This is a genomic window from Cellulomonas avistercoris, from assembly GCF_014836445.1.
Classification (GTDB): Bacteria; Actinomycetota; Actinomycetes; order Actinomycetales; family Cellulomonadaceae; genus Cellulomonas; species Cellulomonas avistercoris.
In genome coordinates, this window is the sequence record NZ_JACSQV010000001.1 from 1 (window position 1) to 56,447 (window position 56,447).

At 75.0% G+C, this 56,447-nt stretch carries 57 protein-coding genes; 36 read left to right on the plus strand and 21 right to left on the minus strand.

All coding sequences use genetic code 11. The annotated features are described in order from the left end of the window. Positions 1-2,023: 2,023 nt before the first annotated feature. The 12 genes from H9657_RS00005 (at position 2,024) to H9657_RS00060 (ending at position 14,813) form a co-directional block, all read left to right on the plus strand. A complete protein-coding gene (locus tag H9657_RS00005) occupies positions 2,024-2,860 on the plus strand; it encodes a hypothetical protein (RefSeq protein ID WP_318241189.1) in 837 nt (278 codons plus the stop codon). Beyond that, the gene (locus tag H9657_RS00010) at positions 2,857-3,870 is read left to right on the plus strand and encodes an HAD-IIA family hydrolase (RefSeq protein WP_191779101.1); all 1,014 of its coding nucleotides are present in this window, start codon (positions 2,857-2,859) and stop codon (positions 3,868-3,870) included. Before H9657_RS00005 ends, H9657_RS00010 begins: the two co-directional genes overlap by 4 nt. A gap of 112 nt (positions 3,871-3,982) precedes the next feature. Next, positions 3,983-4,168 (plus strand): hypothetical protein, encoded by a 186-nt coding sequence (locus H9657_RS00015; RefSeq protein WP_191779103.1) that lies wholly within the window; start codon positions 3,983-3,985, stop codon positions 4,166-4,168. Positions 4,169-4,179: 11 nt separating this feature from the next. Beyond that, a complete protein-coding gene (locus H9657_RS00020) occupies positions 4,180-5,013 on the plus strand; it encodes a TlyA family RNA methyltransferase (RefSeq protein ID WP_191779897.1) in 834 nt (277 codons plus the stop codon). Then, complete coding sequence (locus H9657_RS00025) at positions 5,010-5,882, plus strand: NAD kinase (RefSeq protein WP_191779105.1); 873 nt, start codon at positions 5,010-5,012, stop codon at positions 5,880-5,882. Before H9657_RS00020 ends, H9657_RS00025 begins: the two co-directional genes overlap by 4 nt. Continuing rightward, on the plus strand, positions 5,879-7,615 hold the full coding sequence (gene recN / locus H9657_RS00030) for a DNA repair protein RecN (RefSeq protein ID WP_191779107.1): 1,737 nt from the start codon (positions 5,879-5,881) through the stop codon (positions 7,613-7,615). The genes H9657_RS00025 and recN overlap by 4 nt, the downstream gene beginning before the upstream one ends. A 6-nt stretch (positions 7,616-7,621) precedes the next feature. Next, the gene (steA, locus tag H9657_RS00035) at positions 7,622-8,809 is read left to right on the plus strand and encodes a putative cytokinetic ring protein SteA (RefSeq protein ID WP_191779109.1); all 1,188 of its coding nucleotides are present in this window, start codon (positions 7,622-7,624) and stop codon (positions 8,807-8,809) included. A gap of 70 nt (positions 8,810-8,879) precedes the next feature. Then, positions 8,880-9,944, plus strand: coding sequence for a copper transporter (locus H9657_RS00040; RefSeq protein WP_191779111.1), 1,065 nt, complete (start codon positions 8,880-8,882; stop codon positions 9,942-9,944). Continuing rightward, positions 9,941-10,828, plus strand: coding sequence for a hypothetical protein (locus H9657_RS00045; protein WP_191779113.1), 888 nt, complete (start codon positions 9,941-9,943; stop codon positions 10,826-10,828). The genes H9657_RS00040 and H9657_RS00045 overlap by 4 nt, the downstream gene beginning before the upstream one ends. Then, positions 10,825-12,471: a murein biosynthesis integral membrane protein MurJ gene (murJ, locus tag H9657_RS00050; RefSeq protein ID WP_191779115.1), complete on the plus strand. Its 1,647-nt coding sequence runs from the start codon at positions 10,825-10,827 to the stop codon at positions 12,469-12,471. Before H9657_RS00045 ends, murJ begins: the two co-directional genes overlap by 4 nt. Before the next feature lie 72 nt (positions 12,472-12,543). Next, on the plus strand, positions 12,544-14,208 hold the full coding sequence (locus H9657_RS00055; RefSeq protein ID WP_318241190.1) for a CTP synthase: 1,665 nt from the start codon (positions 12,544-12,546) through the stop codon (positions 14,206-14,208). Further along, positions 14,205-14,813, plus strand: coding sequence for an NUDIX domain-containing protein (locus H9657_RS00060; protein ID WP_191779117.1), 609 nt, complete (start codon positions 14,205-14,207; stop codon positions 14,811-14,813). The genes H9657_RS00055 and H9657_RS00060 overlap by 4 nt, the downstream gene beginning before the upstream one ends. 54 nt (positions 14,814-14,867) lie before the next feature. Here the strand turns inward: H9657_RS00060 and H9657_RS00065 are convergent, their stop codons facing one another. From H9657_RS00065 to H9657_RS00075, 3 genes are all read right to left on the minus strand, one after another. Beyond that, the gene (locus H9657_RS00065; RefSeq protein WP_191779901.1) at positions 14,868-15,857 is read right to left on the minus strand and encodes a COX15/CtaA family protein; all 990 of its coding nucleotides are present in this window, start codon (positions 15,855-15,857) and stop codon (positions 14,868-14,870) included. Between the two features lie 196 nt (positions 15,858-16,053). Then, complete coding sequence (locus H9657_RS00070) at positions 16,054-16,842, minus strand: ABC transporter permease (RefSeq protein ID WP_191779119.1); 789 nt, start codon at positions 16,840-16,842, stop codon at positions 16,054-16,056. Beyond that, the gene (locus tag H9657_RS00075; protein ID WP_318241192.1) at positions 16,839-17,774 is read right to left on the minus strand and encodes an ABC transporter ATP-binding protein; all 936 of its coding nucleotides are present in this window, start codon (positions 17,772-17,774) and stop codon (positions 16,839-16,841) included. The genes H9657_RS00070 and H9657_RS00075 overlap by 4 nt, the downstream gene beginning before the upstream one ends. Positions 17,775-17,932: 158 nt before the next feature. Here H9657_RS00075 and H9657_RS00080 point away from each other — a divergent pair, with 158 nt between their 5' ends. The 9 genes from H9657_RS00080 (at position 17,933) to H9657_RS00120 (ending at position 25,759) form a co-directional block, all read left to right on the plus strand. Beyond that, positions 17,933-18,571, plus strand: a complete 639-nt coding sequence (locus H9657_RS00080; RefSeq protein ID WP_191779123.1) for a hypothetical protein — start codon at positions 17,933-17,935, stop codon at positions 18,569-18,571. A gap of 160 nt (positions 18,572-18,731) precedes the next feature. After that, positions 18,732-19,553 carry a helix-turn-helix transcriptional regulator gene (locus H9657_RS00085; RefSeq protein WP_191779125.1) on the plus strand — a complete coding sequence of 274 codons (822 nt, stop codon included), beginning with the start codon at positions 18,732-18,734 and terminating at the stop codon, positions 19,551-19,553. Next, positions 19,550-21,007: a Fe-S cluster assembly protein SufB gene (gene sufB / locus H9657_RS00090; RefSeq protein WP_191779126.1), complete on the plus strand. Its 1,458-nt coding sequence runs from the start codon at positions 19,550-19,552 to the stop codon at positions 21,005-21,007. The genes H9657_RS00085 and sufB overlap by 4 nt, the downstream gene beginning before the upstream one ends. Beyond that, positions 21,007-22,317: a Fe-S cluster assembly protein SufD gene (gene sufD, locus H9657_RS00095; protein WP_191779128.1), complete on the plus strand. Its 1,311-nt coding sequence runs from the start codon at positions 21,007-21,009 to the stop codon at positions 22,315-22,317. The genes sufB and sufD overlap by 1 nt, the downstream gene beginning before the upstream one ends. Then, the gene (locus tag H9657_RS00100) at positions 22,314-22,646 is read left to right on the plus strand and encodes a non-heme iron oxygenase ferredoxin subunit (protein ID WP_191779130.1); all 333 of its coding nucleotides are present in this window, start codon (positions 22,314-22,316) and stop codon (positions 22,644-22,646) included. The genes sufD and H9657_RS00100 overlap by 4 nt, the downstream gene beginning before the upstream one ends. Positions 22,647-22,662: 16 nt before the next feature. After that, a complete protein-coding gene (gene sufC / locus H9657_RS00105) occupies positions 22,663-23,427 on the plus strand; it encodes a Fe-S cluster assembly ATPase SufC (RefSeq protein WP_191779132.1) in 765 nt (254 codons plus the stop codon). A gap of 132 nt (positions 23,428-23,559) precedes the next feature. Beyond that, positions 23,560-24,909 (plus strand): SufS family cysteine desulfurase, encoded by a 1,350-nt coding sequence (locus tag H9657_RS00110; RefSeq protein ID WP_191779134.1) that lies wholly within the window; start codon positions 23,560-23,562, stop codon positions 24,907-24,909. Further along, positions 24,906-25,421 carry a Fe-S cluster assembly sulfur transfer protein SufU gene (sufU, locus tag H9657_RS00115; RefSeq protein WP_191779136.1) on the plus strand — a complete coding sequence of 172 codons (516 nt, stop codon included), beginning with the start codon at positions 24,906-24,908 and terminating at the stop codon, positions 25,419-25,421. The genes H9657_RS00110 and sufU overlap by 4 nt, the downstream gene beginning before the upstream one ends. After that, positions 25,418-25,759 (plus strand): metal-sulfur cluster assembly factor, encoded by a 342-nt coding sequence (locus H9657_RS00120; protein WP_191779138.1) that lies wholly within the window; start codon positions 25,418-25,420, stop codon positions 25,757-25,759. The genes sufU and H9657_RS00120 overlap by 4 nt, the downstream gene beginning before the upstream one ends. Before the next feature lie 80 nt (positions 25,760-25,839). Here H9657_RS00120 and H9657_RS00125 read toward each other — a convergent pair whose 3' ends face one another. The 7 genes from H9657_RS00125 to H9657_RS00155 form a co-directional block, all read right to left on the minus strand. After that, positions 25,840-26,940 carry a sugar kinase gene (locus tag H9657_RS00125; protein ID WP_191779139.1) on the minus strand — a complete coding sequence of 367 codons (1,101 nt, stop codon included), beginning with the start codon at positions 26,938-26,940 and terminating at the stop codon, positions 25,840-25,842. Between the two features lie 23 nt (positions 26,941-26,963). Then, positions 26,964-27,599 carry a bifunctional 4-hydroxy-2-oxoglutarate aldolase/2-dehydro-3-deoxy-phosphogluconate aldolase gene (locus H9657_RS00130; RefSeq protein WP_191779142.1) on the minus strand — a complete coding sequence of 212 codons (636 nt, stop codon included), beginning with the start codon at positions 27,597-27,599 and terminating at the stop codon, positions 26,964-26,966. 91 nt (positions 27,600-27,690) lie between these two features. Further along, a complete protein-coding gene (locus tag H9657_RS19465) occupies positions 27,691-28,473 on the minus strand; it encodes an IclR family transcriptional regulator (protein ID WP_191779144.1) in 783 nt (260 codons plus the stop codon). A 50-nt stretch (positions 28,474-28,523) separates the two neighbouring features. Next, positions 28,524-29,399 carry a KPN_02809 family neutral zinc metallopeptidase gene (gene ypfJ, locus H9657_RS00140; protein ID WP_191779146.1) on the minus strand — a complete coding sequence of 292 codons (876 nt, stop codon included), beginning with the start codon at positions 29,397-29,399 and terminating at the stop codon, positions 28,524-28,526. Between the two features lie 67 nt (positions 29,400-29,466). Then, positions 29,467-30,102 carry an energy-coupling factor transporter transmembrane component T gene (locus H9657_RS00145; protein WP_191779147.1) on the minus strand — a complete coding sequence of 212 codons (636 nt, stop codon included), beginning with the start codon at positions 30,100-30,102 and terminating at the stop codon, positions 29,467-29,469. After that, positions 30,099-30,860, minus strand: a complete 762-nt coding sequence (locus H9657_RS00150) for an energy-coupling factor ABC transporter ATP-binding protein (RefSeq protein WP_191779149.1) — start codon at positions 30,858-30,860, stop codon at positions 30,099-30,101. The genes H9657_RS00145 and H9657_RS00150 overlap by 4 nt, the downstream gene beginning before the upstream one ends. Positions 30,861-30,865: 5 nt before the next feature. Beyond that, a complete protein-coding gene (locus H9657_RS00155; protein WP_191779151.1) occupies positions 30,866-31,525 on the minus strand; it encodes a biotin transporter BioY in 660 nt (219 codons plus the stop codon). A 140-nt stretch (positions 31,526-31,665) separates the two neighbouring features. Between H9657_RS00155 and abc-f the strand changes: the two genes are divergently transcribed. Beyond that, positions 31,666-33,264, plus strand: coding sequence for a ribosomal protection-like ABC-F family protein (gene abc-f / locus H9657_RS00160; RefSeq protein WP_191779153.1), 1,599 nt, complete (start codon positions 31,666-31,668; stop codon positions 33,262-33,264). Here the strand turns inward: abc-f and H9657_RS00165 are convergent. The 3 genes from H9657_RS00165 to H9657_RS19340 are packed head-to-tail and all read right to left on the minus strand — an operon-like array spanning position 33,237 to position 34,761. Continuing rightward, positions 33,237-34,172 (minus strand): SURF1 family cytochrome oxidase biogenesis protein, encoded by a 936-nt coding sequence (locus H9657_RS00165; protein ID WP_191779155.1) that lies wholly within the window; start codon positions 34,170-34,172, stop codon positions 33,237-33,239. The genes abc-f and H9657_RS00165 overlap by 28 nt on opposite strands. Further along, positions 34,169-34,429, minus strand: coding sequence for a hypothetical protein (locus H9657_RS00170; protein WP_191779157.1), 261 nt, complete (start codon positions 34,427-34,429; stop codon positions 34,169-34,171). Before H9657_RS00170 ends, H9657_RS00165 begins: the two co-directional genes overlap by 4 nt. Next, positions 34,426-34,761: a DUF3099 domain-containing protein gene (locus H9657_RS19340; RefSeq protein WP_318241193.1), complete on the minus strand. Its 336-nt coding sequence runs from the start codon at positions 34,759-34,761 to the stop codon at positions 34,426-34,428. The genes H9657_RS00170 and H9657_RS19340 overlap by 4 nt, the downstream gene beginning before the upstream one ends. A 145-nt stretch (positions 34,762-34,906) precedes the next feature. Here H9657_RS19340 and fabG point away from each other — a divergent pair, with 145 nt between their 5' ends. The 3 genes from fabG (at position 34,907) to H9657_RS00190 (ending at position 37,123) form a co-directional block, all read left to right on the plus strand. After that, positions 34,907-35,659 carry a 3-oxoacyl-ACP reductase FabG gene (fabG, locus tag H9657_RS00180; protein ID WP_191779158.1) on the plus strand — a complete coding sequence of 251 codons (753 nt, stop codon included), beginning with the start codon at positions 34,907-34,909 and terminating at the stop codon, positions 35,657-35,659. A gap of 62 nt (positions 35,660-35,721) precedes the next feature. Beyond that, positions 35,722-36,489, plus strand: a complete 768-nt coding sequence (gene fabI, locus H9657_RS00185) for an enoyl-ACP reductase FabI (protein WP_191779161.1) — start codon at positions 35,722-35,724, stop codon at positions 36,487-36,489. 112 nt (positions 36,490-36,601) lie between these two features. Further along, positions 36,602-37,123, plus strand: coding sequence for a SixA phosphatase family protein (locus tag H9657_RS00190; protein WP_191779163.1), 522 nt, complete (start codon positions 36,602-36,604; stop codon positions 37,121-37,123). Between the two features lie 70 nt (positions 37,124-37,193). Here the strand turns inward: H9657_RS00190 and serB are convergent, their stop codons facing one another. Next, the gene (serB, locus tag H9657_RS00195) at positions 37,194-37,844 is read right to left on the minus strand and encodes a phosphoserine phosphatase SerB (protein WP_191779165.1); all 651 of its coding nucleotides are present in this window, start codon (positions 37,842-37,844) and stop codon (positions 37,194-37,196) included. A gap of 113 nt (positions 37,845-37,957) precedes the next feature. Beyond that, entirely contained in the window at positions 37,958-39,199 is a 1,242-nt protein-coding gene (locus H9657_RS00200; protein ID WP_191779166.1) for a glucose-1-phosphate adenylyltransferase, read from the minus strand. A 107-nt stretch (positions 39,200-39,306) separates the two neighbouring features. On the opposite strand from H9657_RS00200, the gene glgA reads away from it, so the two are divergent. Further along, the gene (glgA, locus tag H9657_RS00205; RefSeq protein ID WP_191779168.1) at positions 39,307-40,533 is read left to right on the plus strand and encodes a glycogen synthase; all 1,227 of its coding nucleotides are present in this window, start codon (positions 39,307-39,309) and stop codon (positions 40,531-40,533) included. 53 nt (positions 40,534-40,586) lie between these two features. Here glgA and H9657_RS00210 read toward each other — a convergent pair whose 3' ends face one another. Further along, the gene (locus H9657_RS00210; protein WP_191779170.1) at positions 40,587-41,345 is read right to left on the minus strand and encodes a hypothetical protein; all 759 of its coding nucleotides are present in this window, start codon (positions 41,343-41,345) and stop codon (positions 40,587-40,589) included. Positions 41,346-41,391: 46 nt separating this feature from the next. After that, the gene (locus H9657_RS00215) at positions 41,392-43,869 is read right to left on the minus strand and encodes a DNA gyrase/topoisomerase IV subunit A (protein WP_191779172.1); all 2,478 of its coding nucleotides are present in this window, start codon (positions 43,867-43,869) and stop codon (positions 41,392-41,394) included. Positions 43,870-43,993: 124 nt separating this feature from the next. On the opposite strand from H9657_RS00215, the gene H9657_RS00220 reads away from it, so the two are divergent. The 4 genes from H9657_RS00220 (at position 43,994) to H9657_RS00235 (ending at position 49,321) form a co-directional block, all read left to right on the plus strand. Further along, the gene (locus H9657_RS00220; protein ID WP_191779174.1) at positions 43,994-46,780 is read left to right on the plus strand and encodes a bifunctional acetate--CoA ligase family protein/GNAT family N-acetyltransferase; all 2,787 of its coding nucleotides are present in this window, start codon (positions 43,994-43,996) and stop codon (positions 46,778-46,780) included. A 77-nt stretch (positions 46,781-46,857) separates the two neighbouring features. Continuing rightward, positions 46,858-47,430, plus strand: coding sequence for a DUF5998 family protein (locus H9657_RS00225; protein ID WP_191779176.1), 573 nt, complete (start codon positions 46,858-46,860; stop codon positions 47,428-47,430). Next, on the plus strand, positions 47,427-48,608 hold the full coding sequence (locus tag H9657_RS00230) for an alkaline phosphatase family protein (RefSeq protein ID WP_191779178.1): 1,182 nt from the start codon (positions 47,427-47,429) through the stop codon (positions 48,606-48,608). The genes H9657_RS00225 and H9657_RS00230 overlap by 4 nt, the downstream gene beginning before the upstream one ends. A gap of 32 nt (positions 48,609-48,640) precedes the next feature. Beyond that, complete coding sequence (locus H9657_RS00235; RefSeq protein ID WP_191779180.1) at positions 48,641-49,321, plus strand: thymidine kinase; 681 nt, start codon at positions 48,641-48,643, stop codon at positions 49,319-49,321. A gap of 7 nt (positions 49,322-49,328) precedes the next feature. Here H9657_RS00235 and sepH read toward each other — a convergent pair whose 3' ends face one another. Next, a complete protein-coding gene (gene sepH / locus H9657_RS00240) occupies positions 49,329-50,465 on the minus strand; it encodes a septation protein SepH (protein WP_191779182.1) in 1,137 nt (378 codons plus the stop codon). Between the two features lie 146 nt (positions 50,466-50,611). Between sepH and H9657_RS00245 the strand changes: the two genes are divergently transcribed. Next, complete coding sequence (locus H9657_RS00245; RefSeq protein ID WP_191779184.1) at positions 50,612-51,481, plus strand: inositol monophosphatase family protein; 870 nt, start codon at positions 50,612-50,614, stop codon at positions 51,479-51,481. A 220-nt stretch (positions 51,482-51,701) separates the two neighbouring features. Continuing rightward, positions 51,702-52,001, plus strand: coding sequence for a DUF4193 domain-containing protein (locus H9657_RS00250; protein ID WP_013116932.1), 300 nt, complete (start codon positions 51,702-51,704; stop codon positions 51,999-52,001). Positions 52,002-52,026: 25 nt separating this feature from the next. Here the strand turns inward: H9657_RS00250 and H9657_RS00255 are convergent, their stop codons facing one another. Next, complete coding sequence (locus H9657_RS00255; protein WP_191779186.1) at positions 52,027-52,572, minus strand: DUF3093 domain-containing protein; 546 nt, start codon at positions 52,570-52,572, stop codon at positions 52,027-52,029. Between the two features lie 71 nt (positions 52,573-52,643). On the opposite strand from H9657_RS00255, the gene dut reads away from it, so the two are divergent. From dut to H9657_RS00275, 4 genes are all read left to right on the plus strand, one after another. Continuing rightward, positions 52,644-53,162, plus strand: coding sequence for a dUTP diphosphatase (gene dut / locus H9657_RS00260; RefSeq protein ID WP_318241194.1), 519 nt, complete (start codon positions 52,644-52,646; stop codon positions 53,160-53,162). A gap of 115 nt (positions 53,163-53,277) precedes the next feature. Next, positions 53,278-54,009: a DUF3710 domain-containing protein gene (locus H9657_RS00265; protein ID WP_191779189.1), complete on the plus strand. Its 732-nt coding sequence runs from the start codon at positions 53,278-53,280 to the stop codon at positions 54,007-54,009. Beyond that, a complete protein-coding gene (locus H9657_RS00270) occupies positions 54,006-54,374 on the plus strand; it encodes an OB-fold nucleic acid binding domain-containing protein (protein WP_191779192.1) in 369 nt (122 codons plus the stop codon). The genes H9657_RS00265 and H9657_RS00270 overlap by 4 nt, the downstream gene beginning before the upstream one ends. A gap of 5 nt (positions 54,375-54,379) precedes the next feature. Further along, positions 54,380-55,156 carry a DUF3159 domain-containing protein gene (locus tag H9657_RS00275; RefSeq protein ID WP_225214338.1) on the plus strand — a complete coding sequence of 259 codons (777 nt, stop codon included), beginning with the start codon at positions 54,380-54,382 and terminating at the stop codon, positions 55,154-55,156. Here the strand turns inward: H9657_RS00275 and H9657_RS00280 are convergent. Together H9657_RS00280 and H9657_RS00285 are read right to left on the minus strand one after the other, a co-directional pair. Then, positions 55,089-55,763: a potassium channel family protein gene (locus H9657_RS00280; RefSeq protein ID WP_191779194.1), complete on the minus strand. Its 675-nt coding sequence runs from the start codon at positions 55,761-55,763 to the stop codon at positions 55,089-55,091. The two genes, H9657_RS00275 and H9657_RS00280, sit on opposite strands and share 68 nt — an antisense overlap. Further along, on the minus strand, positions 55,760-56,410 hold the full coding sequence (locus H9657_RS00285; protein ID WP_225214384.1) for a potassium channel family protein: 651 nt from the start codon (positions 56,408-56,410) through the stop codon (positions 55,760-55,762). The genes H9657_RS00280 and H9657_RS00285 overlap by 4 nt, the downstream gene beginning before the upstream one ends. Positions 56,411-56,447 lie beyond the last annotated feature (37 nt).

Genomic DNA, 56,447 nt, shown 5'->3' on the forward strand with positions numbered 1-56,447 from the left:
CGATGGTACTGCACCCGCCAGGGTGTGGGAGAGTAGGACGCCGCCGGACAATCATTCAACGAAAGGCCCACCCCTCAGGGGGTGGGCCTTTCGTCGTTCCCCGACGAAGTCCGCGCTTCGTCGTTCCCCGACGAAGTGCGCGCTCCACAGCCGCGTGCTTATCGATCCCGCCCGGAGCTCGTGGTCGAAACGCGCCCTGTGGCGAGACGAACGCGCTCGTTCGGCCGCAGTGGTGCGTCGGGTGCTCGCGGTGGTGGGACGATGGTGGTAGGCGATCGATCGAGGAGTACAGATGAACAGCGACGTGCCCAGCAGCTCGGGCGACCAGGACCGGCCCCGCAGGAGCGGCCCGCCCCGTGCGGGGGCGACCGGTGGTGGCTCCCGCGGGCGCGACGCCGGCGCGCGGGCCCCGTACTCGAGCGGCGGCGGTGCCCGTGGTGCCGCCCGCGACGGCGGTGGGCGCTCGGGCGGCTCCTCGGCGGGTCGCGGAGCCTTCGGCGCTGGACGGGCCGGCGGTCCGTCCCGTGACGACCGTGGGGCACGTCCCTACGGCGCGCAGGGCCGCGACGAAGGGGCGTCGCGCGGCGGCTGGTCCGAGCGCCCGCGTACCGGAGGTGTGCGTCCCACGGCCGCGGGCGGTGCGGGGGTCCGCGGGCCGCGGCAGGATCGCGCCACGGGTGCCTGGTCCGGTGAGCGGCGGTCCGCAGGCGCCCCGGACGCGCGTCGTGGCGACGACCGGCAGCGTGGAGCAGGGCAGTTCGGTTCCGACCGGGGCGCGGCGCGCGGGGCGAGCTCGTACGAGCGGTCGTCGGGCGGTGCCGGTCGCACAGGTGCCGGTGACCGTCGCGACGGCGGCGCACGGCCTCCCCGTGACGGTGGTCGGCCCGCCGGCGGGTCGTCGTACCGTGACGGTGGTCGGCCCACCGGTGCTTCGTCGTACCGTGACGGTGGTCGTCCCCCCGGCGGCGCTGGTCGTCCTGCGGGTGGCGCTGGTCGTTCCTTCGGTGACGGCGGGCGTCCGTCTGGTGACGGCCGTCCGTCCTACGGCGACCGCGGTCGGCCGACCGGTGGTGGGTCGTCCTACCGTGACGGTGGCCGTCCGGCCGGCGGCGCAGGCCGTCCGCCGAGCGGCGGTCGTACGTTCGGTGACGGCGGTCGTCCTGCGGGCGGGTCCTCCTACCGCGACGGCGGTCGTCCGGCCGGCGGCGGCGGTCGTCCCGCAGGTGCCGGTCGTTCCTTCGGTGACGGCGGGCGTCCGTCCGGTGAGGGCCGTCCGTCCTACGGCGACCGCGGTCGGCCGACCGGTGGTGGGTCGTCCTACCGTGACGGCGGTCGTCCGGCCGGTGGCGCAGGCCGTCCGCCGAGCGGCGGTCGTACGTTCGGTGACGGCGGTCGTCCTGCGGGCGGCTCGTCCTACCGCGACGCTGGTCGTCCCGCTGGTGGTGGCGGTCGTTCGTACGATGACGGCGGTCGTCCGACCGGTGGTGGGTCTTCGTACCGTGACGGCGGTCGTCCGGCCGGCGGCGCAGGCCGTCCGCCGAGCGGCGGTCGTTCGTTCGGTGACGGCGGGCGTCCGTCCGGTGAGGCACGTCCGTCGTACGGCGACCGTGGTCGTCCGGCGGGCGGCGCACCCTCCTACCGCGACGGTGGTCGTCCCAGCGGCGGCGCTGGTCGTCCCGCAGGTGGGGCCGGTCGTTCGTTCGGTGACGGCGGGCGTCCGTCCGGTGAGGGGCGTCCGTCCTACGGCGACCGTGGTCGTCCGACCGGTGGCGGGTCCTCCTACCGCGACGGTGGTCGTCCGGCCGGCGGTGGCGGATCGTCGGCCCGGGAGGGTGGGCGTCCTGAGCGGGGCGCCTCGGAGCGGCCGGGTCGATCCGCCGACGCCGGGTCGCGGTCCTCGTGGAGCAGCGGTGACCGGTCGTCCGGGCCGGGTGCCCGACCCGAGCGGGGCGCGGACCGTCCGGCGCGCGAGGGCGCGTCGACGTTCGGCGACGAGCGCGAGGCCCGTGTGCCGGATCCTGCGGTGCCCGAGGACGTGACGTTCTCGCTGCTGGACCGCGACGTCCGCGGGCGCCTGCGCACTCTCAGCAAGGAGAACGCCGAGCGCGTCGGTCGTCACCTCGTGATGGTCGGCCGCCTGCTCGACGACGACGCCGAGGCTGCGTACGAGCACGCCCAGGCTGCGGTGCGTCGGGCGGGACGCGTCGACGTCGTGCGTGAGGCCGCCGGTCTCGCTGCGTACCGCACGGGTCGCTACGCGGAGGCGCTGCGTGAGCTGCGGACCGTGCGGCGGCTCAACGGCTCCTCCGAGCACCTGGCGATCATGGCCGACGCCGAGCGGGGCCTCGGGAGGCCCGAGCGCGCGATCACGCTGTCGCAGGAGCCGGAGGCCGAGACCCTCGACACCGAGACGCAGATCGAGCTCGCGATCGTCGTGAGCGGCGCCCGGCTCGACCTCGGTCAGCCCGAGGCGGCGGTCGCCGTGCTCTCGAGCCCCACCGTGCGTGCGGCGCGGGGACTCGTGGCGGCGCGTGTCGCGCAGGCCCGTGCGGCGGCACTCGAGGCCGCCGGACGCGCGGACGAGGCAGCAGCCGAGCTCGCGGACTTCCCGCAGGACGTGCTCGACGAGGCTGCCGGCAACACGACCGAGCACGACGAGGTCGTGGTGTACGACCTCACGGAGGACGAGGAGGGCGAGGAGGCGGCCGAGATCACGTCCGACGAGAACCCGGCGGCTGACGAGCCGGAGGTGCCTGAGGCTGTCGAGGCCGAGGCTGTCGAGACCGTCGACGCGAGCGCCGAGCCCGTGGGCGACGTCGTGGCGTCCGACGAGTCCGTCACGCAGGAGGACGCACGGTGACCGAACGCGGACTGCTGGGCTGCGACGAGCCGCTCGCGGAGCGCTACGACCTGGCGCTCGTGGACCTGGACGGTGTGGCCTACCGCGGTCACGAGCCGATCGACGGTGCCGCCGAGGGTCTGGCCGGTGCGCGAGCCGCCGGCATGCGGCTGGTGTTCGTCACCAACAACGCGTCGCGGGAGCCGGAGGCGGTCGCCGAGCAGCTGAGCGGCCTCGACATCCCGACGCGCGCCGACGAGGTGATGACGGCGGCGCAGGCCGCGGCCGAGCTGCTCGCGACGCGCGTGCCCACCGGCGAGCCCGTGCTCGTCGTGGGCGGCGCGGGCCTGCACACCGCGGTCGCTGCCAAGGGCTACCGGATCGTGGCCTCGGCCGACGACGGCCCGGTCGCGGTCGTGCAGGGGTTCGCCCCCGAGGTGGGGTGGGCCCAGCTGGCCGAGGCCGCCTATGCGGTGCGGTCGGGTGCGTGGCACGTCGCCTCGAACCTCGACCTGAGCCTGCCGACCGCGCGCGGCTTCGCGCCCGGCAACGGTGCGCTCGTCGGTGCGGTGCGGGCCGCCACCGGCATCGAGCCGTCGAGCGCGGGGAAGCCGTCGCCGACGATGTACCGGCTCGCCGTGGACCGTGCGGGGGCGACGCGCCCCCTGGTGGTCGGGGACCGCCTCGACACCGACCTCGCGGGTGCGCGCGCGGGTGACATCCCGGGCCTGCACGTCCTCACGGGCGTGAGCACCGCGCGCGACGCGGTGCTCGCGGTGCCGGGCGAGCGGCCGCACTACCTCGCGGCCGACCTGCGGGCGCTGCTCGCGGCCCATCCCGAGCCGCTCCCCGACGACGGCTGGTGGTCGTGCCGCGGCGCTGCCGCGCGGGTCGTGTCCGGGGCGCTCGAGCTGCGGGGCGCGCCGCAGGACCCCGTCGACCTCGTGCGGGCCGCGTGCGCAGCCGCGTGGGACGCGGTCGACCGCGGAGGCGTCGTCGATCCGTCGACGGTGCCCGAGCTCCTGCGCTGACGCGGGCACCGCCCTGTGGGTGGTGGGCCACCCACGTCGCCGCCGACAGGTAGCGTGGACGCGCGCCGGTCGGAGGAGACCCATGACGCGCAGGTCGAAGGAAGGACGTGACGTGAGCGAGCCCGAGCAGAGCACCGGCGGGACCGGCGCCGAGGTCCCGCTGACGGGTGACGACGCCGTGGACGAGGCGCTGAGCCGCCTCACGGACGTCGAGCTCCAGGACCTGCGCACGCAGGTCGGCACGTTCGAGGACGTGCACGGTGCCCTGCAGGACCGGTTGGCGGACGCCGAGGGATGACGGTCACGACGATGACGGCCCGGCTCGACTCCGAGCTCGTGCGGCGCGGCCTCGCGCGCTCGCGCGGGCACGCCTGCGACCTCCTGGCCGCCGGGCGGGTGCGCGTGGACGGCGCTGCGGTCCGCCGGCCCGCGACCCAGGTCGACGACGGTCAGGACGTCCGCGTGGACGTCGCTCCCGACGACCCCGGGTACGCGTCGCGTGCGGCGTACAAGCTCGCGGACGCGCTGGACGCGTACGGGACGGACGGTCCGCAGGTCGCCGGCCGCGTGTGCCTCGACGCCGGTGCGAGCACGGGCGGGTTCACCGACGTGCTGCTGCGGCGGGGTGCGTCGCGTGTCGTCGCGGTCGACGTGGGGCACGGACAGCTCGTCGCCCGGCTGCGCGAGGACCCGCGTGTCGAGGTCCGCGAGCACGTCAACGTCCGCGACCTGCGCGCGGGCGACGTGGTGCCTGCGCCCGGCCTCGTCGTCGCGGACCTGTCCTTCATCTCGTTGACGCTCGTGCTGGAGCCGCTGCTCGCCGTGGCGGCACCCGGCGCAGACCTCGTGCTGCTGGTCAAGCCGCAGTTCGAGGTGGGGCGGGAGCGGCTGGGCTCGGACGGCGTGGTGCGCGATCCCGACCTGTGGCACGCCGCGGTCACGGGTGTCTGCGACAGCGCAGCGGCACACGGAGCGGTAGTGCGTGACGTGCGACCCAGCACCCTGCCCGGCACCCACGGCAACGTCGAGTTCGTCCTGTGGGCACTGGCCCCGGATCCCGCGCGGTCGCCTCTGACGGTCGACGTCCCCGACGTCGTCACGGCCGCCGTGCGGGCCGCGGCGGGCACGGGGTGGTCCCGGTGACGCGGCGCGCGCTCGTCGTGCGGCACAGCGGCCGGCCGGAGGCGGTCGCGGCCACCGAGGCCGTGCTGCGCGCGCTGAGCGCGGCCGGCGTCGAGACGGTCACCGCATCGCAGGACACCACCCCGGACGAGCTGCCGCCGTTCGAGCTGGCCGTCGTGCTCGGCGGTGACGGCACGATCCTGCGTGCCGCCGAGCTCACGCGCGGCACGGACGTGCCCCTGCTGGGCGTCAACCTCGGTCACGTCGGCTTCCTCGCCGAGATCGAGCCGGCCGACGTCGCGACGGCCGTGCGGCGGCTGACCGACGGCGACTACGACGTCGAGGAGCGCTCGACCCTCGAGGTCCGGGTCATCGACGCCGCGGGCACGGTGCAGGACTGCTGGGCGCTCAACGAGGCCGCGCTGGAGAAGACCGACCCGGCGCGCATGATCGAGGTCGTCATCGAGGTCGACGGCCGCCCCCTGTCGTCGTTCGGCTGCGACGGTCTCGTCGCCGCGTCCGCGACGGGCTCCACCGCGCACGCGTTCTCCGCGGGCGGTCCCGTCGTGTGGCCCGACGTGCGCGGGATGGTGCTCGTCCCGCTCGCCGCGCACACGCTCTTCGCGCGCCCGCTCGTCATGGGCCCGAGCAGCGTGCTCGCGGTCGAGGTGCTCGAGCGCTCGCCGTCGACCGCGGTCGTCACGTGCGACGGCCGCCGCCAGGTGCCCGTCGCCCGCGGCACCCGGATCGAGGTCCGCGTGAGCGACGTGCCCGTGCGCTTCGCGCGGCTCAACCCCGCGCCCTTCACGACGCGCCTGGTGCAGAAGTTCGACCTGCCCGTCGTCGGTTGGCGCGGTGCCCACCGGGACGACGAGGAGGGCGTGCGGTGATCGACGAGATCCGGATCGAGGACCTCGGGGTCATCGGGCGCGCGCACGTGCGCCTGGGCGCCGGTCTGACCGTGCTCACGGGCGAGACCGGCGCGGGCAAGACGATGGTGCTCACGGCGCTCGGCCTGCTCCTGGGTGGCCGCGCCGACCCGGCCACCGTCCGTACCGGTGCGACGGGCGCGGCCGTCGAGGGCAGGGTGCTGCTGGCGCCCGGGTCGCCGGCGCTCGAGCGCGCCCGCGACGCGGGCGCGGAGGTCGACGACGACGGCACGCTGGTCGTCCTGCGGACCGTGGGGGCAAGCACGCCGGACTCGCCCGGACGCTCGCGCGCATTCCTCGGTGGCCGCTCGGTGCCGCAGGGCCTGCTCGCCGAGATCGCCGAGGAGCTCGTGACGGTGCACGGTCAGGCCGACCAGATGCGCCTGCGCTCCGCCGTGCGGCAGCGCGCCGCGCTGGACGCCTTCGCCGGGCCGGAGCACGCCGCCGTGATCGCGGAGCACGCCACGACGTGGGCGGAGCGGGCGCGCGTGCAGGCCGAGCTCGACGACCGCGTCGCGCGGGCGCAGGAGCGCGCACGCGAGGCCGAGCTGCTGCGGCTCGGGCTGGCCGAGGTCGAACGGGTGGCGCCGCAGCCGGGGGAGGACCTCCAGCTCGCCGCCGAGGCGGAGCGGCTCGGCAACGCCGAGGACCTGCGCGCCGCCGCCGCGGGTGCGCACGTGGCGCTCGTGGGGGACGAGGACGCGGCCGACGTCGGAGCGGCGGCGGTCGTGCTCGTCGAGGAGGCACGCCGGTCGCTCGAGCACGCGGGCCACCACGACAGCGCGCTCGCGGACCTCGCGGCCCGTGCCGCCGAGGCCGGCTACCTGCTGGCCGACCTGGCGGCGGATCTCTCGGCCTACGTGCAGGACCTGCAGGCGGACCCGGCGCGGCTCGACGCGGTGCAGCGTCGCCGGGCCGAGCTGACGGGGCTCACGCGCAGCTACGGCGAGGACGTCGGCGCCGTGCTGGAGTGGGCGCGCGGCGCGTCCGACCGCCTGCTCGACCTCGACGGGGGGCAGGAGCGCGTGGCCGAGCTCACGGCTCGGCGTGACGCGCTCGACGCACGCGTGCGTGACCTCGCCGCGACCATCACCGCGACCCGCACGCGGGCGGCGGCCCGGCTGGCCGACGCCGTGACCGAGGAGCTCGCGAGCCTGGCGATGGCGGCCGCGCGGCTCGAGGTCCGTGTCGAGCCCGCCGACGAGCCGGGTCCCCACGGCGCGGACCACGTGGAGATGCTGCTGGTGCCGCACGCGGGTGCGCCCGCCCGCCCGCTCGGCAAGGGTGCGTCGGGCGGTGAGCTGTCACGCGTGATGCTCGCGCTCGAGGTCGCCCTCGCGACCGCCGAGGGGTCGGGCGCCGCGACGCCCGGCACGTTCGTGTTCGACGAGGTCGACGCGGGCGTCGGAGGCCGGGCCGCCACGCAGGTGGGGGAGCGGCTCGCGAGGCTCGCGCGCGGGACCCAGGTGCTCGTCGTCACGCACCTGGCCCAGGTCGCCGCGTGCGCCGACCGGCACCTGGTCGTGACGAAGTCCGTCGCGGACGGCGTCGACGTCGTCACCGAGTCGGACGTGCGCGAGGTGACGGGGGACGACCGGGTGCGCGAGCTCGCCCGCATGCTCTCCGGCCAGGACGACTCGGCCACGGCACGGGCCCACGCAGCGGAGCTGCTGGCCCAGTCCGTGGGACGATGAGCCCCGATGAGAGTCTCCCTGCGCCGCCGCACGCCCCCGACCGATGACGCCGAGGTCGTCGGGCCTGCCCGTGTCGACCCCCGCACCAAGGGCCTGACGAAGCGGCTGAAGCCCGGTGACATCGCGGTGATCGACCACCTGGACCTCGACCGGGTCTCGGCCGAGGCCCTGGTCGCGTGCCGACCCGCCGCGGTGCTCAACGCCGCCCGCTCCACCTCGGGCAGGTACCCGAACCTCGGGCCCGAGATCCTCGTGGAGGCCGGGATCCCGCTCGTCGACGACCTCGGTCCCGACGTGATGGGGCTGACCGAGGGGCACGTCCTGCGCGTCGTCGACGGTGCGGTCTTCGACGGCGAGACCCTCGTCGCCGAAGGCGTCGCGCAGACCGCCGAGAGCGTGGCGGCGACGATGGCGGAGGCCCGCGAGGGGCTGTCCGTGCAGCTCGAGTCGTTCGCCGCGAACACGATGGACTACCTGCGTCGCGAGCGCGAGCTGCTGCTGGACGGTGTCGGCGTGCCCGACATCGACACCCGGATCGACGGGCGCCAGGTGCTCATCGTGGTGCGCGGGTACCACTACAAGGAGGACCTGGTCACGCTGCGCCCGTACATCCGCGAGTACCGGCCGGTGCTCATCGGTGTGGACGGCGGCGCGGACGCGATCCTCGACGCCGGGTGGCGCCCGGACATGATCGTCGGCGACATGGACTCGGTCTCCGACCGTGCGCTGCAGTGCGGTGCCGAGGTCGTCGTCCACGCCTACCGCGACGGGCGGGCGCCCGGCATCGCACGCGTCGAGCAGCTGGGCGTCCCGCACGTCGTGTTCCCGGCGACGGGCACCAGCGAGGACGTCGCGATGCTGCTGGCCGACGACAAGGGCGCCGAGCTCATCGTCGCGGTGGGGACGCACGCCACCCTGGTCGAGTTCCTCGACAAGGGGCGCTCGGGCATGGCGAGCACGTTCCTCACGCGGCTGCGGGTCGGCGGCAAGCTCGTCGACGCCAAGGGCGTGTCCCAGCTCTACCAGCACCGGATCTCGAACGTGCAGCTCACGCTGCTGTCGCTCGCCGGGCTGTTCGCGCTCGGTGTGGCGCTCGCCTCGACCACCGCGGGCCAGACCCTGTTCGGTCTGTTCGGCGCCCGCGTCGACGACCTCGTCTCCTGGGTGGGCGCACTGTTCGGCGGATCGCCGTGACGAGCCCCGCCCGCCCCCTGTTCGCACGTCCTGCCGCGACGCGTCGCGCACCCGATCGAGAGCCCACCCTGTGATCGACTTCCGGTACCACATCGTCTCGCTCATCTCCGTGTTCCTCGCGCTCGCCGTCGGGATCGCGCTCGGCGCCGGCCCGTTGAAGGAGACCATCGGCGACACGCTGACGGGTCAGGTCCAGGCGCTGCGCGCCGAGAAGGAGGGCCTGCGCACGCAGCTCGACGAGACCGGGAGCGACCTGGCCGCCGAGGAGGCGTTCGTGTCCGCCTCGGGTGAGCGGCTGCTCGCCGGGACGCTGACCGACCGGCGCGTGGCGCTCGTGCTGGTCGGGGAGGTCCCCGAGGACCAGGTCACGGACCTCACCGAGCGGTTCGCCCAGGCCGGCGCGACCGTGTCGGCCACGGCGACGGTCAACGACACCTGGACCGACCCCGCGCTCACGACGTACCGACGGACGCTCGCGGGCACCCTCGTCTCGTACCTCGACGAGCCGCCCGCGTCCGACGCCGGCACCGACACCGAGCTGGCCGAGGCGCTGGTCGCCGGGCTGGTCGGTGGCGACTCGGCCTCGCCCGACGGGCTGTCGGAGAACGCCTCGTCCCTCCTCGACGTGCTCGCCGAGGGCGACCAGGCGCTCGTGACGTTCACCGAGGACGTCACGCAGCCGGCCGACGCCGTCGTGCTCGTCGCGGGCGCGACGCCCGAGGCGGGCGGACCGGCCGCGACGACCGAGGAGACCCCCGCCGGTCTCGACCCGCAGCTGGCGCTCGTCGCGGCCGCCGAGCGGTTGGCGCAGGGCGTCGTGGTCGCCCAGGCAGCGCCGTCGGACGACTCCCTCGTGGCCGCCGTGCGCGGCGACGACGAGCTCGGCGGCGTCACGACCGTGGCGGACACCACGACGGTGAGCGGGCAGGTGACCGTGCCGCTCGCCCTGGCGGCGGACATCGCCCAGCAGCCCGGGCACTACGGCTACGGGGACGACCTGACGGTCCTGCCGCCGGCCGTGCAGCTGCCGCCCGTCGACCGCAGCCCCGCGCTGCCCGACGCCGGCGCCGGTGCCGGCGACGTCCCGGACGCCACCGGGGACGCCGGTGACGCCAACCCCGGTGGTGAGGGGTGAGCGCACCGCGCCGCGTCCTGCCGGCCGTGGTCGCGGGTGTCGCCACCGCGGTGACGCGCGGCGGCCTCGACTGGCAGCCTCCCGGCGGTGCGGCGACGTGGACGCGCACCAACCACCGGGGTGAGCCCGTGAGCCTCCTGGAGGGACCTGCCGTGGCGGCGGGTGTCCTCGCGGGGGCACTGGTCGGCGGGGGCGCGCGCGCCACCTTCGCGACCGCCGTCGCGGCCCTCGGCGGAGCGACGTTCGGGCTGGTGGACGACCTGCGCGAGGACTCCGAGACGCGGACCAAGGGTCTGCGCGGGCACCTGGGAGCGCTCGCACGCGGGCACGTCACGACCGGTGGCCTCAAGGTGCTCGGCATCGGCGCGAGCGCGCTCGTGGCGGCGGCCGTCGCCCCGCCCGCCGGAGGGGTCGCGACGCGGCCGCTGGCACGGGGGGCCGACACCCTCGCGCCGGCGGCGCTCGTCGCCGGCGCCGCCAACCTGCTCAACCTCCTCGACCTGCGTCCCGGGCGCGCGCTGAAGGCCGCCTCGCTGGCCGCCGTGCCCCTGGTCGGCACCGCGGGCGGTGCCGCCGCCTGCGCCGTGCTCGGCGCCGCGTCGACGGCCGTGGAGGCCGACCTCGCGGAGACCGACATGCTCGGTGACGCGGGGGCCAACGCCGTCGGTGCGGTCCTGGGCACGGCCGTCGTGCTGGGGGCGCCCCGTCCCGTGCGCCTGGCGGTCCTCGGTGTCGTGGTGGCACTGACGCTCGCGAGCGAGCGCGTGAGCTTCACGCGCGTCATCGAGCGCACGCCCGTGCTGCGCGAGCTCGACGCGTGGGGCCGGCGCCCGGTGTCGTCCGCCGCGAGTGGCGCCGCCGCGGGCGGACCCGTCGCGTCATGAGCACCGGGGTGCGTCGCGCGCTCCAGGGCCTGGTGGGCGCCGCTGCGATGATCGCGGCGATCACCGTCGTCAGCCGCGTGCTGGGCCTCGTGCGCACGATCGTGCAGGCGTCCACGGTGGGGACGGAGGCGATCAACGACGCCTACAGCGCGGCCAACCTGCTGCCGAACGTGCTGTTCGAGATCGCCGCCGGCGGTGCCCTGGCCGGAGCCGTGGTGCCGCTCCTGGCCGCGCCGGTCGCGCGCGCCGACCGCGACCAGGTCGCGCGGGTCGTGTCGGCCGCACTCGGGTGGGTCCTGCTCGTGCTGCTGCCCGTCGGCGTGCTGCTGGCCGCGCTGAGCGGCGTGGTGGGCGACTACGCGGGCGACGACGCCGTCATGGCGTCGACGGTGCGGTTCTTCGTGCTCGTCTTCGCGGTCCAGGTCCCCGTCTACGGCGTCACGGTGCTGCTGTACGGCGTCCTGCAGGCCCACAAGCGGTTCTTCTGGCCCGCGTTCGCGCCGATCCTCAACTCGTTCGTGCTCATCGTCACCTTCACCGTCTACGGCGCCATGGCCGACGGCGAGACGAGCGACCCCACGGCGCTCGCGGCCGGCGCGCTCGACGTGCTCGCCTGGGGCACCACCGCCGGGGTGGTCGCCATGTGCCTGCCCGTGATCGGTCCGGTGCGGCGCCTGGGTGTCCGCCTGACGCCCACGCTGCGCTTCCCCGGGGACGCCGGCACGCGGTTCCGTGCGCTGGCGCTCGCCGGCGTGGGTTCGGTCGCCGCGCAGCAGGTGTCGGTGCTCGTCGTGTGGCTGATGGCGAACGGCCTGCTCCCGCACGACGGCCGCGGGTTCTCCGCCGTCGTGTACTCCCAGCAGATCTACCTGCTGCCCTACGCCGTCCTGGTCGTCCCCCTGGCGACCTCCACGTTTCCCCGCGTGGCCGCGTACGCGGCCGCCGGCGACGCCGGCCGGTTCGCACGCATGTCCGCCGTGACCACGCGCGCGGTGCTCGCGGTCGGCGCGCTGGGCGCCGCTGCCGTGCTCGCCGCCGCCGCTGCCGTGGCGACCGTCTTCGCGCGGGTCTCGCCCGGCGCCGACGGGGTGATCGAGGCGATGACCGTGCTGCTCACCTGGATGTCGCCGGGCGTGGTCGGCCTCGCGGTCATGTTCCACGTCTCGCGGACCCTCTACGCGGTCGAGCGACCGCGCGCGGCGGTCGCGGCGAACGTCGTCGGGTGGGGGAGCGTCGCCGTGCTGGCACCGGTGCTGCTCCTCGTGACGGGCACGGACGGGTCGGCGGTCCTGCGCGCGATCGGGCTCGCGACGTCGCTGGGGATGACGGCGGGCGGGATCGCGGCCGTCGTCGTGCTCCGGCGGGCGGCGGGCTCCGCCGCCCTGTCGGGGATGCTGCGCACGACGGTGGTCGCGATCGGTGCGGCGTGCGGGGGCGCGGTGGCCGGCCGCGCGGTCGCCTCGACGGTCCTCGACCTCGTGGGCGACGACGTGTGGAGCGCGACCGGTGCCGCGGCCGGTGCGGCGGTGGTGGCGGCGACCGTCGTCGCGGCCGCCGTCATGGTGCTCGACCCCAGCACCCTCAAGGGCGTCGTCGCGGCCGAGCCGGCACCCCTGCCGCCCACCGACGGCGTACGGCACTGACGTCCCGATCGGCGCGCCGGGCGGGCCGCCGGACGTGGACGGCCCCGACGTCGGGTAGCGTGGAAGCCCGTGATGGATCGCGCACATCGACTCTCCGGGCGGTCGGACTCTCTGACCCGGCACATCTTCGTCAGCGGAGGCGTCGCCTCCTCTCTGGGCAAGGGCCTGACGGCCAGCAGCCTCGGTCGACTCCTGCGATCTCGGGGCCTGCGGGTCACGATGCAGAAGCTCGACCCGTACCTCAACGTCGACCCCGGCACCATGAACCCCTTCCAGCACGGTGAGGTGTTCGTCACCGAGGACGGTGCCGAGACGGACCTCGACGTGGGCCACTACGAGCGGTTCCTCGACGTCGACCTCGTCGGCTCGGCGAACGTCACGACGGGTCAGGTGTACTCCAACGTCATCGCCAAGGAGCGGCGCGGGGAGTACCTGGGCGACACCGTCCAGGTGATCCCGCACATCACCGACGAGATCAAGGCGCGCATGCGCTCGCAGGCGTCCGACGACGTCGACGTGATCATCACGGAGATCGGCGGCACGGTCGGCGACATCGAGTCGCAGCCGTTCCTCGAGGCCGCGCGCCAGGTGCGGCACGACCTGGGCCGCGACAACGTGTTCTTCCTGCACGTGTCGCTGCTGCCGTACATCGGGCCGTCGGGCGAGCTCAAGACCAAGCCGACGCAGCACTCCGTGGCGGCGCTGCGCAGCATCGGCATCCAGCCCGACGCGATCGTCCTGCGCGCCGACCGGGAGGTCCCCGAGTCGATCAAGCGCAAGATCGCGCTGTTCTGCGACGTGGACGTCGACTCGGTCGCGATCGCGAAGGACGCGCCGAGCATCTACGACATCCCGCGCGTGCTGCACTCCGAGGGCCTGGACGCGTACGTCGTGCAGCGCCTCGGCCTGCCGTTCCGCGACGTGGAGTGGAGCGGCTGGGACGCCCTGCTGACGCGCGTGCACGCCCCCGCGCACGAGCTCGAGGTCGCGCTCGTCGGCAAGTACATCGACCTGCCCGACGCGTACCTCTCGGTCACCGAGGCGCTGCGCGCCGGCGGTTTCCACCACGACGCGCGGGTCACGATCCGCTGGGTCCCGTCCGACGACTGCCGCACGCCCGAGGGCGCGCAGGAGGCGCTCGGCGGTGTCGACGCGGTGCTCGTGCCCGGCGGGTTCGGCGTGCGCGGCATCGAGGGCAAGCTCGGCGCCCTGCGCTGGGCGCGCGAGCGCAAGGTCCCGACGCTGGGCCTGTGCCTCGGCCTGCAGTGCATGGTCATCGAGTACGCCCGCAACGTCGCCGGGCTCGAGGGCGCGTCGTCCTCCGAGTTCGACCCCGACACGGCCCACCCCGTCATCGCGACGATGGAGGAGCAGCTCTCCATCGTCGACGGCGCGGGCGACCTCGGCGGCACGATGCGCCTGGGCGCGTACGACGCCAGGCTCGCCCCCGGGTCGGTCGTGGCGGAGGTCTACGGCTCCGAGCACGTGTCCGAGCGGCACCGCCACCGGTACGAGGTCAACAACGCCTACCGCGACAAGCTCGAGGCCGCCGGCCTCGTGATCTCGGGGGTGTCGCCGGACCGGTCCCTGGTCGAGTTCGTCGAGCTGCCGCGCGAGGAGCACCCGTACTACGTCGCGACGCAGGCGCACCCGGAGTTCAAGTCCCGCCCGACGCGGGCGCACCCGCTGTTCGCGGGCCTGGTCGCCGCGGCGCTCGCGGCGCGGGCCGGCGCGTGAGCGACGGACCGCTCGTCGACGTCCCGTGCGAGCGGGACGTCGTGGAGCACCGGCTGCTGCACGAGGGACGGGTGTGGGACCTGGTGTCCGACACGGTGCGTCTCGACGACGGCGAGGTCGTGCGCGAGTACGTCGACCACCCCGGTGCCGTCGCCGTGATCGCGCTCGACGACGAGGACCGCGTGCTGCTGCTCTCGCAGTACCGGCACCCGGTGCGGCACGTCCTGTGGGAGCCGTCGGCCGGTCTGCTCGACGTCGAGAACGAGGACCTCGTCGCGGCCGCGGCACGCGAGCTCGCCGAGGAGGCCGACCTCGTCGCCGGCCGGTGGTGGCGCCTCGTCGAGTACTTCAGCTCGCCCGGCGGGTCGGACGAGCGCATCACGGTGTTCCTCGCGCGCGACCTCACGCCCGTGCCGCAGGACGAGCGGTACGTGCGCGGCGAGGAGGAGGCGGCGATGGTCCCCGTGTGGGTGCCGCTCGACGAGGCCGTCGCCGGTGTCCTGGCGGGCCGCCTGCACAGCCCGACGACCGTGACGGGCGTGCTCGCCGCGGCGGCCGCCCGTGCGGCCGGGTGGGCGAACCTCACCGAGGTCAGCCCCGCCTGACCGCGTGCGCCGACGAGCGGGCCCGGGACCCGAGCGGTCCCGGGCTCGCCGCGCTCAGGCGGCGGCGCGGTGGCGCAGCGTCCCGAGGAAGAGCGCGATCGCGGCGATCAGCAGGCCGGCCCCCAGCATGTGGAGGTTGACCAGCGCGATCGGCAGCCCGGTGAACAGCTGCACGTACCCGATGAGCCCCTGGCCCAGGGTGACGGCCAGCAGCACGAGACCCGAGCGCAGCGCCCGGGCCACGCCGGCCGTCGCCACCGGGACGGCGACCGGGGCGATGCCCCGCGCGGGCTGCGGACGACCGTCGGCGCGCTCGTACGACGGTCCTGCGGGCACGGCCCGTCGTGCGCGGACCAGCAGCAGCAGGATCACGGCGAGGGTCCCGACGAAGGCCCACACGGACAGCGCGTGCACCCGTGCCATCGCGTACGGGTCGACGGCGAACCGGTAGCCGACCTCCTCGTCGCCCGAGTGCGGCCCCGCCCCCGTGACCACGACCCCCAGGGCGACGACCACCGCGCCGAGCACCGCGAGCCCGCGCGCCAGCGTGCGGACGCGTGCGTCGACGACCGGCACCACCGGCCCGTCGCCCTCACGCCTGCGGACCACGAGCCACGCGGACACGGCGATGAGCGCCGCGGAGATGAGGAAGTGCGACCCGACGATCGCCGGGTGCAGGTCGACCAGCACCGTGATGCCCCCGACGACGGCCTGGACCACGACGCCCACGAGCGGCGCCCAGGCCAGCCTGCGGTACGACAGCGAGCGGGTCCGGTCGAGCCCCGCGAGCAGGGCGACGGCCAGTGCCAGCACGACGAGGACGCCCGTCAGGGTGCGGTTCCCGAACTCGATGAGCGGGTGGATCGTCATCTCGGAGTGGAACTCGGGCGTGAACCGGCCCGGCTCGCAGTACGGCCAGTCGGAGCACCCGAGCCCGGAGCCGGTCAGCCGCACCGCGCCGCCGGTCACGACGATGCCGATCTGCGCCACGAGGTTCGCCACGACCGCCGGCTTCGTCCAGCGCGGACGCAGGCGGTCGAGCAGGTCGGACCCTCGGACGAGGACGGAGGTGCGCTCCCGGGGCGGGAGCTCGCTCCGGGACGCGGGGTCGGGGGAGGGCAAGGTGCCGGTCACGTGGTCCAGCGTAGGTCGCGCGTGCGGCGCTCCGGCCCCGACGAGCCGCCCCGGCGTGCGGCGTACGTCTCACCGACCGGGTCACGCGGCCGACGCGTCGAGGGACTCAGTGCCAGCGGAACAGGCGCGCCGCCAGGGCGCCCAGCGCCACGGTCCAGCCGGCGAGCACCAGCACCGGGACGAGCGGCAGCGCACCGTCGACGAGGGCACCGCGCAGGACGTCGCCGAGCGCACCCGACGGCAACCACGCCGCGACCGTCGAGAGCGGCCCGGGCAGGCGCTCGGCGGGCACGATCACACCGCCGCCCAGCGCGAGCACGAGCAGCAGCAGGTTGGCCAGCGCGAGCACGGCCTCGGCGCGCAGCGTGCCGGCCACCAGGAGTGCCAGCGCGGTGAACGCTCCGGTGCCGAGCGCGACGCCCAGCAGCGCGAGCACGACGCCCGCCGCGTCGGGACGCCACCCCAGCGCGAACGCGGCGGCGCCCAGCAGGACCACCTGCACCGCCTCGACGGCCAGGACGCCGAGCACCTTGCCGGACAGCAGCCCGCCACGGCCGAGCGGCGTCGTCGCCATGAGGCGCAGGACGCCGTTGCGCCGGTCGAAGGCGGTCGCGATGGCCTGCGACGTGAAGGACGCGGTCATCACGGCGAGGGCCAGCACACCGGGCGTCAGGAAGTCGGCCCGCGACAGGCCGTCGGTGTCGATCTCGACGAAGGTGCCCTTGACGAGACCGACCAGCGCCAGGACGGGGATGACGACGGCGACCAGCACCTGCTCGCCGTTGCGCAGGATCATGCGTGCCTCGAACGCGGCCTGCGCGAGCACGCGGCGCGTGGCGGGGGCCGCGCGCTGTACGCCCGCGCCGGCGTGCACGTCGGGGACCGGGGCGGTCATCGCAGGCTCCGTCCGGTCAGGTCGAGGAAGACGTCCTCGAGCGTGCGCCGCCCCAGGTCGAGCCGCGTCACGAGCACGTCGTGCGACGCGAACCAGGCCGTGACGGCGGCGACGGTCGCGGGCCCCACCGCACCGGTGACGGCGAGGGTCGAGCCGGAACGGCGCTCGACCGCGAAGCCGGCACCGAGCCGGTCGCGCAGCCCCGCGGGGTCGACGTCCCCGGCGGCGTGCACCACCAGGGTCGCCGCGCCCTGCGCGTCGGCGCCGGCCGTGAGCAGCTCGGGGACGCTGCCCTGCGCGAGCACCCGGCCGTGGTCCACGACCACGACGTGGTCGGCGAGGCCCTCGGCCTCCTCCATGAGGTGCGTCGTGAGGATGACGGCGGCACCGCCGTCGCGCAGCTCGCGCACGAGCTCCCACACGGCGAGCCGGGACTGCGGGTCCATGCCGGCGCTCGGCTCGTCGAGGAAGACGACGCGCGGACGCCCGACGACCGCCACGGCCAGCGCGAGGCGCTGCCGCTGCCCGCCCGACAGGCGGCGCACCGTGGTGCGGGCGAAGGCGCCGAGGCCGAGCCGCTCGGCCAGCGCGTCGGTGTCCAGGGGCGTCGCGTACATGCGGGCGACGTGGTCGAGCATCTCGCGGGCGCGCACGCCCGTCGGCAGGCCGCCGTCCTGCAGCATCACACCGACGAGCGGCCGCAGGGCCGCGCCGTCGGCGACCGGGTCGAGCCCCAGGACGCGGACGGTGCCCGCGTCGGGCGCGCGCAGGCCCTCGCAGCACTCGACGGTGGTCGTCTTGCCGGCGCCGTTGGGCCCGAGGACGGCGGTCACGCGACCGACGGGCGCGGACAGGTCGAGGCCGTCGACGACGGCGCGTCCGTCGTACCTCTTGACGAGGCCGCGGACCTCGACGGCGGGGGAGTGCGGCACGGGGCGCGAGTCTAGGCGCTCGTGCCCGTGGCGTGGCGCCCGGCTGGTGTCCTGGTCGTGGACACCGCGGACGGCACGTGCGCGGTGCGTCCTAACGTACGCGCGCAGGGGGTGCGTCCGGACCATCCCCGTGCGTCCGAGACACGCCGGGAGGCACCGTGGTCACGTACCGCATCGACACGACGTCCCTGCGCGAGGTCCCGCTCGACGTGAGCGCGACGTGGGAGCACGTGGAGCTGCTGGAGCGCCGGGGGGTCGACGGCGACGGTGAGCGCGTGGTGTGGCTGCGGATCCTCGGTGCGCTCGCCTCGGCGGAGCAGCTCGCATGGTCCGACGTCGCGCGCCACGGGGGCCCGGCGTCGCTCGAGCAGGTGCCCCGCCCGGGTGGTCACGACGTGCCGGCGGCAGCGTGGCGGCCCCTGCTGCGGCTCGCCCAGGTGCTCCACTGGCGCCACCGGTTCGACGCCGCGGACGTCGCCGTGGACGCGGTCCGTCGCGCGGCGCAGGCCACCATCGTGCGTCACGACGTCGACGAGGCGACGCGGCGCGACTGCTCGGCAGTCCTCGCGTTCGCCGACCAGGGGCAGGGCAAGGTGCGCTACGACGCGGGCCGGTGCGTGGAGGCGGTCCACCTCTTCACCTCGGCGCTCGAGCGCCGCACGCGCGACGGCGCGCCGGCGGACCAGATCGAGTCGAGCCGGATCGCGCTCGCGGCGGCGAGCAGCCGCGCAGCGAGCACGGGCGCCGCGCGCAGCGGCGCGGAGCACGACGCGTGGCAGGCCGCCGCCCGGGTGTGACGTGAGGCACGCGGCACGCGCGTGCGAGGGCCGACGAAGGTACGCCTTGCTTGCGGGGATGGATTTCGGCAACAAGGATGTTGCCGATATCGAACGCCGTTCTGCGTTCGTCGCGTCCGGACCCGCCCGAGGGTCCGCGCCATGGCTCCCGGAGGTGCGCATGACAGGTCCCACGCCTGTCGTCGACCGCACCCCCGACGCGGTGAGCGACCACGAGGCGTCCACGCGCCGGCGCATCCTGCAGATCGTGGCCGCCGACGGCCCTGTCAGCGCCGCGGACCTCGCGTCCGCGCTCGACCTCGCCGCCGCCGGCGTCCGCCGGCACCTGCAGGCGCTCGAGCTCGCCGACCAGGTCACCGTCCACCGCGGCCGTGCCGCGTCCCGCGGCCGCGGACGCCCCGCCCGTCGCTACGTCGTCACCGGCCAGGGCCAGACGGCGCTGTCCCACCGCTACGCCGAGATCGCCGCGGACGCGTTGGGCTTCCTCGCGCACGCGGCCGGGCCGCAGGCGGTGGAGCAGTTCGCCGAGCACCGCGTGCGCGAGCTCGAGCAGCGGCACGCCGCCGCGGTGGACGCCGCGGGCCCCGACGTCGCGGCACGTGCCGAGGCGCTGGCGCAGGCGCTCGCGGGGGACGGCTACGCCGCCTCGGTGCGCCCGGTGCCCGGCACGTCGGTCGTCCAGCTGTGCCAGGGCCACTGCCCGGTGCAGGAGGTGGCCGCGCAGTTCCCGCAGCTGTGCGAGGCGGAGGCGCGGGCGTTCGGCCGTCTGCTCGGCGTGCACGTGCAGCGGCTCTCGACGCTCACGTCCGGCGGCCACGTGTGCACCACGAGCATCCCGACCGTCCCGACCCGCGCGTCCGCCCCGGGCGGCACCGGACCCCCTGACGACCCCGTCCTCGGCGGGACGGCCCACGCGGCCCTCCCCGCTCCGACCCCGAACCCCCCAGCCCCCGTGCACTCGACGGAAGGACCGACACGATGAGCGCACCCACGGACGACACGGCCACCCGGCCGGCGGCCGCAGAGCCGCTGAGCCAGGACGAGGCGATCGCCTCCATCGGCAACTACACCTTCGGCTGGCACGACCCCGACGTCGCCGGCTCGGTCGCGCGCCGCGGCCTGTCCGAGGACGTCGTGCGCGACATCTCGCGGCTCAAGAACGAGCCCGAGTGGATGCTCAAGACGCGCCTGAAGGCCCTGCGGCTGTTCGACAAGAAGCCCATGCCCTGGTGGGGTGCGGACCTGTCGGGCATCGACTTCGACAACATCAAGTACTTCGTGCGGTCCACGGAGAAGCAGGCCACCAGCTGGGAGGACCTGCCCGAGGACATCAAGAACACGTACGACCGGCTCGGCATCCCCGAGGCCGAGAAGCAGCGGCTCGTCTCGGGCGTCGCGGCGCAGTACGAGTCCGAGGTCGTCTACCACCAGATCCAGGAGTCGCTCGAGGAGCAGGGCGTCATCTTCCTCGACACCGACACCGCGCTGCGTGAGCACCCGGAGATCTTCGAGCAGTACTTCGGCTCGGTCATCCCGTCCGGGGACAACAAGTTCGCGGCGCTCAACACCGCGGTGTGGTCGGGCGGCTCGTTCGTCTACGTCCCGCCGGGCGTGCACGTCGAGATCCCGCTGCAGGCCTACTTCCGGATCAACACCGAGAACATGGGCCAGTTCGAGCGGACGCTGATCATCGCGGACGAGGGCTCCTACGTGCACTACGTCGAGGGCTGCACCGCGCCGATCTACCAGTCGGACTCGCTGCACTCGGCGGTCGTCGAGATCATCGTCAAGAAGAACGCCCGCGTGCGGTACACGACCATCCAGAACTGGTCGAACAACGTCTACAACCTCGTCACCAAGCGGGCGACCGCGGCCGAGGGCGCGACGATGGAGTGGGTCGACGGCAACATCGGCTCCAAGGTGACCATGAAGTACCCCGCGATCTACCTCATGGGCGAGCACGCACGCGGCGAGACGCTCTCGATCGCGTTCGCGGGCGAGGGCCAGCACCAGGACGCGGGCTCGAAGATGGTGCACGCCGCACCGCACACGTCGTCGTCGATCGTCTCGAAGTCCGTCGCGCGCGGCGGCGGGCGGACGTCGTACCGCGGGCTCGTGCAGATCCTCGAGGGGGCCGAGCACTCGGCGTCCAACGTGCTGTGCGACGCGCTGCTCGTGGACCAGATCTCGCGCTCGGACACCTACCCGTACGTCGACGTCCGCGAGGACGACGTGTCGATGGGCCACGAGGCCACGGTGTCCCGCGTGAGCGAGGACCAGCTGTTCTACCTCATGTCCCGAGGCATGACCGAGACCGAGGCCATGGCCATGATCGTGCGCGGGTTCGTCGAGCCCATCGCGCGCGAGCTGCCCATGGAGTACGCGCTCGAGCTCAACCGCCTCATCGAGCTGCAGATGGAAGGGGCCGTCGGCTGATGACGACCACCACGAACGAGACGGCACCCACCGCGGGCCTCTCCACGGACCACTCCCTCGCCGTCGCCGACGGCGCCCACACGCACGGCGGGCTCGTGCCCGAGTCGTCGCGCGCGTCGCGGCCCACGAGCTTCGACGTCGCCGACTTCCCCGTGCCCACCGGGCGCGAGGAGGAGTGGCGCTTCGCCCCGGTCGACCGGTTCGCGGGTCTGTTCGCGGCCGCGAGCGACGGCATCCTGACCGGGCGCGGCGTCCTGACGACCGTCGTCGAGGCGCCCGAGGTCCGCGTCGAGATCGTCGACCGCGACGACGCGCGCCTCGGCACCGCCGGCAAGCCCGGCGACCGTGCCGCCGCGACCGCGTGGGCGTCGTTCGACCGCGCGACCGTCGTGACGCTGCCGCGCGAGTCGGTCTCCTCCAAGGTGACGTCGATCGTCGTCGAGGGCGTCGAGGGTGCCGGCCTGGCCGACGCGCCGCTCGAGCCGACGGCCACCCACCTGCTCGTCCACGCCGAGCCGCTGTCGCAGGGCGTCGTCGTGCTCGACCACGTCGGGCACGCGAACCTCACCGAGACGGTCGAGATCGTGGCCGAGGACGGTGCGCACCTCACGGTCGTGTCGGTGCAGGACTGGGCCCCCGGCTCGGTCCACGCCGCGAGCCACCGCGTGCGGATCGGCCGCGACGCGTCCGTCAAGCACATCGTCGTCACGCTCGGCGGCGACGTCGTGCGCGTCACGCCCGACACCGAGTTCGTCGGCGAGGGCGGGTCCGTCAAGGCGCTCGGGCTGTACTTCGCCGACGCGGCGCAGCACCAGGAGCACCGCCTGTTCGTCGACCACGCGGTCCCGAACTGCGTGTCCCGCGTGACGTACAAGGGCGCGCTGCAGGGCGTCGGCGCCCACACCGTGTGGGTCGGCGACGTGCTCATCCGCGCGGCCGCCGAGGGCACGGACACCTACGAGCTCAACCGCAACCTCGTCCTGACGGACGGCGCGCGCGCGGACTCGGTGCCGAACCTGGAGATCGAGACGGGCCTCATCGAGGGTGCCGGCCACGCCAGCGCGACCGGCCGGTTCGACGACGAGCAGCTCTTCTACCTGCGCTCGCGCGGCATCCCCGAGACCGACGCGCGTCGCCTCGTGGTCCGCGGCTTCTTCGCCGAGCTCATCCAGGAGATCGGTGTCCCCGAGGTCGAGGAGCGGCTCACGGCCGCCATCGACGCGGAGCTCGAGAAGTCCATGTCGGCGATCCTCGGCACCGAGCCGCACGTCGAGGGCTCGGAGGCCGCGCTCTCCACGGAGCGTGCATGAGCGCCCAGCTGGCCTGCTACACCGCGGACGTGCCCGTCGCCGGCACGCTGCGCGTCGAGCTCGAGGGCGAGACGGGACCCGTCGAGGTCGCCGTCGTCCGTGACGAGTCCGGCGACTGGCACGCGATCAGCGACATCTGCTCGCACGGTGCCGTCTCCCTGTCCGACGGCGAGGTCGAGGACTGCACGGTGGAGTGCTGGCTGCACGGGTCGAGGTTCGACCTGCGCTCCGGCAAGCCGCTGTCACCGCCCGCGATCAAGCCCGTCCCCGTCTACCCCGTGACCGTCGACGGCGAGCGTGTGCTCGTCGACGTCGACGCGCCGCTCTGAACCCGAGGAGTACCCGATGTCCACCCTGGAGATCCGCGACCTGCACGTCAGCGTCGAGACGAAGGAGGGCCCCAAGCCCATCCTGCGCGGCGTCGACCTCACCGTGAGCAGCGGCGAGACCCACGCCATCATGGGCCCCAACGGGTCCGGCAAGTCCACGCTGGCGTACTCGCTGGCCGGGCACCCGAAGTACCAGATCACGTCGGGCAGCGTGCTGCTCGACGGTGAGGACGTCCTCGCGATGAGCGTCGACGAGCGTGCCCGCGCCGGCATGTTCCTCGCCATGCAGTACCCCGTCGAGGTCCCCGGCGTGTCCGTGTCGAACTTCCTGCGGACCGCCAAGACCGCGATCGACGGTCAGGCGCCGCCGCTGCGCTCGTGGGTCAAGGACATGCGCGGCGCGATGGACGCCCTGCGCATGGACGCCACGTTCGCGGAGCGGTCCGTCAACGAGGGCTTCTCCGGTGGCGAGAAGAAGCGCCACGAGATCCTCCAGATGGAGCTCCTCAAGCCGCGCTTCGCCATCCTCGACGAGACCGACTCGGGTCTCGACGTCGACGCGCTGCGCGTCGTGTCCGAGGGCGTCAACCGCGTCAAGGCCGGCGGCGACGTGGGTGTGCTCCTCATCACGCACTACACGCGCATCCTGCGCTACATCCAGCCCGACTTCGTGCACGTCTTCGTCGACGGCCGGATCGCCGAGGAGGGTGGCCCGGAGCTGGCCGAGCGCCTCGAGAACGAGGGCTACGACCGGTTCCTGCCGGCCGGCACGTCGGTCTGAGACCGTCGGGGGGGGGCGGCGCGGCGGCCGCCGGGGGGACCCGGCGGCCGTCGCACCCGTCGTCCCTGGGCGACCGTCGCCACTGCGCGTCCCGCGCACCGTCGGCCGCCTCCCGTCCGCCCGGAGGACCCCATGACCAGCACGCTCGAGCCGCTGCGGCCCGGTACCGCTGACGCCGCGACCCTGTCGGCCGGCGAGCTCGCCGCCGTGCGGGCCGACTTCCCGCTGCTCGAGCGCACGCTCCGCGACGGCCGGCCCCTGGTCTACCTGGACAGCGGTGCCACGTCGCAGAAGCCCGAGGTCGTCCTCGACGCCGAGCAGGACTTCTACGTGCGCCGCAACGCGGCCGTGCACCGCGGTGCGCACCAGCTCGCCGAGGAGGCGACCGAGGCGTTCGAGGACGCGCGCGCCCGCGTCGCCGGCTTCGTCGGCGCGTCCCCGGGCGAGCTCGTGTGGACGTCGAACGCGACGGCCGCCGTCAACCTCGTGGCGTACGCGATGTCCAACGCGTCCCTGGGACGCGGGGGAGAGGCGGCCCGCCGGTTCGCGCTCGCGCCGGGCGACGACATCGTCGTCACCGAGGCCGAGCACCACGCGAACCTCGTGCCGTGGCAGGAGCTCGCGGCGCGGACCGGTGCCACGCTGCGCTGGCTGGGCGTCCACGACGACGGGCGGATCCGCGTGGAGGACCTCGCCACGGTCGTCACCGACCGCACCCGCGTGCTGGCGTTCACGCACGCCTCGAACGTCACGGGCGCGATCACGCCCGTCGACGCCTTCGTCGCGCGAGCCCGCGAGGTCGGGGCGCTCACGGTGCTCGACGCCTGCCAGTCCGTGCCGCACCTCCCGGTGGACCTGGGGGCGCTCGGCGTGGACTTCGCGGCGTTCTCGGGCCACAAGATGTACGGCCCGACCGGCGTCGGCGCGCTGTACGGGCGGCGCGAGCTGCTCGAGGCGATGCCGCCGGTGACGACGGGCGGCTCCATGGTCGAGGTCGTCACGATGGAGACCACGACGTACGCCCCGCCGCCGCAGCGGTTCGAGGCCGGCACGCAGATGGTCTCGCAGGCCGTCGCGCTGGGCGCCGCGGCGCAGTACCTCTCGGAGCTGGGCATGGCGGGCGTGGCCGCGCACGAGCGCCACCTCGCCGGCCTCCTGCTCGACGCCGTCGCGTCCGTGCCCGGTGTGCGGGTCGTCGGTCCCACCGAGAACGTCGACCGCCTCGCGGCCGTGTCGTTCGTCGTCGACGGCGTCCACGCCCACGACGTGGGTCAGGTGCTCGACGACGCCGGCGTGGCCGTGCGCGTCGGCCACCACTGCGCGCAGCCCCTGCACCGCCGCTTCGGCGTCGCGGCGTCGGCGCGCGCGTCGGCCGGCGTCTACACGACCGACGACGACGTCGCGGCGTTCCGGGAAGCACTCGCGGGGGTCCGCGCGTTCTTCGGGATGGACGACGCCACGACCGCAGGGAGCCCCGCATGAGCTCGGCCATGGAGCAGCTGTACCAGCAGGTCATCCTCGACCACGCCAAGTTCCCGCACGGCCGCGGCCTGCCCGAGGGCGCGACGGCCGTGGGTGTCGCGGTGGCGGACCACGGCACGTGCGCGGCGACGTCGCACCAGGTCAACCCCACGTGCGGTGACGAGGTGACCCTGCACGTCGACGTGGACACCTCCGGCGACGTGCCGGTCGTGCGCGACGTCGCGTGGGAGGGGCAGGGGTGCTCGATCTCCCAGGCCTCGGTCTCGGTGCTGCACGACCTCGTCGCCGGTCAGGACCTGCCCACGGTCGACCGGCTCGCGGGCACCTTCCGCGAGCTGATGCAGTCGCGCGGCGCCGGCCTGTCCGACGACGCCGAGGAGTCGCTCGGGGACGCGATCGCGTTCGCCGGCGTCTCCCGTTACGCCGCCCGCGTGAAGTGCGCCCAGCTCGGCTGGGTCGCCCTGAACGACGCCCTCATCCTGTCCGGAGCACGTACGACGGAGGACGCATGACCACCGAACCGATCACCACCCCTGCCGGTCCGCCGACGGTGGCCGACGTCGAGGAGGCGATGCGTGACGTCATCGACCCCGAGCTCGGCATCAACGTCGTCGACCTCGGCCTGGTCTACGGCGTCGTCATCGACCAGACCAGCACCGCCGTCATCGACATGACGCTCACGTCGGCGGCGTGCCCGCTCACGGACGTCATCGAGGACCAGACGGGTCAGGCGCTCGACGGCCTCGTCGACGGCTTCCGCATCAACTGGGTGTGGATGCCGCCGTGGGGCCCGGAGAAGATCACGCCCGACGGCCGCGAGCAGATGCGGGCGCTCGGCTTCAACATCTGAGCGTGCGGGACGACGAGGGCCGCGCCGGTCGACCGGCGAGGCCCTCGTGCTCCCTGCGGACGATCCTCCGTGCGCGGGGCTCAGCGGTCGACGCGCGCCCCGCCGCCACCGGCCAGCTTGATCACCTCGGCAGCGGACGCCATGGTCGTGTCACCCGGCGTGGTCATGGCCAGGGCGCCGTGGGCGGCACCGTACTCGACGGCGGTCTGCAGCGGCTGACCGTCGAGCAGGCCGTAGACGAGCCCCGAGGCGAACGAGTCGCCACCGCCGACGCGGTCGAGGATCTCCAGGCCCGGCCGGTGCGTGGCCTGCACGACACCGGTCTGCGGCGACCACGCGATGGCGCCCCAGTCGTTGACCGTCGCGCTCCGGACGGTGCGCAGGGTCGTCGCGATGACCTTGAAGTGCGGGAACTCCTGCGCCACGCGGGCGATCATGGCCGCGAACGAGTCGACCTCGATGGCCGTGAGGTCGGCGTCGACGCCCTCGACCTCGAACCCGAGCGCGGCGGTGAAGTCCTCCTCGTTGCCGATCATGACGTCGACGTGGCGGGCGATCGCGCGGTTGACCTCCTGGGCGCGCGCGGTCCCGCCGATGGCCCTCCAGAGGCTCGGGCGGTAGTTGAGGTCGTACGAGACGACGGTGCCGTGCCGCTTCGCGGCGGTCACGGCGGCGATCACCGTCTGTGCGGAGGTCTCGGACAGCGCCGCGTAGATGCCGCCGGTGTGGAGCCAGCGCACGCCGAGGTCGCCGAAGAGGTGGTCCCAGTCGACGTCGTCGGGGCCGAGCACGCTCGCGGCCGTGTGGCCGCGGTCGGAGACCCCGACGGCGCCGCGCACGCCGAAGCCCCGCTCGGTGAAGTTGAGGCCGTTGCGCACCGAGCGGCCGATGCCGTCGTAGGGCAGCCACGTCAGGAAGGACGTGTCGACGCCGCCCTGGAGGATGAGGTCCTCGACCAGCCGGCCGATCTCGTTGTCGGCGAGGGCGGTGACCACCGCGGTGCGCAGGCCGAACGCACGACGCAGCCCGCGCGCGACGTTGTACTCACCCCCGCCCTCCCAGGCCCGGAACTGGCGGGCGGTGCGGATGCGGCCCTCCCCGGGGTCGAGGCGGAGCATCACCTCGCCGAGGGAGACCGCGTCGTAGCGGACGTCGTCGGCGGGACGGATCTGCAGGGGCATGGTTCTCTCCTCGACGGGGGTGGTCAGGGACGCAGGTGCGCCGCGAGCGCGACGGCCTCGGCCACGAGGGACCGGACGGCGTCGACGTCCCGGGCGCGCACGAGGCCGCGGGGGACCATCCACGACCCTCCGACCGCGGCGACGCACGACAGCGCGAGGTACTCGCCGAGGTTGGCCGTGCCGACGCCTCCGGTGGGGACGAACCGCACACCGCCGAAGGGGGCGGCGAGCGCGGCGATGGCCGCGCTGCCGCCGGACGTCCCGGCCGGGAAGAACTTCACGGTCTCGATGCCGAGCTCCAGGGCAGCCTGCACCTCGGTCGCGGTGACGGCACCCGGGATCACGGGCACGCCGTGCTCGTTCGCGCGTTCCACCACGGCGCGGGACGTGCCGGGCGACACGAGGTACCGGGCACCGGCGGCGACCGCCCGGTCGACCTGGTCGGGCGTGAGGACGGTCCCGGCGCCGACGAGCACGTCGCCCCGCCCGGCCAGGACGCGGATCGCGTCGGCTGCCGCGGCGGTGCGGAACGTGACCTCCGCGACGGGAAGCCCACCGGAGACGAGCGCCTCGCCCAGGGGCCCGGCGTCGGCCGCGTCGTCGAGCACGACGACGGGCACCAGGCGATGGGCGGCGAGCTGCTCGAGGATGTCGGCCATGATGCTCCGTTTCGTCTAGCGGAACGCTAGTGGCGTCCAGCGGAACAAGCATGCCATGGCGGTGTACCGAGGCCCAGCGAGGGCGGGCGTGTCAGGCCTGGAGCGCGAGGCCCGTGGGCAGCAGGGGGCTCGCCACGGCGATCACCTGCTCGTGCAGCGTCGTCATGCGCTCGGGCGTCATGCGGTCCGCGGGGGCGGTGACGCTGAGCGCCGCCACGGGACGCCCGCCGCGCAGCAGCGGCACCGCGAGGCACGCGATGCCGGGCTCGTTCTCCTGGACCTCCGTCGCGTAACCCCGCGACCGGGCGGCCTCCAGCTCCGTGGCCAGGGCGTCGGCCGTGATCCGCCCCTCCGGGCGGACGGCGCCCGCGTACACGTCCAGCGCCGCGTCGGGCGTCGCGCCGAACGCGAGGAGCGCCCGGCCGAGAGCGGTCGTCGCCGCCCAGTTGCGCCGCCCGACGGCTGACCAGACGCGCACCGGACGGTCCGGCTCGACCTTGTCCAGGTAGACGACGTGGACGCCGTTGAGCACCCCGAGGTGCACGAGCTCGTTGGTTTCCGAGCACACGGCGACGAGCGCGCCGTGCAGCCGCGCGGGCAGGTCGTTCTCGGAGAAGTACCGGTCCGCGAGGCCCACGCCTGCAGGGCCGAGTGAGTACCGGCCCGTCGTGGGGTCCTGCGAGACGTAGTCGCGGTGGCGCAGCGCGGCGAGCGAGCGGTGCACGGTCGTCTTGTGCACGCCGAGGCTCGCGGACAGGTCAGCGAGCGAGACCCCGGCCGGACCCGCGGACGCCACCGCCTCGAGCGTGCGCAGCGCACGGTCGACGCTCTCGACCGGCGACGTCGGCACGACGACCGGGGGATCGACCTCCACGGCACCACCCTACGGGTCGGCGGTCGAGGGGCCGACGCGCTGCCCCGTGCTCAGAGGTCGGTGGCCGCGAAGGTGTCGCAGGCCGCGAGCGAGCCCTGCTCGTAGCCGATCGTGAACCACTTCTGACGCTGCTCGCTCGACCCGTGGGTCCAGGTGTCGGGGTCGACCCCGCCGCCGGACTGCTGCTGGATGTGGTCGTCGCCCACCGCGGCCGCGGCGTCGAGCGCCTGGGCGAGCTCCTCGGCGGTGATGGGCTCGAGGTACGGCGTGTCCGTCCCGGGCCGCACCGTCTCCGTCGCGTCCCCGGCCCACATGCCGGCGTAGCAGTCGGCCTGCAGCTCGACGCGCACGGAGTCGGACTCGGCACCGCCGCCGCTGCGGTCCGCGGCGTCGAAGACGCCCGTGAGGTTCTGGACGTGGTGCCCGTACTCGTGGGCGTAGACGTACATCTCGGCGAGGGGGCCGCCCTGCGCGCCGAACTGCTGCTGCAGCGTCGCGAAGAAGGCGAGGTCGATGTAGACCGTCTGGTCGGGCGGGCAGTAGAACGGTCCGGTCGCGGACGTCGCGGCACCGCACGCCGTCGACACGTTGTCGCTGAACGCCTGCACGCCGGGCTGGGCGAACGTCGCCCCGGCCGCGGGCACCTGCGCGCCCCAGTAGGTGTCGAGCGCCTGGACCGTGACCTCGAGCCGGCACGCCGGGTCGGTGTTCGCCTGCTCGACCGTGCACGAGTCCACGAGGTTGCCGCCTGCGGCGGGGTCGGGCTCCGAGCCGCCGCCGATCACACCGGAGACGTCCTGCCCGGTGAAGAGGTAGATGGCCAGGGCGATGATCCCGATCAGGCCGCCGCCGCCCGCGACGGCACGACCACCGCCGCCGCGCTTGACGCGTCCGCCCTGGAAGTCTCCTCCGTCGCTGAATGTCACGCGCACACGGTAGTGCCGACCGGACGAGGGCGCGCGGGCAGTCGTGCGCGCGGGTGCACCGGCCGGGTCAGTCGCCCAGACCGCGTGCGGCCAGTGCGTCACCCGTCGTGCGGGCGTGGCCGACCATCCGCACCGCGGCGGGCACGACGACCGCCCGCGGGTCACGGTCCAGCCCGCGGGCCCGCGCGGCGTCGCGGGCCTCGCCGACGACCTGGACGAGCACGGGCACGGTGCGCAGGAACAGGCCGACGGCGAGCGCGACCGTCTCCGGCGGCAGCCCGACGTGCCGCAGCGGGCGCGTCGCCCGTGCGACGACGGCCAGGAGGTCGTCGGCGCGCGTCGTCGCGGTCACGAGCGCGCCGGCGAGGACGAGCGTGAGCAGGTCGAGCGCGACCTCGGCCCCGAGCGCCGGCCCGCGCGCCCAGGTCTGGTACGCGGCGAGCACGCCCGCGGTCACCAGCACCGGCAGGATGCCCCGGGTCGCGCGGTGCCACGGCACGCGGGCGCGCGCGGTGACGAGCACGACGACGGCGAGACCCGCCGCGGCCGCGGCGGGGCCGACGGGCAGGACGACCAGGACGCCGGTCAGCGCGAGCAGCAGGAGCTTGGCGGCGGCGGGCAGGCGGTGGACGACGCTGTCCCCGGGATGGTGCAGCCCGAGCGGCCCGGCCCAGGGTGCCCGCAGGGGCCGCCCGCGGGTCACGCTGATCCCGCTGGGGCTCGCCCGGCACGGTCGACGCCGTGCGGAGGAGGTGCGGCACCCATCAGGGCGCGGTAGCGCGCGAGCGCGGGCCCCGGCTCGTCGTCCGCGACGACCAGGCCGCCGTCGACGACGATCACGCGGTCCGCCCGCGCGGCCGCCTCCAGGTCGTGCGTCACCGCGACGACCTGCTGGGGGAGCGAGGCCAGCAACGCGTCCACGTGCGTGCGCCAGCGCAGGTCGAGCAGCGTCGTCGGCTCGTCGCACACGAGCACGGCCGGCTCCGTCGCGAGGACCGCGGCCAGCGCGAGCAGCTGGCGCTGACCGCCCGACAGCGCGTGCACCGAGACGTGGGCGCGGTCGGCCAGGCCGTACCGCGCCAGCACGGCGAGCGCGCGGGCCTCGCGCTCGCGGGGGTCCGGCACCGTGCGCCGCAGGGACAGCGCGACGTCCTCGACGGGTGTCGGCATGACGATCTGCGCGTCGGGGTCGGTGAACACGAAGCCGACGCGTCGCCGCACCGCCGCGCCGTCGGCGACGGTGTCGAGGCCGTCGACGCGCACGCGCCCCGCCGACGGCAGGACGAGCCCGTTGAGCAGGCGTGCGAGCGTCGACTTGCCGGACCCGTTGGCCCCGACGACCGCGACGTGGCGTTCGGCGAGCCGCAGCGACACCGGGCCCAGGAGCCGCACGACGCGGTCGGGGCCGCCGGTCGGGTCGGGTGACCAGGCGGTGACCTCGGCGGCGTCGAGCTCGATCACGGCGGTCAGCGCCGGTCGCGGCGCAGGTCGGGGAACGCGCGCAGCACGGCGAGCGTCACGCCGGCGGCGAGCAGGTTCTTCACGACGTCGCCGGGCCAGTAGACGACGTCGATCGCGAGCGCCTCGCGGGCCGTGACGCCCAGGCGCGCCATGAGCCCGAGGACGCCGGCGGGGTGCGTCACGAGGAACGACGAGCCGAGCCCCGCCGCGACGAGCAGCGGGTAGCGCCACACGGGACGCGCCCGCAGCGCGAGGCCGCCGAGCCACCCGGCGGCGGCCGCCGCGAGCGGGAACGCGAGCAGGTAGCCGACGGACGGCTTGCCGAGCACGCCCAGGCCGCCGGTCATCTCGGCGAAGACCGGGACGCCTGCGAGGCCCACGACGAGGTACAGCGCCACCGCGAGGAACCCGCGACGGGCCCCGAGCACGAGGCCCGCGACGACGACGCCGAACGTCTGCAGCGTGATCGGCACGCCGGACCCCGTCGGGATCGCCGGGACCAGCGCGCACGCGGCGACGAACGCCGCGAACGTCGCGACGAGCGCGACGTCGGTGCTCGCGCGCCGCGCGGCCCGGGGGACCGGCGGCTCGGTGAGGAGGGGCACCGCGTCGGGTGCCGAGGGGTCCGTCCGGGTGGCGCTGTCGTCCGCGGGACTGGTGGGCATGCGCTGGCTCCCGGTGAGGATGAGGTGGAGGGTCGGGCGTCCGACCGCTCGCCACGCTAGCGGCTGGGTACGATGGTCGGCGTTTGTGCCGGGGGCCAGAACCCACCCGGTCTTCTCGTAGGAAACCGAGGAACACCCCTGTGATCACCGCTTCGGGCGTGGAGCTGCGCGTCGGCGCCCGCGTCCTGCTGGAACCGACGACCTTCCGGATCGCCTCCGGCGACCGCATCGGTCTCGTCGGCCGCAACGGTGCGGGCAAGACCACCTTGACCAAGACCCTGGCGGGGGAGACCCAGCCGACCGGCGGGACGATCTCGCGCAGCGGCGACGTGGGCTACCTGCCCCAGGACCCGAGCGCGGGCGACCTCACCCAGCTCGCGATGGACCGGGTGCTCGGCGCCCGCGGCCTGGACGCCGTCCTGGCGTCGATGCGCGAGACCGAGGTCGCCATGGCGTCGGCGGACGACGCGACCCGCGACAAGGCGATGGACCGCTACACGCGGCTCGAGGCGCGGTTCACCGCGGCCGGCGGGTACGCGGCCGAGAGCGAGGCGCACCGCATCACCGCGGCGCTCGGGCTCGACGACCGGGTCCTCGGGCAGAACCTGGGGACGCTGTCCGGTGGCCAGCGCCGCCGTGTCGAGCTCGCGCGCATCCTGTTCTCGGGAGCGGACACGCTGCTCCTCGACGAGCCGACCAACCACCTCGACGCCGACTCCATCGTGTGGCTGCGCGAGTACCTCAAGAGCTACCCGGGCGGCTTCATCGTCATCAGCCACGACGTCGAGCTGCTGCGCGCGACCGTCAACAAGGTGTTCTACCTCGACGCGAACCGTTCGCAGCTCGACCTGTACAACCTGGGCTGGGACGCCTACCTGCTGCAGCGCGAGACGGACGAGAAGCGCCGGCGCCGCGAGCGGGCCAACGCCGAGAAGAAGGCCGCGACGCTCATGGCGCAGGCCGACAAGATGCGCGCCAAGGCCACCAAGGCGGTCGCCGCGCAGAACATGGCCCGCCGTGCCGAGCGCATGCTGTCGGGCCTCGACGCGGTCCGCGCGTCGGACAAGGTGGCCCGCCTGCGGTTCCCCGACCCGGCGCCGTGCGGACGCACGCCGCTGACGGCGGAGGGCCTGTCGAAGTCGTACGGCTCGCAGGAGGTCTTCACGGACGTCTCGCTCGCGATCGACCGGGGGAGCAAGGTCGTCGTCCTGGGCCTCAACGGCGCGGGCAAGACGACGCTGCTGCGCATGCTCGGCGGCCTGCAGGAGCCCGACACCGGTGAGGTCAAGCCGGGTCACGGTCTCAAGCTCGGGTACTACGCGCAGGAGCACGAGACGCTCGACCTGGGGCGCACGGTCCTGGAGAACCTGCGCACCGCGGCACCCGACCTCACCGACACCCAGGTGCGGTCCGTCCTGGGCTCGTTCCTGTTCTCGGGGGACGACGCCGACAAGCCGGCTCGCGTGCTCTCCGGCGGTGAGAAGACCCGGCTCGCCCTGGCGACGCTCGTCGTGTCGAGCGCCAACGTGCTGCTGCTCGACGAGCCGACCAACAACCTCGACCCCGCCTCGCGCGAGGAGATCCTCGCCGCGCTGCGGGGCTACCAGGGCGCCGTCGTCCTCGTCAGCCACGACGAGGGCGCGGTCGCGGCCCTCGAGCCCGAGCGCGTCCTGCTGCTGCCGGACGGCGACGAGGACCTGTGGAGCGCCGACTACCTGGACCTCATCGCGCTGGCCTGAGCGGGGGCGGTGCGTGCCTCGTGCGCGTCGATCTCGGCGTCCTCGTCGAGCTCGTCGCGTCCGCGCGCCCGCCGGGGGCGGGCGGGCCGCACCGTCAGCGACCCGTCGCCCACGCTGACCACGGACGTCCACTCGCGCCGCGCGGCCACGCCGAAGGCCGCGAGGGCGCCGAGCGCGAAGACCCACCACTGGAACGCGTACGACAGGTGCGAGCCGGGGTCGGTGCTCGGCGCGGCCAGCGCGCCGAGCGGCTCGGCCGCGGCCGGCTCCTCGCGCACGAGCGCACCGTAGGCGGCGTACGGCTCGCCCTCGACGCCGGCGGCCCCGAGCACCTGGGCGGGCGCGATGGCCTGCACCTGCCCGGGCGGGGCGTCGCGGCTGCTCGTCGGCTCGCCGGGGCGTACCCGGACCGTGACCGTCACGTCGCCGCGCGGCGGTGCGGGGACGTCGACGTCGACCGAGCCGTCCGCACCCGTGGGCACCCAGCCGCGGTCGACGACGAGCACGCGTCCCGCGTCGACAGGGTCACCGGCGTCGCGCGGCGCGGCATCCGTCACGAGGAACGGCACGAGGGCGTGGTAGGCGGGCGTGCCGTCGACGGGACGGTTGCGCAGCAGCACCGTCGCGTCGTCGAGGTACCGCCCGCTGACCTCCACCGAGCGCCACGCGTCGGCGTCGGGGAGCGCCGCGTCGGGGTCCGGCACGACGTCCGCGAGGTCGACGGGCGCCGCCGCGTAGTTCGCCTCGACGACGGCGATGGCGGCGTCACGGTCGACGTGCCGCTGCCACTGCCAGCGCCCGAGGAACGCGCACGTCACGGCGACGACGACGGCCACGAGCACGAGCACGACGGCCTGCCGGTGGGCCGCGGCGCGCAGGTCGGCGGCCGCGGGTCCTGCGGTGCTCACGGCTCGGCCCGGACCAGGTCGTCGACCGGGACGACGTCGCGCAGGAAGTCACGCACGCGCAGGTACTCCGACAGGTGCTCACGGTGGCTGTCGCACGCGAGCCAGACCTTGCGCCGCTCGGGGGTGTGCAGCTTCGGGTTGTTCCACAGCACGCCCCAGGCGGGGACGGCCCGGCAGCCGCGCGCGCTGCAGACGAGCTCGCCGACGGTGTCGGGGGTGGCGGGGGCGGCGTCCGGCCCCGGGTGCGCGGCGGTCATCGGTCGTTCCCCAGCTCGTCGTGACGCGGCGCGGGGCCGATCTCGCGCGCCTCGAAGAAGACGTCGGACGTGTCGCGCCGCTCGCGGCCCGCGTTGGCCAGCAGCACCGCGACGTAGGGCAGCACGGCCGCGGCGGTGATCAGCGCGAGCGACACGGCCACCGGGACGTGGGACCACAGCAGGCCGGCCGCGACGAAGCACACGACGCGCACGCCCATCTGCCACAGGTAGCGGTGCTGACGGCGCGCGAGGTCGTCGGCCAGGGGCTCGGGCGCCGACGTGATGCGGTGCACCTCCGGCTCCGGACGCCCGGCGCGACGACGTGTGCTCACCACCCGATGGTAGGCGCCGTGCGGGGCACGGGCCGCTCGACGTGGTCGGACCCACACTTTGTGGGCCTCCCACAACGGGGGAGCCGCAACTCAGGACGGCGTGCACCCCGCTGCGACGCCCGGCCGTCGGCTAGCGTCGTGTCCCGTGCCTGCGACGACACCCGAGACCACGCCCGCCGACCCGACCGCCCGCGCCGCCCGCAGCGTCCTGGTGACCGGTGCCAACCGCGGCATCGGTCGTGCCATCGCGGAGCGCTTCGTCGCCGCGGGTGACCGGGTCGCCACGATCGTCCGGTCCGGCGGCGCGCCCGACGGTGTCCTCGAGGTCATCGGCGACGTGCGCGACACGGCCTCCGTCGACGCCGCGTTCACCCAGGTCGAGGCGGCCCACGGGCCGGTCGAGGTGCTCGTCGCGAACGCGGGCGTGACGCGGGACGGCCTGCTCATGCGCATGACGGACGAGGACTTCGCCGACGTCATCGACGTGAACCTCACCGGTGCGTTCCGGGTCGTGCGGCGCGCGAGCAAGGGCATGATCCGGCTGCGCCGCGGCCGCATCGTGCTCATCTCCTCGGTCGTCGGCATGTACGGCTCGCCCGGGCAGGTGAACTACGCGTCGTCGAAGTCGGCGCTGGTCGGCATGGCCCGCTCGGTGACGCGCGAGCTCGGGGGGCGCGGCATCACGGCGAACGTGGTCGCGCCGGGCTTCATCGACACCGACATGACCAAGGCCCTGCCCGAGGACCGGCAGCAGGCCTACCTCGGGTCCATCCCCGCCGGCCGCTTCGGCCACGCGGACGAGGTGGCCGCCGCCGTGCAGTTCCTCGCCTCCGACGACGCCGCCTACGTGAGCGGTGCCGTGCTGCCCGTCGACGGCGGCCTCGGCATGGGGCACTGACCCACCCACACCCCGCGCCGGCGCCCCGCGCCCCGGCCCCACGACCGAGAGGCACCTGGACCATGGCACTGCTCGAGGGCAAGACCCTGCTCGTCACCGGCGTCCTGACGGACAGCTCGATCGCGTTCCACGTCGCGCGCCTGGCGCAGGAGCAGGGCGCGACCGTCGTGCTGACGTCCTTCGGACGTCAGCTGCGCCTCACGCAGGCGATCGGGCGGCGCCTGCCGCACGCGGCGCCCGTCGTCGAGCTCGACGTCACGTCGGACGACGACCTGGCGGCGCTCGCCGACCGTGTGCGTGAGCACACGGACCACCTCGACGGGGTCGTCCACTCCATCGGGTTCGCGCCGCAGTCCGTCATGGGCGGCAACTTCCTGGCGGGGCAGTGGGAGGACGTCGCGACGGCCGTGCACGTCAGCGCGTACTCGCTCAAGGCGCTCGCGGTGGCGTCCCAGCCGCTGCTGACGCGCGGCTCGAGCCTCGTCGGGCTCACGTTCGACGCGCGCTACGCGTGGCCCGTCTACGACTGGATGGGCGTCGCGAAGGCGGCATTCGAGTCGACCGCGCGGTACCTCGCGCGCGACCTCGGACCGCAGGGGATCCGCGTCAACCTCGTGTCGGCCGGCCCGATCCGCACCACGGCGGCCAAGTCGATCCCCGGCTTCGAGGCCATGGAGGGCGGGTGGCCCGACCGGGCGCCGCTCGGGTGGGACGTGAAGGACCCCGAGCCGACGGCGCGCGCCGTCGCCGCGCTGCTGTCCGACTGGTTCCCCGCCACGACGGGCGAGATCGTCCACGTCGACGGTGGCGTGCACGCGATGGGTCTGTGACGCCCGTCGCGGCACGCGGCTGCGGCCCCCGGCAGGCGGACGTCACGTTCGTCACGTCCGCCGGGGCCGTCGCGGGTACCTCGGCGGCGGTGCCGGGTGGCACCCTGGTGCGGTGACCCTGCACCGCCTCGTCCTCCTGCGGCACGCGAAGGCCGAGCCGGCCGGCGTCGTCGTCGACCACGAGCGCCCGCTCGCGCTGGTCGGACGCCGCCAGGCCTCGGCCGTCGGCGCCGCGCTGGCCGCCGCCGGCCTGGCGCCCACGCACGTGCTGTGCTCGTCCGCGCTGCGCACGCGTCAGACGTGGGAGATCGCGCGGACGGCCCTCGGCGCCGCCGGTGCGCCCGCACCGGTCGTCTCCGTGAGCGACGACCTCTACGACGCGTCGACGGGCGACCTGGCCGCGATCCTGCAGCCGCTGCCCGACGAGGCAGCCACCGTCCTGGTCGTGGGGCACGAGCCGACGATGTCGCAGGCGGCCGGCGTGCTCGCGGGGGACGGTTCCGACGAGGCCGTGCTCGCGCGCGTGCGCGGCGGAGTGCCGACGGCGGCCTGGACCGTGCTGGAGGTCGACGGCGCCTGGGACCTGGTCGCTCCGGGCGCGCTGCGGCTCGTCCGCCTCGAGATCCCGGCCTGAGGCTGCACGGCCGGGGGACCACCCGGCCGCAGCCCCGCCGCGCGCGGGCGCCGGGCGCGGTCCCGGACGCTCAGCCGGCGAAGGGTGCGAGCGCCAGCACGGCGTCGAGCCGCCCCGCCACCGCGACGTCCGCCGCCCGCGCGACGACCGGCTTGGCGTTGAACGCGATCCCGGTGTCCGCCGCGGCCAGCATGTCGAGGTCGTTGGCCCCGTCGCCGATCGCGACGGTCCGGCTCATGGGCACCCCCAGCTCGAGCGCCCAGGCCGTGAGCGTGGCGGCCTTCGCGGCACGGTCCACGACCGGGCCGTCGACGCGCCCCGTCAGGTGCCCGTCACGGACCTCGAGCCGGTTGGCGTGCACGCGCGTGATGCCGAGCCGCGCGGCCAGCGGGCGGGCGACCTCGACGAAGCCGCCGGACACCAGCCCGACGGGCCAGCCGCGCCCCTGCAGCTCGGCGACCAGCTCGACGGCACCGGGCGTCAGCTCGACCTCCGCCAGCACGTCGTCGAACACCGACACGGGCAGGCCCGCGAGCGTCGCGACGCGCTCCCGCAGCGACTGCGCGAAGTCGATCTCGCCGCGCATCGCGCGCTCGGTGATCTGCGCGACGAGGGGCCGCGAGCCGGCGTGCCCCGCGAGCATCTCGACGACCTCGCCGGTGATGAGCGTCGAGTCGACGTCCATGACGACGAGGCGGGCTGCGGCCGTACGGGTGTCCACGCCCGCAGGCTAACGGGCGTGGTCGGCGGGCACGGCCGGTGTCCGCATGGCGTCCGGGGGCGGGGGGGGGGGGGGGGGGGGGGGGGCCCCCCCCCCCCCCCCCCCCCGCGGCGTCAGTCCGTGATGACGGTGCCCTTGGGCACGACCGTGATGCCGCTGTCCGTGACGGTGAACCCACGGGCCCGGTCGTGCTCGTGGTCCAGGCCGACGCGGGCACGCTCGGGCACGATGACGTTCTTGTCGAGGATCGCGTGGTGGATCTGCGCGTACCGCTCGACCTGCACGCCGTCCATGAGCACCGAGTCCGTGACCTGCGCCCACGAGTGGAGCCGGATGCCCGGCGACAGGATGGAGCCCGACACGGTGGCGCCGGACACGACGACACCGGGGGACACGATGGAGTCGGCCGCGTGCCCGAGGCGCCCCGCGCCCGCGTGGACGAACTTGGCCGGCGGCAGGCCCGTGTACCCGGTGTGCAGCGGCCACTCGTCGTTGTAGAGGTTGAACACCGGCTCGATCGAGATGAGGTCCTGGTTCGCGTCGAAGTACGAGTCGAGCGTCCCGACGTCGCGCCAGTAGTCGCGGTCGCGGTCGGTGGAGCCCGGCACGTCGTTGCGGATGAAGTCGTAGACGCCGGCGGTGCCGCGCTCGACGAACCACGGCACGATGTCGCCGCCCATGTCGTGCCGCGAGTTGACGTCCTCGGCGTCGACGGTCACGGCCTTGACCAGCGCGTCGGCGTTCGCGACGTAGTTGCCCATCGACGCGAGGATCTCGAAGGGGGACCCCGGCACCGGCGTCGGGTCCGACGGCTTCTCGCGGAACGCCGCGATGCGCGTCGGGTCGTCCGGCACGGTCTCGATGACACCGAACTGGTCGGCCATGTCGATCGGCTGCCGGATCCCGGCCACCGTCAGCTCGGCGCCCGACTCGATGTGCGAGTCCACCATCTGGGAGAAGTCCATGCGGTACACGTGGTCGGCGCCGACCACGACGACGATGTCGGGCCGCTCGTCGTCGATGATGTTGAGGCACTGGTAGATCGCGTCGGCGCTGCCCAGGTACCAGTGCTTGCCGACGCGCTGCTGCGCAGGCACGGCGGCCACGTAGTTGCCCAGCAGCGCCGACATGCGCCACGTCTTCGACACGTGGCGGTCGAGCGAGTGGGACTTGTACTGCGTCAGCACGATCACGTGCAGGTAGTGCGAGTTGATGACGTTCGACAGGGCGAAGTCGACGAGCCGGTAGATGCCGCCGAAGGGCACGGCGGGCTTCGCACGGTGCGCGGTGAGCGGCATCAGACGCTTGCCCTCCCCCCCGGCGAGGACGATGGCGAGGACACGCGGCGCTGGCATGCACCCAACCTAGGCCCGACCAGGGCTCTCAGCGAGGCGCACACGCGTCCGGGCGCTAGCGTGTCGCCAGACGACCGGCGGTGGGCCGGTCACGACTGGAGGCACCGGTGCGCGTCGACCTGCTGACCCGCGAGTACCCGCCGCACGTGTACGGGGGCGCGGGCGTCCACGTCGCCGGCCTGACGGCCGTGCTGCGCGAGCTCATCGACGTGCGCGTGCACAGCTTCGACGAGCCCGTCGCCGAGCCCGGCACCCACGGCTACTCCGTGCCCGGCGGCCTGGCCGGTGCCAACGCCGCGCTCGCCACCATGGGCGTCGACCTCGCGATCGTCGACGGCATCGGGCGCGACACGGCCGACGGCGGCACCGACCTGGTGCACTCGCACACGTGGTACGCCAACCTCGCGGGCCACCTCGCGTCGCTGCTGTACGGCGTGCCGCACGTGCTCACCGCGCACAGCCTGGAGCCGCTGCGGCCGTGGAAGGCCGAGCAGCTCGGCGGCGGGTACGCGCTGTCCTCGTGGGTCGAGCGCACCGCGTACGAGGCCGCCGACGCCGTCATCGCGGTCAGCGGGGGCATGCGCGCCGACATCCTGCGGTCCTACCCCGCCGTGGACCCCGCCAAGGTGCACGTCGTGCACAACGGCATCGACCTCGACGGCTGGCAGCGGCCCACGTCCGACGAGGGCATGGCCCGGGCGCGCACCGTCGTGCAGGAGCTCGGCATCGACCCCGACCGGCCGTCCGTGGTGTTCGTCGGCCGGATCACGCGACAGAAGGGCCTGCCCTACCTGCTGCGCGCCGTCGAGGCGCTGCCCACGGACGTGCAGGTCGTGCTGTGCGCCGGTGCGCCCGACACCCCGGAGATCCTCGCGGAGGTGAACGCGCTGGTCGCCGACCTGCGCACGCGCCGCTCCGGGGTCGTGTGGATCGACCGCATGCTGCCGCGCGCCGAGCTCGTCGCCGTGCTCGCGCACGGCACGGTCTTCGCGTGCCCGTCGGTCTACGAGCCGCTCGGCATCGTCAACCTCGAGGCCATGGCGGTCGGCCTGCCCGTCGTCGGCACCGCGACCGGCGGCATCCCGGAGGTCGTCGACGACGGCGTCACGGGCGTGCTCGTGCCGATCGACCAGGTGCAGGACGGCACCGGGACCCCCGTCGACCCGGACGCGTTCGTCGCCGACCTGGGTGCCGCGCTGGCGGACGCCGTCGCGGACACCGAGCGGGCCGCGCGGTGGGGCGTGGCCGCGCGGCGGCGCGTCGAGGACCACTTCTCGTGGCACGCCATCGGCGAGCGCACGCTCGAGGTGTACCGGGGCGTCCTGGGCCGGTGACCAGGGACGGGCGACCGGCGCCCCGGCGCCGGTCGTCAGGCGCGCGTCAGGTATCAGGGGCGCGTCAGGTAGGTGGCGGCCGCCGCCATGGCGCGACGCGCCACCCGGTCGACCTCCCGCAGGGCGGTCGACCGCTGGTCCGCCTGCCACGTGTTGACGGCCCCGCCGTCGTCCTGCGCGGCCAGCGCGACGATCCCGCGCAGGCGGGCGGCGCTCGAGAGCACCCGCAGCCGCTGGGCGTCGACGCCCCGGGGGAGGCGACGCTCCGGCAGGGCGCCGTCGCGGACGTCGGAGATCGCGTCGGCGGCGTCGGGGCGCCACCGCTCGACCCCGAGCGAGACGAGCGCCTCGGTCGCGGTCAGCAGCCCTCGGCGCAGGTCGCGCTCGGCGTCCTCGAGCGTGCCGACCTGCGCCCACACCGCGGTGCGCCAGTCCGGCACGGTCACGGCGCGCCACGTCACCAGGTGCCCCGGCTCGTACTGCGACCCGAACTCCTCGACGTGCGGCACGGCGGCGACCGTCCGGCTGCCGGCCCGCAGCAGCACGCACTCGCCGGCGAGGACGGCGTCGTGCGACACCGCCGCGGGTGCCGCGACCGGCTCGCCGGGGACGGGCAGGACGGCCGCGACCTCGTCGACGGGCGCGCCCAGCCACGTCAGCCAGTCACGCAACGGCGCGGGCTCGCCGTCGGTGTCGACCGTGTGCGGCTCGTCGTCGGCCTGCACGGCGGCGACGGCGCGGTCGCGCTCAGCGGGCGCCGTGAGCCACAGCGCGAGCAGGACGGACCGGGGCAGGTCGAGTGCAGCAGCCACGGCACCACGGTAGGCGCTGGGACCGCGGGTCCCGCACGCGGGTGCGTCAGCCGATCGCGTGCACCGGGGCCGCGAGCGGCGCCCCCGACCCGTCGCGACGCTCGTCCACGGGCGGCAGGTCGACAGGCTGGCCACCGGAACCCGTCGCGCGCGCCGGAGCCGGCCCGACGTGGGCGAGGATCAGCGCGTCCTCGCCCTTGAGGAACCGGTGCGAGCGGACGCCGCCCGTCGCGCGCCCCTTGCCGGGGTAGGCGGCGAACGGCGTGACCTTCACCGAGCCGGTCTGCGTGCCGGGCAGGGCCGACGACGATCCGGACACCGTCACGACCACGGCGTCCTCGTCGGGCCGCACGACCCCGAAGCCCACGACGCGCGCGCCGGCGGCCAGCTTGATCCCCGTCATGCCGCCGGCGGCGCGACCCTGCGGACGCACCTGCGATCCCGGGAAGTGCAGCAGCGACGCGTCGGAGGACACCAGGACGAGCTCGTCGTCGTCACCGGCGAGCGCGGCGCCCACGACCGCGTCGCCGTCCTTGAGGCTGATCGCCTCCCAGGCCTCGCGGTTGTTCGGCACGTCCCCGGGCGCGACGCGCTTGACGACGCCCTGCGCGGTCGCGAGCGCCAGCGGGGGAGCGTCGTCGCCCAGCGGCACGAGCGCGACCACGCGCTCGTCCTTCTCGAGCGTCACCGCCTCGCCGACCGGCAGCCCGCCCGACAGCGACGGCGGACCGTCCGTCGGCGGCAGCGCGGGCAGCTCGAGCACGGACAGCCGCACGACGCGGCCGCTCGACGTCAGCGCGCCGATGTCCGCGCGGGCGGTCGTCGCCACCGCGGACGCCACCACGTCGTGCCGGCTGCGCGTGCTCCCGTCGCCCCGCACGGGTGCCACGTCCTCGCCGGTGCGCGCGACCAGGCCCGTGGCCGACAGCAGCGCCCAGCACGGCGTGTCGGGGATCTCCAGGGGCGCGGCGCCGCGGGACGACGTCGGTGCGCCCGCGGACCCGGCGAGGCTCGCACCGCCCGCGTGCTCGAGCAGGACCGTGCGGCGCGGCGTGCCGTAGGTCGCGGCGACCTCGGCCATCTCGTCGGAGGTCACCGTGCGCAGCAGGGCGTCGTCCCCGAGGATCGCCTGCAGCCGCGCGATCTCGTCGACGAGCTCGTCGCGCTCGCGCTCCAGCTCGATGCGCGAGAACCGGGTCAGGCGCCGCAGCCGCAGCTCGAGGATGTACTCGGCCTGCGGCTCGGAGAGGTCGAAGACCGAGCGCAGGCGCGTGCGCGCGGCGTCGGCGTCGTCCGACGCCCGGATGACCTGGATGACCTCGTCGATGTCGACGATCGCGATGAGCAGGCCCTCGACGAGGTGCAGCCGCTCCTGCCGCTTGGTCAGCCGGTAGGACGTGCGACGGCGCACGACCTCGAGCCGGTGCTCGACCCACACGCGCAGCAGCTCGACCAGGCCCAGCGTGCGCGGCTGACCGTCGACCAGGGCGACGTTGTTGATGGAGAACGAGTCCTCCAGCGGCGTGTGCCGGTAGAGCTGCTCGAGGACCGCCTCGGGGTGGAACCCCGTCTTGACCTCGATGACCAGGCGCAGGCCGTGCGCGCGGTCCGTCAGGTCCACGGCGTCGGCGATCCCGGAGAGCTTCTTGGACTGCACGCCCTCCTTGATCTTCTCGATGACCTTCTCCGGGCCCACCGTGTACGGCAGCTCGGTGATGACGATGCCCTTGCGCTTGGGCGTGACGTTCTCGATCCGCGCGGTCGCCCGGGTGCGGAAGGCACCACGGCCCGTCCGGTACGCGTCGCGCACGCCGTCGAGCCCGACGATCTTGCCGCCCGTGGGCAGGTCCGGGCCCGGGACGAACCGCATGAGGTCCTCGAGCGTCGCGCCCGGGTGCTTCACGAGGTGCCGGGCCGCCGCGACGACCTCCACGAGGTTGTGCGGCGCCATGTTGGTCGCCATGCCCACCGCGATGCCGGTCGCGCCGTTGACCAGCAGGTTCGGGATCGCCGCCGGGAGCACCGCCGGCTGCTTGAGCTTGTTGTCGTAGTTGGGGACGAAGTCCACGACGTCCTCGTCGAGGCCGTGCGTCATCGCGACGGCCGCGGGCGCCATGCGGGCCTCGGTGTACCGCGACGCGGCCGGTCCGTCGTCGAGCGAGCCGAAGTTGCCGTGCCCGTCGACCAGGGGCAGCCGCAGCGAGAACGGCTGCGCCAGGCGCACCATCGCGTCGTAGATCGCCGAGTCGCCGTGCGGGTGGAGCTTGCCCATCACCTCGCCGACGACGCGCGCCGACTTCACGTACGGCCGCTCGGGGCGCAGACCCATGTCGGCCATCTGGTAGATGATCCGCCGCTGCACGGGCTTGAGACCGTCGCGCGCGTCCGGCAGCGCGCGCGAGTAGATGACCGAGTACGCGTACTCGAGGAACGAGCCCTCCATCTCCGTCGTGACGTCGACGTCGACGATCCGCTCGACGAGGTCCTCGGGCGGCAGGTCGGGGCTCGCAGGGCGACGCGCCATGGGGTGGTGTGCTCCTCGGGTGCTGCGGTGTCTCGGGGCGTGCAGGGCGCGGCGGGGGCGCGCGGGGACCATTGTCGTCGCCCGGCGGGCCTCGTCGGTGCAGCCGCGCCGCTAGCCTGGCGGCATGGCCGACGTCGTCCCCGGAGACGGGCATCCCGGTCCGGTGCGCGCACCGGCGCCCGCCGCCGCACCCTACCCGGCGGGCTGGGAGGCGGACGTCGTGCTCACGGACGGCTCCACCACGCGCCTGCGACCCATCCGCCGCGACGACGCCGACGCGCTGCAGGCCTTCCACGTCGCGCAGTCCGAGCGGTCCACCTACCTGCGGTTCTTCGCGTCGCTCGAACGGCTGCCCGACCGCGACCTGGAGCGGCTCGTCAACGTGGACCACGTGGCGCGCGTCGCGCTCGTCGCCGTGAGCAGCTCGCCGCACGACGGCGAGCACGAGCGCATCATCGGCGTCGCGCGCTACGACGTGGTCGAGCCCGAGACCGCCGAGGTGGCGTTCAACATCTCCGACGCGCACCAGGGCAAGGGGCTGGCGTCGGTGCTGCTCGAGCACCTCGCGGCGGCGGCGCGCGAGCGCGGCGTGCGGCGGTTCGTCGCCGAGGTGCTGCCGCAGAACGGGCGCATGCTCGCGGTGTTCAAGGAGGCCGGGTACGTGGTGCGCCAGCGCACCGAGGACGGCGTCGTGCAGGTCAGGTTCGACATCGACCCCACGGACCGGTCGCTCGCGGTCGCGGCGGACCGCGAGCACCGCGCCGAGGCGCGCTCGATGCGGGCGCTGCTCACCGCACGGTCCGTCGTCGTCGTCGGCCCCGGTACGGGGGGCGGTCCGGGGGAGAGCCTGCCGGCGCGCCAGGCCGCCCGCGTCGTCGAGGGCCTCGTTCCCGAGGCGCGCACGGGACGGGTCGTGGTGCACGCCGTGGGTGTCGGCGACGGTTCCGGCCTCGACGCGAACGGCGTCGCGCACCACGAGCGCATCGACGACGTGCCGGGGCCCGTCGAGCTCGCGGTCGTCGCGCTGCCGGCGGCCCGCGTGCTCGACGCGGCGCGCCACCTCGGAGCGCTCGGCGTGCGCGGTCTCGTGGTCGTCTCGGGGGGCTTCGCCGAGGCCGGTCCCGAGGGGCTCGCCCGTCAGCGGCTGCTGCTCGGGGTCGCGCACGGCGCCGGCATGCGGGTCGTCGGCCCGTCGTCGTTCGGGCTGCTCGCGACCCACGACGGCACCACGCTCGACGCGTCGCTCGCGGCGCGCCCGCCGCGGCCCGGACGCGTGGGTCTCTTCTGCCAGTCGGCCCCGTTCGCGGTCACGCTGCTCGCGGCCGTCGAGCGTCGCGGGCTCGGCCTGGCGCAGCTCGTCTCCGCCGGGCACCGCGCCGACGTGTCGGGCAACGACCTCATGCAGTTCTGGGGCGAGGACGACGACACGGACGTCGTCGCGCTCTACCTCGAGTCCATCGGCAACCCCCGCAAGTTCTCGCGCGTGGCCCGCCGCCTCGCGGCGCACAAGCCGGTCGTCGTGCTCACCGCGGGCCGCTCCGGGCACGTCGTGCCGCCCGGTCACGCCGTCCGGCCGACCCAGGCGCCGCGCCGCACGCTCGAGGAGGTGCTGCGGCGCTCGGGCGTCATCCGCGTCGAGAACGTCCACCAGATGCTCGACGTCGTCCAGGTGCTCGCCCACCAGGCCCTGCCGACGGGTCGCCGCACCGCGGTGCTCGCCAGCTCGACGGGCGTGGCCGCCCTGGTCGCCGAGGCCGCGGCCGCCGCGGGGCTGGTCGTGACCGGGTGCGTCGAGCTGCTCGCGGAGGACGCGGGCCCCGACGAGGTGCGTGCCGCGGTCGACCGCGTGTACGCCGACCCCGGCGTCGACGTCGTCGTCGTGGTGCGGATCCCCACGCTCGGCGTGCAGGACACCGTCCTGCCGCGCGAGGTCGCGCGCGCCGCCGCGCGCACGGGGCGCACGACCGTCGCGTGCCTGGACGACCTGCACGGCGTGACGGCCGCGCTCACGGCGACGGACCCGGACGGGCGTGAGCGCACGGTCCCCGCCTACGCGGCGCCGGAGGACGCCGCGCTCGCGCTCGGGCACGCCGCGCGCTACGCCGCCTGGCGCGCGACCGACCGCGGCCAGACGGTGCATCCCGAGGGGGTCGACACGCGCGCCGCCGGGTCCCTCGTGGCACGGCTGCTGTCCACGTCCGGCGCGACCGACGGCGCGCCGCTGCCGCTGGACCCCGCGCAGGCCGCCGAGCTCCTGGCGGCGGCGGGCGTCCACCTGTGGCCCTCCGTGCGCGTCCACGACGCGCAGGAGGCGGTGCGCGCGGCCGACGCGCTCGGGTGGCCCGTGGCCGTCAAGACGACCGTGCCCGCGCTGCGGCACCGTGCCGACCTCGGCGGCGTGCGGCTCGACGTCGCGGACGAGGCCGAGCTGCGCGCCGACGTCGCCGGGATCCTCGCGCTCGCGGGCGAGCACGACCCCGGCCCGGACGTGCCGCCGCTCGAGGTGCAGGCGATGGCGCCGCACGGCGTCGCGTGCGTCGTGCGGGCCGTGGAGGACCCGCTGTTCGGCCCGGTCATCAGCGTGGGGCTCGCGGGCGACGCCTCCGACCTCCTGGGGGACGTCGCGTACGGCGTGCCGCCGCTGACCGACGTCGACGTCGCCGAGCTCGTGCGCACGCCCCGCGCGGCGCCCCGGATGTTCGGCTACCGCGGGCTGCCGGCCCTCGACGTGGCCGCCCTGGAGGACCTCGTCGCGCGCGTGTCCGTCCTCACCGACGCGCTGCCCGACCTGCGGTCGCTCGAGCTCAACCCCGTCGTGGTGTCCCCGCGCGGGCTGGCCGTGCTCGGCGCGTACGGGTCCGTGGCCCCGGCCGACCGCGCCGACGCGGCCCGTCGGCTCGCTCGTCCGTGACGCCGTCGGGGTGGCGCGGGTGGCGTGGCTCCCGCCCACGGCACCACGACCCGGTCGAGGGATGGGAAGATGGGCCTGTGCCTGCCCTCTCCACCCCGTTGCGTGACGACCTGCGCCGTGCCGGGTACTACCCGGACCTCGTGGGCGAGGTCCTCGAGGTCGCCCTGGCCGGCGAGGACGCGGTCGCCCACCTGGTCCATCCCGAGACGACGTTCGACGGCGCCGAGGTGCGCCGCCACGTGACCGTGCTCGCGCTGACCGCGACCCGGCTCGTCGTCGCCCACGTCGACGACCACCCGGCCGACTCCGAGCACCCCTCCGCGAGCGCGCAGGCCACGACCGAGGCCGTCCCGCTGCGCGAGCTGCGCTCGGTCGCGTTCACGCACGTCGTCAACGACCCGCAGGACCACCGCGCCGGTGACGGCGCGTCGGAGCTCACGCTGGCGATCGGCTGGGGCGCCGTCTCGCGCGTGGACCTCGAGCCCGCCACGTGCGGCGACCCGCAGTGCGACGCGGACCACGGCATGTCGGGGTCGATCACGCCCGACGACGTCGTCGTGCGCGTCAGCGCCGCGGCCGAGGGGCGCGAGGCCGTGCTGGCCGCGGTGAGGTTCGGCCGCACGCTGTCGGCGGCGACGTCGCAGCGGTGAGCACGCCCACGACCCGTGACCGGGCGGCATGGTCCGGCGCCGACCCCGACGAGCTCGTGGTGCCCGGCGCCGGCGCACCCTCGCTGACCCACCTCCTGCCGGCCGCCGCGGCGGCGCTCGGCGTCGACCTGGACGGGGGAGCGGACGCGCAGGACCTCCTCGGCCTGCCGGCGGCGCGCCGCGTGTGCGTGGTCCTCGTCGACGGGCTCGGCCACCTCAACCTCGCCGAGCGCGGCGGTCACGCGCCGTTCCTGCGCTCGCTGCTCGCGTCGTCGCAGCCGCTGCTCAGCACCTTCCCCTCGACGACCGCGACCGCGGTGGCCGCCTTCGGCACGGGCCGCGGTCCGGGTGCCACGGGCATGCTCGGCTACACGGTCCGGGTGCCCACGACGGGACGGCTCGGCAACCTCGTCTCGTGGACGGACATGCCGCGGCCCGAGGAGTGGCAGCCGCACCCGACGGTCTTCGAGCGGCTCGTCGCCGACGGCGTCCGGGTGACGAGCGTCGGCCCGGCACGGTTCGACGGATCGGGGCTGACGGGGGCGGCCCTGCGGGGTGCCGCGTACGCGCCCGCCGAGGCCCTCGGGGACCGCGTGGACGCGGTCGTGAGGGCCCTGCGGGAGCCCGGTCTGACGTACCTGTACTGGCACGACGTCGACAAGACGGGGCACCACCACGGCTGGGGCTCGTGGCAGTGGGGCGAGGCGCTCAGCGAGCTCGACTCCGAGCTCGGGCGCCTGGCACGCTCGTTGCCGCGCGACACGCTGCTGGTCGTCACCGCGGACCACGGCATGGTCGACGTCGACCCCGCGCGGCGCCGCGACGTCGGCACCGACCCCGTGCTGGGTGCCCAGGTCGCGACCACCGGCGGTGAGCCGCGCGCGCTGCACCTGCACGTCGAGCCGGGCGCCGACCCCGAGGTCGTCGCGTCGCGCTGGCGCGCCGAGCTGGGGGACGACGCGGTCGTGCGGACGCGCGACGAGGCGGTCGACGCGGGCTGGTTCGGGCCCGTCGAGCCCCGGGTGCTGCCCGTGGTGGGGGACGTGGTGGTCGCCATGACGGGCGCCGCGACCGTCGTGGACTCGCGCACACAGACGTCCGCGTCGATCGCGCTGCGCGGCGTGCACGGGTCGCTGACGGCCCGCGAGATGCTCGTGCCGCTGCTGGTGCTCGCATGAGCGCCCGAGCGGTGCGCGGGAGGGGCTAGCGCGTGGCCGAGCTGGTGTTCTTCTCCGGGACGATGGACTGCGGCAAGTCGACGCTCGCGCTGCAGATGCACCACAACCACGCCGCGCGCGGCCGCGACGGCGTGCTGTTCACGCGGCAGGACCGCGCGGGCAACGCGGTCATCTCCTCGCGGCTCGGGCTGCAGCGCCGCGCCGACGAGGTCGACGACACGACGGACTTCTGGGCGGAGGTCGTCACGCGCCGCACGCGCGGGCGCCCCGTCGACTACCTCGTCGCGGACGAGGCGCAGTTCTACACCGCGGCGCAGGTCGAGCAGCTCGCGCGCGTCGTCGACGAGCTGTCGGCGGACGTCTTCGCGTTCGGCATCACGACCGACTTCCGCGCCCGGCTGTTCCCCGGGTCGGCGCGCCTCGTGGAGCTGGCCGACCGCGTCGAGGTGCTCCAGGTGCGGGCGCTGTGCTGGTGCGGCTCGCGCGCGACCCACAACGCGCGCACGGTCGACGGCATCATGGTCGTCGAGGGCGACCAGGTCGTGGTGGGCGACGTCGCCGCGACGGCCGGCGAGGCCGCCTACGAGGTGCTGTGCCGTCGGCACCACGTGCGCCGCATGACCGCGCGCGTCGCCCGGGCCACCGGGCCGTCGGCCCAGACCCTGCTGTTCGACGACGCCGACGGCGCACCCTCCGGGGGCGCCGCGCGCTGACCGCGCGTCACTCGGGCTTGGCGCCGAAGACGATCTCGTCCCAGCTCGGGACCTTCGCGCGGGCACGTCGCGGCCGGCGCTCGGCGGGTGCCGGGCGTGCCTCGTCGCTCTCGGTCGTGGCGTCCCGGTGCCCGTCGTCCGACGACGCCGGAGACGTCCCTGCGCCCGGCGGCGTCGTGCGCTCCGGGCGGGCCTGCGGGTGCGCACGCTCGGAGCGGGTCGACGGGCTCGTCCGCTCGCCGCGCGCCGGCGTCAGGACCACGGCCTCGCGTGCGGGGTCGGCGTCCACGGGGTGCGCGCCCGGGGCGCTCGCCTCGTCGACGGTCGTCCCGGCAGCCGGGTCCGCGCCGCCGCTCGGTGCGAAGTCGAAGGCGTGCGGCGGGCCGAACCCCTCGAACTCCTCGTCGTCACCCTCGAGGTCGAGCGGCTGGCGCACGCCTCGACGCGTCCGCAGCTCGTCCAGCAGCGCGTGCGTCGGCTCCTGCGGGTCGGCGGGCGTGTCCGCGAGGGCGTCGACCGCCTCGAGGTCGAAGACGACGTCGCGCACCGCGGCCAGGTGCCGGCGGGACACGGGCTCGTCGAGCTCGGTCTCGGACAGCCAGCGGGCCTCGTCCTCGTCCGCGACGACCGTGCGGCGCACCGGGTCGTAGTTCCACCGCGCCAGGGACGGCTCGTCGCCGACGACGAACCGCGCCAGCACGGTCCACGGTCCGGCGCCCTCGCGCGCGGCGTCCCACGCGAGGGACCCGACGTCCACGCCGCGCGCCGCGAGCCGGTCGGTCACGAGCTCACCGAGCAGCGGGGCCCCCGAGTCGCGCCCGACACGGGTGCCGCGCGCCTGCTCGGCGATGTACTCGCGCTCGGCCAGGACCGGGCCCTCGTAGCGCCGCACCGCCTCGACGGGCACGCCCGCGGCGTCGGCCACCTCCTGCGCGGTCGCGCCTGCGCGGATCCGCGACTGGATCTCGCGCGGGCTCAGCGCGCTCGCCTGCTCCGCGCGCAGCTGCTCCAGCTGCGGACGGTCACGGCGCACCGCGGCCCGCAGCGGGTCGTCGATACGCAGGCGGAAGCGCTGCCCGTCGGGCGCGACGACGACGAGGTGCTCCCCGTCCTCGTGCAGACCGACCAGCTCCAGCTCACCCATACGACCTCCCGGGGCTCCACGACGGAGCCTGCCACCTCGCGGGCCGGAACGCGCGCACCTGCGTCGGTGCGCCGCCGCACCGGACGCGTCACACCCGTGCTCGGCTCGCGTGCCACGACCGCACGGCGCTGCGGCAGGATGGCTGCGTGACCTCCTCCCACGACCCGTCGCCCCCCACGCACCCCCCGGTGGCCGATCTCGTCGCCGTCGCCGAGCAGGTCGCGCGCGCCGCCGGACGCCTGGTGCACGAGGGTCGGCCGCAGACCGTCGGCGTCGCGGCCACCAAGTCCAGCGCCGTCGACGTCGTGACCGCGATGGACCTGGCGTCCGAGGACCTCGTGCGTCGCACGCTGGCGCGGCTGCGGCCCGACGACGCGGTCCTGGGCGAGGAGGGCGGGCACCGGGCCGGCACGTCCGGCGTGACGTGGGTGGTCGACCCGATCGACGGCACCGTCAACTACCTCTACGGCCTGCCCGCGTACGCCGTGAGCGTCGCGGCGGTGGTCGGGGAGCCGACCCCAGCGACGTGGACCGTGGTCGCGGCGTGCGTCCACGCGCCGGCCACCCGGGAGACGTGGACCGCGGGGCGCGGGCTGGGCGCGTACCTCGGCGGCCGGCGGCTGTCCGTCGCGCCGGCGCCCTCCCTGGACCGGTGCCTGCTCGGCACCGGGTTCGGGTACGTCGCCGAGCGGCGCCGCGCGCAGGCCCGGGTGCTCGCGTCCCTGCTGCCCCGGGTCCGCGACGTGCGACGGATGGGGGCCGCGGCGATCGACCTCTGCCAGGTCGCCACGGGCCGGCTCGACCTGTACTACGAGCGGGGGCTGCAGCCGTGGGACCTGGCGGCGGGCGCGCTCGTGGTGGCCGAGGCGGGCGGTGTCGTGACGGGGCTGCGGGGGGCGTCGGCGGGTGAGGGGATGACCGTCGCCGGGGCCGCGGAACGCGTCGCCGAGCTCGTCGCGATCCTCGAGGAGGAGCGCGCCGACGCACCCGAGGGACCCGCGCCCGGCATCGGGTGAACCGGGCGTCGGGCGGTTCGGGCAGTGCGGTCCTGACCAGGGCAAATGCCCCTTCGGGAGGTGTCGCTGGTCACGTCGGGGCACATGGTCACGCGTCCGTGTTCGCATCCGTGCCCGCGGTGATGCAGAATCCGACCGCGCGGGGAACAAAACGCTGGCGTGGCGCATTTACCCCGCGTACCACGACACTGCTGCAGAAGACGGAGTGTGACGCTCACACATGGCAACCGACTACGACGCCCCGCGCAAGACCGAGGAGGACCTGAGCGAGGACTCGCTCCAGGAGCTCCAGGCTCGGCGCTCCGACAAGAACTCGGGCGTGGTGGACGAGGACGAGACGGAGGCCGCCGAGGGCTTCGAGCTCCCCGGCGCCGACCTGTCCGGCGAGGAGCTCTCCGTCCGCGTCCTTCCCCGCCAGGCCGACGAGTTCACGTGCTCCAAGTGCTTCCTGGTGCACCACCGCAGCCAGCTCGCCTACGAGCGTGAGGGCAGCCCCGTGTGCTCGGAGTGCGCGGCCTGACCGCACCGCACCACCCGACGGCCGGTCACCCTGCGGGGTGGTCGGCCGTCGTCGTGCCGGGCCGGTCGGCCGGCGTCCCGCCGAGCGCCGCGACGAGCTCGTCCGGCCGCCGCGTCGAGACGATCCAGTACGGCGTCGGGTCCTGCGGGTCACGCACCTCGACGCGGACCGCGGTCCCGATCCACGACCGCAGGCACGCGAACGCGCGGGCGTCGAGCGCCGGTCCGAGCTCGGTCCGCAGCGCCGCCCGGTCCAGCACGCGGGGCGCCGCGAGCAGACGCACGGGGATCTGCGCCGTGCCGGCGCGCAGCGTCCCGCGCGCGACCTCCACGCGGGGGGTCGTCAGGACCGCCCCCGCGAGGCCCCCCAGCAGCGCGAGCACACCGACGACGAGCGCGAGCAGCGTGTCGACCGGCACGAACGCCGCGCCCAGCACGGCCGCGAAGCCCACGACGCCGCACCAGCCCAGCGGACCGGGCCACAGCCGCTCGCGGAACCCCGCTCGGGCCGTGGGCGCTGACGACGGCGACGGCGACTCGTACGACGGTGCGGGCTCGGGTGTCGTGGTCATGTCCTCAGGATCTCATCGCCCCGGACGTCCCGGTGCCCCGCACGACGCCCGGAGCGGTAGGGTCGGCCCCCGTGACAGCGACCAGCAGCCGTGGCCCCGACGACGTGGACGAGGGTGTGGTGGACGCGGGCGTGCAGGTGCTGCTGCGCCGGCTCGACCCGGACCTGCCCGCACCGGCCTACGCCCACCCCCTCGACGCGGGTGCCGACCTGGTGGCGCGCGAGGACGTGACGCTGGCCCCCGGAGCACGGGCCACCGTCCCGACGGGCGTCGCGATCGCCCTGCCGCCCGGCTACGCGGCGTTCGTCCACCCGCGTTCGGGGCTGGCGTCGCGCCACGGTCTGACGGTCGTCAACGCCCCGGGCACGGTCGACGCCGGCTACCGCGGCGAGATCGCGGTGACGCTGCTCAACACGGACCGCGAGCAGGCGATCGAGCTGCGTCGCGGCGACCGCATCGCACAGCTCGTGGTGCAGCGCGTCGAGCACGCGCGGTTCGTCGAGGTCGACACGCTGCCGGACTCGGTCCGCGGCGCCGGCGGGTTCGGCTCCAGCGGGGGATGGGCGGCCGCGGGAGCGTCCACGGCGTGACCGTGGCGCGGCCGTCGGCCGGTTGCGGAACTACTGTCGTCATGAGGGACGTTGTCCTTCATGAGGACGTCGGTGCAGGGCGAGGGCGCGTGAGCGCCGGTCGGAGGAAGTGAACGTGGGTCTGTTCCGTCGTGGCCCCAAGGAGGGCGGCGCGTCCGACACGCCGGCCGACGTCCCGCAGGACGAGGAGGTGGCGGCCGCGCCCGGTGAGGAGCTCGTCACCGGCGACGAGCCCGACGCCGACGCTCGCGGTCCCTGGGACGCGGACGGGCCGTTCCCGGCGGCGCCGCGCGTCGACCTGGGCGCGATCCAGCTGCCGTCCCTCGAGGGCATGGAGGTGCGCCTCGAGGTCGACAAGGCCACCAACGTCGTCTCCGCGGTCGCCGTGCTGCTGGAAGGCTCGTCGCTGCAGCTCCAGGCCTTCGCCGCCCCGCGCAGCGAGGGCATCTGGGACGAGATCCGCGACGAGATCGCGGCGTCCATCACGCAGCAGGGCGGCACGGTGGACGACCTGCCGGGACCGTTCGGTCGCGAGCTCCTCGCCCGGCTGCCCGTCCGGACGCCCGAGGGGCGCACAGGTCACCGGCCGGCACGGTTCATCGGCAGCGACGGCCCCCGCTGGTTCCTGCGCGGCGTCCTGACCGGTCGTGCCGCGGTGGAGCCCGACGCCGCCGGCACGCTGGAGGACCTCTTCAGCCAGGTCGTGGTGGTCCGCGGGAGCGACGCCCGCCCGCCGCGCGACCTCCTGCCCCTGCAGCTGCCCGGCGGCGCGACCCCGCCGCCGCCGCCCGCGGACCCGCGGCTCGCGCCCCCCGAGCGCGGGCCGGAGATCACGGAGATCGGATGACCCTCACCGAGCGCGTGCGCAAGGTGCTCGCCTCGCAGGCCGAGATCGAGGCCGACGAGGAGCGGGCCGACGCCCTGCGCGTCCCCGGCTGCTGCCCGGTCGCGGCGCTGCCGCACCGCGAGCGCGCCAGCGTGTCCGGCGTGCTCCGCTCGGTGACCCTGCGCCCTCGCGAGGGCGTGCCCGCGATCGAGGCCGAGCTCTACGACGGGTCCGGCGCGCTCGACCTCGTGTGGCTCGGGCGCCGCCGGATCGCCGGCATCGAGCCGGGGCGGCGCCTCAAGGTCGACGGCATGGTGTGCCTGGTCGACGGCCGGCGTACCGTCTTCAACCCGCGCTACGAGCTGCGCGCCCGACCGGGGGAGTGAACCCGATGAACGATCCGAGGGACGCCCGACCCGGCATGCCGCGCGACGACGAGCCGGTCGTCCTCGACGCGGTCGACGACGTCGTCCCCCCGGAGGAGGGCGGCGCGCGAGGGCTGCGGTCCCTGACGGCCGACGAGTTCTCGGCCGCCGACGCCGTCGGCGGGGTGCGGGGCATCGTCGAGGCGGTCGCCCCGGGTCTGCTCTTCGTGGTCGTGTACATCGCCACGGGCCAGCAGCTGCGGCCCGCGCTCATCGCGGCGTCGGCGGCCGCCGCCCTGGCCGTCGTCGCCCGGCTGGTGCAGCGCACCCCCGTCACGCAGGCGTTCTCCGGCGTGCTCGGCGTCGGCATCGGCGTGGTGTGGGCGTGGCGCACGGGTGACGCGAGCGACTACTTCGCGTACGGGCTGCTCATCAACGTGACGTACCTCGTCGGCACGCTCGTGTCGATCCTCGCCGGGTGGCCCGTCGTCGGGCTGCTCATGGGCATGTTCAGCGCGCGCGGCCCGCTCGGCGGCGGACCCTGGTCGGCGGCCGTCGAGTGGCGCCGGGACCCCGTGCTGCGCCGCCGGTACGCGTTGGCCACGTGGCCGTGGGTCGCGATGTTCGCGCTGCGTCTGCTGGTCCAGCTGCCGTTGTTCTACGCCGACGAGGTCGTGTGGCTCGGCACCGCGAAGCTCGCGATGGGTCTGCCGCTCACCGCGGTGGCGCTGTGGGTCAGCTGGATGCTGGTCCGCGGGTCAGCAGGCGCTCGAGCGCCTGCTCGTCCACGTCTCGACCCGTGACGAAGAGCAGCTCGTCGCGACCCTCGAGGGTGTCGTCCGGGCTGGGCGTCAGCGGGCGCGCGTCGCGCACGATGCACGCGAGCACGGTGTCGGTCGGCCACGCGACCTGACCGATGCGCACGCCTGCCAGAGGTGAGCCCTCCGGCAGGGTCAGCTCGAGGATGTTCGCCTTCGACTGGTGGAACGTGAAGATGCGCACGAGGTCGCCGACGGCGACGGCCTCCTCGACCATCGCGGTCATGATGCGAGGGGTCGAGACCGCCACGTCGACGCCCCAGGCGGCGTCGAACATCCACTCGTTCTTGGGGTTGTTGACGCGGGCGACCGTGCGGGGCACGCCGAACTCCGTCTTCGCGAGCAGCGAGATCACGAGGTTGGCCTTGTCGTCGCCCGTGGCGGCGACCATGACGTCGCACTCGTCGGCGCGCACCTCGCGCAGCGTGGGCAGCTCGCACGCGTCGGCCAGCAGCCAGTCCGCGTCGGCGACCTGGGCGACGCGCATCGCCGAGGGCTGGCGGTCGACGAGGGTGACCTCGTGGTCGTGGGCCAGCAGCTCGCGCGCGATGGACCGGCCGACCGAGCCGGCTCCGGCGATGACGACCCTCATGCGTCCACCGCCGGGGGAGCGGTCAGCACGCGCTCGACGGCCGGTGCGTCGGCGACGTTCAGCAGCAGGTGCACGACGTCGTTCTCCTGCAGGACCGAGCCCGGAGCGGGCAGCAGGCCGTCGCCGTAGCGCGTGACGTACGCGACGCGCGCGCCGCTGACGGTCTCGAGCGCCCGCAGCGGACGCCCGACCCAGCCGGGGTGGACGTCCACCTGCGCCAGCTGGATCTTGCCCGAGGCGTCGCGGTGCTCGTCGGTCATGCCCATGGGCAGCATGCGCCGCAGCACCTGGTCGGCGGTCCACCGGACGGTCGCCACGGTGGGGATCCCGAGCCGCTGGTAGATCTCGGCGCGGTGCGGGTCGTAGATGCGTGCCACGACGTTCTCGACGCCGAACGTCTCCCGCACGACGCGCGCAGCGAGGATGTTCGAGTTGTCGCCGTCGGACACGGCGGCGAACGCGTACGTGTCGTCGATGCCCGCGGTCCGCAGCGTGTCCCGGTCGAAGCCGAGCCCGGTGACCTTGTTGCCCGAGAACCCGGCGTCGAGCCGCCGGAAGGCGTCCGGGTTCTGGTCGATCACGGCGACGGAGTGGCCGCGGGACTCCAGGGACTGCGCCAGGGTCGCCCCGACGCGTCCGCATCCCATGATGACGAAGTGCACAGCCGGTCACGCTATACCCGCG

Coding starts and splice junctions, on each gene's coding strand:
- H9657_RS00280 (WP_191779194.1), bottom strand. CDS start 55,763: ATGAGGGTCGTCATCGCCGGAGCCGGCTCGGTCGGCCGGTCCATCGCG.
- sufC (WP_191779132.1), top strand. CDS start 22,663: ATGTCCACCCTGGAGATCCGCGACCTGCACGTCAGCGTCGAGACGAAG.
- H9657_RS00155 (WP_191779151.1), bottom strand. CDS start 31,525: ATGCCCACCAGTCCCGCGGACGACAGCGCCACCCGGACGGACCCCTCG.
- H9657_RS00250 (WP_013116932.1), top strand. CDS start 51,702: ATGGCAACCGACTACGACGCCCCGCGCAAGACCGAGGAGGACCTGAGC.
- sepH (WP_191779182.1), bottom strand. CDS start 50,465: ATGGGTGAGCTGGAGCTGGTCGGTCTGCACGAGGACGGGGAGCACCTC.
- steA (WP_191779109.1), top strand. CDS start 7,622: ATGAGAGTCTCCCTGCGCCGCCGCACGCCCCCGACCGATGACGCCGAG.
- H9657_RS00100 (WP_191779130.1), top strand. CDS start 22,314: ATGAGCGCCCAGCTGGCCTGCTACACCGCGGACGTGCCCGTCGCCGGC.
- H9657_RS00125 (WP_191779139.1), bottom strand. CDS start 26,940: ATGCCCCTGCAGATCCGTCCCGCCGACGACGTCCGCTACGACGCGGTC.
- H9657_RS00110 (WP_191779134.1), top strand. CDS start 23,560: ATGACCAGCACGCTCGAGCCGCTGCGGCCCGGTACCGCTGACGCCGCG.
- H9657_RS00285 (WP_225214384.1), bottom strand. CDS start 56,410: ATGGGATGCGGACGCGTCGGGGCGACCCTGGCGCAGTCCCTGGAGTCC.
- sufU (WP_191779136.1), top strand. CDS start 24,906: ATGAGCTCGGCCATGGAGCAGCTGTACCAGCAGGTCATCCTCGACCAC.
- murJ (WP_191779115.1), top strand. CDS start 10,825: ATGAGCACCGGGGTGCGTCGCGCGCTCCAGGGCCTGGTGGGCGCCGCT.
- fabI (WP_191779161.1), top strand. CDS start 35,722: ATGGCACTGCTCGAGGGCAAGACCCTGCTCGTCACCGGCGTCCTGACG.
- H9657_RS00020 (WP_191779897.1), top strand. CDS start 4,180: ATGACGGCCCGGCTCGACTCCGAGCTCGTGCGGCGCGGCCTCGCGCGC.
- H9657_RS00220 (WP_191779174.1), top strand. CDS start 43,994: ATGGCCGACGTCGTCCCCGGAGACGGGCATCCCGGTCCGGTGCGCGCA.
- H9657_RS00215 (WP_191779172.1), bottom strand. CDS start 43,869: ATGGCGCGTCGCCCTGCGAGCCCCGACCTGCCGCCCGAGGACCTCGTC.
- H9657_RS00275 (WP_225214338.1), top strand. CDS start 54,380: ATGAACGATCCGAGGGACGCCCGACCCGGCATGCCGCGCGACGACGAG.
- H9657_RS00085 (WP_191779125.1), top strand. CDS start 18,732: ATGACAGGTCCCACGCCTGTCGTCGACCGCACCCCCGACGCGGTGAGC.
- H9657_RS00255 (WP_191779186.1), bottom strand. CDS start 52,572: ATGACCACGACACCCGAGCCCGCACCGTCGTACGAGTCGCCGTCGCCG.
- H9657_RS00130 (WP_191779142.1), bottom strand. CDS start 27,599: ATGGCCGACATCCTCGAGCAGCTCGCCGCCCATCGCCTGGTGCCCGTC.
- H9657_RS00120 (WP_191779138.1), top strand. CDS start 25,418: ATGACCACCGAACCGATCACCACCCCTGCCGGTCCGCCGACGGTGGCC.
- H9657_RS00055 (WP_318241190.1), top strand. CDS start 12,544: ATGGATCGCGCACATCGACTCTCCGGGCGGTCGGACTCTCTGACCCGG.
- H9657_RS00170 (WP_191779157.1), bottom strand. CDS start 34,429: ATGACCGCCGCGCACCCGGGGCCGGACGCCGCCCCCGCCACCCCCGAC.
- H9657_RS00200 (WP_191779166.1), bottom strand. CDS start 39,199: ATGCCAGCGCCGCGTGTCCTCGCCATCGTCCTCGCCGGGGGGGAGGGC.
- sufB (WP_191779126.1), top strand. CDS start 19,550: ATGAGCGCACCCACGGACGACACGGCCACCCGGCCGGCGGCCGCAGAG.
- H9657_RS00070 (WP_191779119.1), bottom strand. CDS start 16,842: ATGACCGCCCCGGTCCCCGACGTGCACGCCGGCGCGGGCGTACAGCGC.
- H9657_RS00270 (WP_191779192.1), top strand. CDS start 54,006: ATGACCCTCACCGAGCGCGTGCGCAAGGTGCTCGCCTCGCAGGCCGAG.
- sufD (WP_191779128.1), top strand. CDS start 21,007: ATGACGACCACCACGAACGAGACGGCACCCACCGCGGGCCTCTCCACG.